This window comes from Lysinibacillus sp. NPDC093216 (assembly GCF_050280325.1).
In the GTDB taxonomy this organism is placed as follows: Bacteria; Bacillota; Bacilli; order Bacillales_A; family Planococcaceae; genus Lysinibacillus.
Genome location: NZ_JBNNVB010000028.1, coordinates 1 through 57,671, shown reverse-complemented (window position 1 = coordinate 57,671; position 57,671 = coordinate 1). Strand labels below are relative to the sequence as shown.

The 57,671-nt window shown below is 35.8% G+C and carries 52 protein-coding genes, 1 pseudogene and 1 other annotated feature (1 of these 54 running past the window's edge); of the genes and pseudogenes, 35 read left to right on the top strand and 18 right to left on the bottom strand.

Annotated features, from left to right (window positions below; genetic code table 11):
- From ACQKOG_RS22515 to ACQKOG_RS22505, 3 genes are all read left to right on the top strand, one after another.
- Positions 1–581, top strand: partial view of a flavin reductase family protein gene (locus ACQKOG_RS22515; protein WP_427448305.1) — the 3' portion only. It extends 31 nt beyond the left edge of the window; the window shows 581 of its 612 coding nt (coding positions 32–612); its start codon lies off the left edge, out of view; the stop codon is at positions 579–581.
- 197 nt (positions 582–778) lie between these two features.
- Positions 779–2,281 (top strand): serine hydrolase domain-containing protein, encoded by a 1,503-nt coding sequence (locus ACQKOG_RS22510; RefSeq protein ID WP_427448304.1) that lies wholly within the window; start codon positions 779–781, stop codon positions 2,279–2,281.
- A gap of 201 nt (positions 2,282–2,482) precedes the next feature.
- Positions 2,483–2,875: a RidA family protein gene (locus tag ACQKOG_RS22505; protein ID WP_370080183.1), complete on the top strand. Its 393-nt coding sequence runs from the start codon at positions 2,483–2,485 to the stop codon at positions 2,873–2,875.
- A 245-nt stretch (positions 2,876–3,120) separates the two neighbouring features.
- On the opposite strand, the gene ACQKOG_RS22500 is transcribed toward ACQKOG_RS22505, so the two are convergent.
- Both ACQKOG_RS22500 and ACQKOG_RS22495 read right to left on the bottom strand, forming a co-directional pair.
- A complete protein-coding gene (locus tag ACQKOG_RS22500; RefSeq protein WP_370080181.1) occupies positions 3,121–4,173 on the bottom strand; it encodes a DUF418 domain-containing protein in 1,053 nt (350 codons plus the stop codon).
- 93 nt (positions 4,174–4,266) lie between these two features.
- Positions 4,267–5,211, bottom strand: coding sequence for a helix-turn-helix transcriptional regulator (locus tag ACQKOG_RS22495; RefSeq protein WP_370080179.1), 945 nt, complete (start codon positions 5,209–5,211; stop codon positions 4,267–4,269).
- A gap of 100 nt (positions 5,212–5,311) precedes the next feature.
- Between ACQKOG_RS22495 and ACQKOG_RS22490 the strand changes: the two genes are divergently transcribed.
- Positions 5,312–5,842, top strand: coding sequence for a dihydrofolate reductase family protein (locus ACQKOG_RS22490; RefSeq protein WP_427448303.1), 531 nt, complete (start codon positions 5,312–5,314; stop codon positions 5,840–5,842).
- 23 nt (positions 5,843–5,865) lie between these two features.
- Here the strand turns inward: ACQKOG_RS22490 and ACQKOG_RS22485 are convergent, their stop codons facing one another.
- Together ACQKOG_RS22485 and ACQKOG_RS22480 are read right to left on the bottom strand one after the other, a co-directional pair.
- Complete coding sequence (locus tag ACQKOG_RS22485) at positions 5,866–6,888, bottom strand: serine hydrolase domain-containing protein (RefSeq protein ID WP_427448302.1); 1,023 nt, start codon at positions 6,886–6,888, stop codon at positions 5,866–5,868.
- A gap of 75 nt (positions 6,889–6,963) precedes the next feature.
- Positions 6,964–7,719, bottom strand: a complete 756-nt coding sequence (locus ACQKOG_RS22480) for a class I SAM-dependent methyltransferase (protein ID WP_427448301.1) — start codon at positions 7,717–7,719, stop codon at positions 6,964–6,966.
- 551 nt (positions 7,720–8,270) lie between these two features.
- Here ACQKOG_RS22480 and ACQKOG_RS22475 point away from each other — a divergent pair.
- Positions 8,271–8,441, top strand: a complete 171-nt coding sequence (locus ACQKOG_RS22475; RefSeq protein WP_370080169.1) for a hypothetical protein — start codon at positions 8,271–8,273, stop codon at positions 8,439–8,441.
- Positions 8,442–8,646: 205 nt separating this feature from the next.
- On the opposite strand, the gene ACQKOG_RS22470 is transcribed toward ACQKOG_RS22475, so the two are convergent.
- Together ACQKOG_RS22470 and ACQKOG_RS22465 are read right to left on the bottom strand one after the other, a co-directional pair.
- Positions 8,647–9,039: a hypothetical protein gene (locus ACQKOG_RS22470; RefSeq protein WP_427448300.1), complete on the bottom strand. Its 393-nt coding sequence runs from the start codon at positions 9,037–9,039 to the stop codon at positions 8,647–8,649.
- On the bottom strand, positions 9,029–9,244 hold the full coding sequence (locus tag ACQKOG_RS22465) for a helix-turn-helix transcriptional regulator (protein ID WP_370080167.1): 216 nt from the start codon (positions 9,242–9,244) through the stop codon (positions 9,029–9,031). Before ACQKOG_RS22465 ends, ACQKOG_RS22470 begins: the two co-directional genes overlap by 11 nt.
- Positions 9,245–9,868: 624 nt before the next feature.
- Here ACQKOG_RS22465 and ACQKOG_RS22460 point away from each other — a divergent pair.
- On the top strand, positions 9,869–10,393 hold the full coding sequence (locus ACQKOG_RS22460; protein ID WP_427448299.1) for an AAA family ATPase: 525 nt from the start codon (positions 9,869–9,871) through the stop codon (positions 10,391–10,393).
- Between the two features lie 25 nt (positions 10,394–10,418).
- On the opposite strand, the gene ACQKOG_RS22455 is transcribed toward ACQKOG_RS22460, so the two are convergent.
- The gene (locus ACQKOG_RS22455) at positions 10,419–11,237 is read right to left on the bottom strand and encodes a Ku protein (protein WP_402872697.1); all 819 of its coding nucleotides are present in this window, start codon (positions 11,235–11,237) and stop codon (positions 10,419–10,421) included.
- Between the two features lie 104 nt (positions 11,238–11,341).
- Here ACQKOG_RS22455 and ACQKOG_RS22450 point away from each other — a divergent pair, with 104 nt between their 5' ends.
- From ACQKOG_RS22450 to ACQKOG_RS22435, 4 genes are all read left to right on the top strand, one after another.
- Positions 11,342–13,165, top strand: coding sequence for a DNA ligase D (locus ACQKOG_RS22450; protein ID WP_427448298.1), 1,824 nt, complete (start codon positions 11,342–11,344; stop codon positions 13,163–13,165).
- 1 nt (position 13,166) lies between these two features.
- A complete protein-coding gene (locus ACQKOG_RS22445; protein ID WP_427448297.1) occupies positions 13,167–13,649 on the top strand; it encodes a hypothetical protein in 483 nt (160 codons plus the stop codon).
- A 20-nt stretch (positions 13,650–13,669) separates the two neighbouring features.
- A complete protein-coding gene (locus ACQKOG_RS22440; protein WP_427448296.1) occupies positions 13,670–14,131 on the top strand; it encodes a hypothetical protein in 462 nt (153 codons plus the stop codon).
- 150 nt (positions 14,132–14,281) lie between these two features.
- Positions 14,282–14,725, top strand: a complete 444-nt coding sequence (locus ACQKOG_RS22435) for a PH domain-containing protein (RefSeq protein WP_427448295.1) — start codon at positions 14,282–14,284, stop codon at positions 14,723–14,725.
- 115 nt (positions 14,726–14,840) lie between these two features.
- On the opposite strand, the gene ACQKOG_RS22430 is transcribed toward ACQKOG_RS22435, so the two are convergent.
- On the bottom strand, positions 14,841–15,761 hold the full coding sequence (locus ACQKOG_RS22430; RefSeq protein WP_427448294.1) for an MBL fold metallo-hydrolase: 921 nt from the start codon (positions 15,759–15,761) through the stop codon (positions 14,841–14,843).
- A gap of 1,048 nt (positions 15,762–16,809) precedes the next feature.
- On the opposite strand from ACQKOG_RS22430, the gene ACQKOG_RS22425 reads away from it, so the two are divergent.
- Complete coding sequence (locus tag ACQKOG_RS22425) at positions 16,810–17,310, top strand: NUDIX hydrolase (RefSeq protein ID WP_402872689.1); 501 nt, start codon at positions 16,810–16,812, stop codon at positions 17,308–17,310.
- Positions 17,311–17,350: 40 nt separating this feature from the next.
- Here the strand turns inward: ACQKOG_RS22425 and ACQKOG_RS22420 are convergent, their stop codons facing one another.
- Positions 17,351–18,307 (bottom strand): MBL fold metallo-hydrolase, encoded by a 957-nt coding sequence (locus ACQKOG_RS22420; protein ID WP_427448293.1) that lies wholly within the window; start codon positions 18,305–18,307, stop codon positions 17,351–17,353.
- 418 nt (positions 18,308–18,725) lie between these two features.
- Between ACQKOG_RS22420 and ACQKOG_RS22415 the strand changes: the two genes are divergently transcribed.
- Entirely contained in the window at positions 18,726–19,187 is a 462-nt protein-coding gene (locus ACQKOG_RS22415) for a VOC family protein (RefSeq protein ID WP_427448292.1), read from the top strand.
- 85 nt (positions 19,188–19,272) lie between these two features.
- Here the strand turns inward: ACQKOG_RS22415 and ACQKOG_RS22410 are convergent, their stop codons facing one another.
- Positions 19,273–20,526 (bottom strand): nucleoside permease, encoded by a 1,254-nt coding sequence (locus ACQKOG_RS22410; RefSeq protein ID WP_370080145.1) that lies wholly within the window; start codon positions 20,524–20,526, stop codon positions 19,273–19,275.
- Between the two features lie 1,091 nt (positions 20,527–21,617).
- Between ACQKOG_RS22410 and ACQKOG_RS22405 the strand changes: the two genes are divergently transcribed.
- From ACQKOG_RS22405 to ACQKOG_RS22380, 6 genes are all read left to right on the top strand, one after another.
- Positions 21,618–21,962: an ArsR/SmtB family transcription factor gene (locus tag ACQKOG_RS22405; RefSeq protein WP_370080143.1), complete on the top strand. Its 345-nt coding sequence runs from the start codon at positions 21,618–21,620 to the stop codon at positions 21,960–21,962.
- Between the two features lie 29 nt (positions 21,963–21,991).
- Positions 21,992–22,504: an SRPBCC domain-containing protein gene (locus ACQKOG_RS22400; RefSeq protein ID WP_370080141.1), complete on the top strand. Its 513-nt coding sequence runs from the start codon at positions 21,992–21,994 to the stop codon at positions 22,502–22,504.
- A 57-nt stretch (positions 22,505–22,561) separates the two neighbouring features.
- Positions 22,562–22,942 carry a VOC family protein gene (locus tag ACQKOG_RS22395; protein WP_370080139.1) on the top strand — a complete coding sequence of 127 codons (381 nt, stop codon included), beginning with the start codon at positions 22,562–22,564 and terminating at the stop codon, positions 22,940–22,942.
- Between the two features lie 154 nt (positions 22,943–23,096).
- Complete coding sequence (locus tag ACQKOG_RS22390; RefSeq protein ID WP_402872661.1) at positions 23,097–23,606, top strand: MepB family protein; 510 nt, start codon at positions 23,097–23,099, stop codon at positions 23,604–23,606.
- 372 nt (positions 23,607–23,978) lie between these two features.
- The gene (locus ACQKOG_RS22385; RefSeq protein WP_427448291.1) at positions 23,979–24,119 is read left to right on the top strand and encodes a hypothetical protein; all 141 of its coding nucleotides are present in this window, start codon (positions 23,979–23,981) and stop codon (positions 24,117–24,119) included.
- 258 nt (positions 24,120–24,377) lie between these two features.
- Complete coding sequence (locus tag ACQKOG_RS22380) at positions 24,378–26,453, top strand: serine hydrolase domain-containing protein (RefSeq protein WP_415733160.1); 2,076 nt, start codon at positions 24,378–24,380, stop codon at positions 26,451–26,453.
- Between the two features lie 811 nt (positions 26,454–27,264).
- Here ACQKOG_RS22380 and ACQKOG_RS22375 read toward each other — a convergent pair.
- A complete protein-coding gene (locus tag ACQKOG_RS22375; protein ID WP_427448290.1) occupies positions 27,265–28,692 on the bottom strand; it encodes a serine hydrolase domain-containing protein in 1,428 nt (475 codons plus the stop codon).
- Between the two features lie 78 nt (positions 28,693–28,770).
- A pseudogene (locus ACQKOG_RS22370) lies at positions 28,771–29,800 on the bottom strand (IS256 family transposase); the annotation flags it as partial.
- 244 nt (positions 29,801–30,044) lie between these two features.
- On the opposite strand from ACQKOG_RS22370, the gene ACQKOG_RS22365 reads away from it, so the two are divergent.
- The 6 genes from ACQKOG_RS22365 to ACQKOG_RS22340 all read left to right on the top strand — a co-directional run bounded on the left by ACQKOG_RS22365 (position 30,045) and on the right by ACQKOG_RS22340 (position 39,791).
- Positions 30,045–30,764 carry an ABC transporter ATP-binding protein gene (locus ACQKOG_RS22365; RefSeq protein WP_370080126.1) on the top strand — a complete coding sequence of 240 codons (720 nt, stop codon included), beginning with the start codon at positions 30,045–30,047 and terminating at the stop codon, positions 30,762–30,764.
- Entirely contained in the window at positions 30,733–33,198 is a 2,466-nt protein-coding gene (locus ACQKOG_RS22360; RefSeq protein ID WP_427448289.1) for an FtsX-like permease family protein, read from the top strand. The genes ACQKOG_RS22365 and ACQKOG_RS22360 overlap by 32 nt, the downstream gene beginning before the upstream one ends.
- A gap of 6 nt (positions 33,199–33,204) precedes the next feature.
- A complete protein-coding gene (locus tag ACQKOG_RS22355) occupies positions 33,205–33,711 on the top strand; it encodes a PadR family transcriptional regulator (RefSeq protein ID WP_370080122.1) in 507 nt (168 codons plus the stop codon).
- A gap of 71 nt (positions 33,712–33,782) precedes the next feature.
- Positions 33,783–34,418, top strand: a complete 636-nt coding sequence (locus ACQKOG_RS22350; protein ID WP_370080120.1) for a hypothetical protein — start codon at positions 33,783–33,785, stop codon at positions 34,416–34,418.
- A 1,175-nt stretch (positions 34,419–35,593) separates the two neighbouring features.
- Positions 35,594–38,299: an aconitate hydratase AcnA gene (gene acnA, locus ACQKOG_RS22345; RefSeq protein ID WP_370080118.1), complete on the top strand. Its 2,706-nt coding sequence runs from the start codon at positions 35,594–35,596 to the stop codon at positions 38,297–38,299.
- 79 nt (positions 38,300–38,378) lie between these two features.
- Complete coding sequence (locus ACQKOG_RS22340; RefSeq protein ID WP_427448288.1) at positions 38,379–39,791, top strand: YcdB/YcdC domain-containing protein; 1,413 nt, start codon at positions 38,379–38,381, stop codon at positions 39,789–39,791.
- A gap of 206 nt (positions 39,792–39,997) precedes the next feature.
- On the opposite strand, the gene ACQKOG_RS22335 is transcribed toward ACQKOG_RS22340, so the two are convergent.
- The 3 genes from ACQKOG_RS22335 to ACQKOG_RS22325 all read right to left on the bottom strand — a co-directional run bounded on the left by ACQKOG_RS22335 (position 39,998) and on the right by ACQKOG_RS22325 (position 42,785).
- On the bottom strand, positions 39,998–40,396 hold the full coding sequence (locus tag ACQKOG_RS22335; protein ID WP_427448287.1) for a hypothetical protein: 399 nt from the start codon (positions 40,394–40,396) through the stop codon (positions 39,998–40,000).
- A 102-nt stretch (positions 40,397–40,498) separates the two neighbouring features.
- Entirely contained in the window at positions 40,499–41,293 is a 795-nt protein-coding gene (locus tag ACQKOG_RS22330) for a hypothetical protein (RefSeq protein ID WP_427448286.1), read from the bottom strand.
- Positions 41,294–41,642: 349 nt separating this feature from the next.
- Positions 41,643–42,785 (bottom strand): MFS transporter, encoded by a 1,143-nt coding sequence (locus ACQKOG_RS22325; protein ID WP_402872639.1) that lies wholly within the window; start codon positions 42,783–42,785, stop codon positions 41,643–41,645.
- Between the two features lie 167 nt (positions 42,786–42,952).
- Between ACQKOG_RS22325 and ACQKOG_RS22320 the strand changes: the two genes are divergently transcribed.
- The gene (locus tag ACQKOG_RS22320) at positions 42,953–43,804 is read left to right on the top strand and encodes a LysR family transcriptional regulator (RefSeq protein WP_402872637.1); all 852 of its coding nucleotides are present in this window, start codon (positions 42,953–42,955) and stop codon (positions 43,802–43,804) included.
- A 48-nt stretch (positions 43,805–43,852) separates the two neighbouring features.
- On the opposite strand, the gene ACQKOG_RS22315 is transcribed toward ACQKOG_RS22320, so the two are convergent.
- A complete protein-coding gene (locus ACQKOG_RS22315) occupies positions 43,853–44,437 on the bottom strand; it encodes a DJ-1/PfpI family protein (protein WP_402872635.1) in 585 nt (194 codons plus the stop codon).
- Positions 44,438–44,578: 141 nt separating this feature from the next.
- Between ACQKOG_RS22315 and ACQKOG_RS22310 the strand changes: the two genes are divergently transcribed.
- From ACQKOG_RS22310 to ACQKOG_RS22280, 7 genes are all read left to right on the top strand, one after another.
- Positions 44,579–45,016, top strand: a complete 438-nt coding sequence (locus ACQKOG_RS22310; RefSeq protein ID WP_402872633.1) for an Lrp/AsnC family transcriptional regulator — start codon at positions 44,579–44,581, stop codon at positions 45,014–45,016.
- A 105-nt stretch (positions 45,017–45,121) separates the two neighbouring features.
- Positions 45,122–45,640 (top strand): sigma-70 family RNA polymerase sigma factor, encoded by a 519-nt coding sequence (locus ACQKOG_RS22305; protein WP_402872631.1) that lies wholly within the window; start codon positions 45,122–45,124, stop codon positions 45,638–45,640.
- A complete protein-coding gene (locus tag ACQKOG_RS22300; RefSeq protein ID WP_427448285.1) occupies positions 45,633–46,583 on the top strand; it encodes a DUF3221 domain-containing protein in 951 nt (316 codons plus the stop codon). Before ACQKOG_RS22305 ends, ACQKOG_RS22300 begins: the two co-directional genes overlap by 8 nt.
- A gap of 131 nt (positions 46,584–46,714) precedes the next feature.
- Positions 46,715–47,362: a hypothetical protein gene (locus ACQKOG_RS22295; protein WP_427448284.1), complete on the top strand. Its 648-nt coding sequence runs from the start codon at positions 46,715–46,717 to the stop codon at positions 47,360–47,362.
- 38 nt (positions 47,363–47,400) lie between these two features.
- Positions 47,401–48,252 carry a DUF2785 domain-containing protein gene (locus ACQKOG_RS22290; RefSeq protein WP_427448283.1) on the top strand — a complete coding sequence of 284 codons (852 nt, stop codon included), beginning with the start codon at positions 47,401–47,403 and terminating at the stop codon, positions 48,250–48,252.
- A gap of 81 nt (positions 48,253–48,333) precedes the next feature.
- Positions 48,334–48,573, top strand: a binding site (T-box leader).
- A 54-nt stretch (positions 48,574–48,627) separates the two neighbouring features.
- Positions 48,628–51,717: an isoleucine--tRNA ligase gene (gene ileS / locus ACQKOG_RS22285; RefSeq protein ID WP_427448282.1), complete on the top strand. Its 3,090-nt coding sequence runs from the start codon at positions 48,628–48,630 to the stop codon at positions 51,715–51,717.
- Between the two features lie 536 nt (positions 51,718–52,253).
- A complete protein-coding gene (locus tag ACQKOG_RS22280) occupies positions 52,254–52,394 on the top strand; it encodes a hypothetical protein (protein ID WP_415732830.1) in 141 nt (46 codons plus the stop codon).
- A gap of 76 nt (positions 52,395–52,470) precedes the next feature.
- Here ACQKOG_RS22280 and ACQKOG_RS22275 read toward each other — a convergent pair whose 3' ends face one another.
- Complete coding sequence (locus tag ACQKOG_RS22275) at positions 52,471–53,424, bottom strand: hypothetical protein (protein WP_370083567.1); 954 nt, start codon at positions 53,422–53,424, stop codon at positions 52,471–52,473.
- A 195-nt stretch (positions 53,425–53,619) separates the two neighbouring features.
- Entirely contained in the window at positions 53,620–53,742 is a 123-nt protein-coding gene (locus tag ACQKOG_RS22270) for a hypothetical protein (RefSeq protein ID WP_370083565.1), read from the bottom strand.
- A gap of 296 nt (positions 53,743–54,038) precedes the next feature.
- Between ACQKOG_RS22270 and ACQKOG_RS22265 the strand changes: the two genes are divergently transcribed.
- The 3 genes from ACQKOG_RS22265 to ACQKOG_RS22255 all read left to right on the top strand — a co-directional run bounded on the left by ACQKOG_RS22265 (position 54,039) and on the right by ACQKOG_RS22255 (position 57,424).
- A complete protein-coding gene (locus ACQKOG_RS22265) occupies positions 54,039–54,512 on the top strand; it encodes a DinB family protein (RefSeq protein ID WP_370083563.1) in 474 nt (157 codons plus the stop codon).
- Positions 54,512–56,491, top strand: a complete 1,980-nt coding sequence (locus ACQKOG_RS22260; protein WP_427448281.1) for a prolyl oligopeptidase family serine peptidase — start codon at positions 54,512–54,514, stop codon at positions 56,489–56,491. Before ACQKOG_RS22265 ends, ACQKOG_RS22260 begins: the two co-directional genes overlap by 1 nt.
- 423 nt (positions 56,492–56,914) lie before the next feature.
- The gene (locus ACQKOG_RS22255; RefSeq protein WP_370083559.1) at positions 56,915–57,424 is read left to right on the top strand and encodes a hypothetical protein; all 510 of its coding nucleotides are present in this window, start codon (positions 56,915–56,917) and stop codon (positions 57,422–57,424) included.
- Positions 57,425–57,671 lie beyond the last annotated feature (247 nt).

Genomic DNA, 57,671 nt, shown 5'->3' with positions numbered 1-57,671 from the left:
ATCCGAAAATTCTATACTACGGGACACCTGTGATATTATTAACTACACTAAATGAAGATGACACAGTAAATATTAGCCCTCTTTCATCATCATGGGTGTTAGGGGATTGTATTATTTTGGGAATTGGGCTTGGGGGAAAGGCTATTGAAAATTTAGAACGACATCCTGAATGTGTCATTAATGTCCCAGATCATTCATTATGGGAGAATGTAGAAAAATTAGCCCCTTTTACAGGGAAAAACCCCGTTCCTGAATATAAGAGAGCGAATGGATTTACATTTGAAAAAGAAAAATATAAAATTAGTAATTTAACGCCAACCGATTCTAAATCAGTAAAGCCTACAAGAATTGCAGAGTGTCCAATTCAACTTGAGGCAAGAGTAAAACATATTCGAATTCCTGATTATGCTCCCTTTTTTGCTATTGTTGAGGCACAAGTAATACATGTACATGCTCATAAGGAGATTATAGTTAAAGAAAATTATATTGATCCAAATAAATGGAGCCCACTTATTTATAATTTCCGCCATTATTTTGGACTTGGACATCAGCTGGGGAAAGCTTTTAGGGCAGAAATTTAATTTGCTATCTTTAACAAAGATCAGTTCTCTTTTTAGAATGGGAATCTGGTCTTTTTGTGTTTATTAAGATTCTAAGTTACAAAACTGTCATATTGAGATGTTTTTATTAATGTAAAACGATGGTTGTGGTATTAATTCCTTGTTATAGTTAAATTAAGGAATTTAATAACCTTGTACCAGCTTAAAGGAGAAATGAAATGAAGCCATCATTAAAAATCTACACGCTTCTAATTGCTATGATTGTTGCCTTTTATAGTTTAACGCCAACAATCGTAAATGCAGACTCAAATGAAAAAATTCAAAAGATTGATCAATTTGTTAAAGAGCAAAAGGAGATTAGTAAAATTCCAGGAATATCGTTAGTAATTGTAGAAAAGGGGAAAACGGTTTATGAAAAAGGCTTTGGATACGCTGATATTCAGTCAAAAACACCTGTTACCTCTAATACATTATTTGAACTAGGATCTACATCGAAAGCATTCACGGGACTAGCCATTCTAAAATTGGAGCGGGAAGGCTTACTAAAACGTTCGGATGATGTCCAAAAGTATATCCCATGGTTTGAGTTAAAATATAATGGCAAGCCTCAGTCAATTACTATTAATCAGTTACTGTATCATACAAGTGGAATAGTTACTAGCACTATTTCTAATATCCCGAAAAGTAACGAAACGAATGCTCTTGAGTTAACTGTGAAAAAATTGCTTGATCAGCCATTAAATAGACAACCAGGTAGCTCATTTGAATACGCAACAATCAATTATGATGTTTTGGGACTCGTTATTGAAAAGGTTTCAAAACAACCCTTTGATACGTATATCAAACAGCAAATATTAAAGCCAATCTCTATGAATGATACATTTGTTGGAATTCATCAAGTTAAATCTAATGAGATGGCCACGGGATATAAAATAGGACTGATGAGAGTGCAGGAATATACACCACCGATCTACCGTGGAAATGTACCTGCAGGTTATGTAATAAGTAACACAAGCGATATAGCAAAATGGTTAAAGCTACAGTTAGGAACTAGCCAAATTGATTCGATTGATCATAAAATTATTCAAGAATCGCATATCCCAGATTTATCTGTAGAGACTTTCGATAAGGACACATACTATGCAAGTGGATGGGGAGTTATGAGAAAAGAAGAACAATATATATCCCATGCTGGTGAAAATCCAACATTCTCTTCTTATTTCATCATGCAGCCCGATGAACAATTAGGAGTAGCCGTATTATCCAATATGAACTCGAGCTATACAACTGCGATAGGGCAAGGTGTGATAGATTTATGGGAAGGGAAAACGGTAAATACTATTCATTCTGACATCTATCAGAATTTGGATAAAATTATTTCACTTATATGTGTTATTGTTGTAGGCTTGGGGATGTTTTTAAGTATTCTATTGCTTACAACCTTAAGGGAAATTGTTAAAAAACAACGAATTAGAGTATCTTTAAATATAAAAAGAACTTTTTTATTAATCTTTCATTCTTTAAGTGTTGCAATAATTTTTGCACTTATCATTATGTTCCCGAAACTATTACCAGAGGAATCAAATTGGGAGTTTATTAAAGTATGGGGTCCAACCTCAATCACTGTGTTATTTTATAGTGTTATAGTGTCAGGTGTGATTTATTGTTTATTGGGATTAATGAAGATATTAACCATAAAGGAAAAAGAAATAAAAATGTAGAGATTTGATTATTTTATAAAAAACATGGTAATATGAAAATAACTTTAGGTGAAAGGGGAGAATCCAAATGAAAAAAAGATCATTACGTTTTTTAAGTATGGGTATTGGGTTCTCAACTGCTGTTTTTTTCTAAAATTAAGTTTATAGGGACGAGTCTGCCCTTTTTTAGAAAAATAAATAAAAACCTAGAGGAGATTAACCATGAACAATAAAATAACACGTAAAAATCCAATCCAAGTACCTAGCCCTGTTGGCAATTATAGCCATCTTACAATACTTCCAAAGGATGCAACAATATACGCATTATCTGGACAAATTGGAGTTGGGGTAAACGGGGAAATGCCATCATCACTAACAGAGCAGGTTAAGAATACTTTAAAAAATATCCAATTAATATTGGAGGCAGAGGGACTTAACGCAGACAATGTGGTGAAAGCCAATATTTGGGCAACTGAAGAAATAGATTGGGATGATTTCTATCAAGAGTGGGAAACTATGTTTGGAAATCCTTATCCTTCTATGACGATAGCTTATATTACTGCTTTAGGATTCCCTGATATTAAATTGGAAATAGATATTTGGGCTGCTAAATAAGCTGAGTAACCGACAAAATCTTAAATGATCTTGTCGGTTTTTTTATAAAGCAAATTTTAGGGTATATGATAAGAAAAAAATGGTCACTTTTCCTAAGCGGAAAGTGACCAAAAAATAAAGATTTAATGATGGGGGTGTGTTTCTTGCTCAAGGTATGAGCAAGCTGGAAGCGAATTGAGTACACTACTATTTTATGAAGGAAAAAAGCTTTTTGTTAGGTATTTGTCATTTTTAAGTTTTTTGGGTTAGGAGCGTTCCTTAGAATTAGTAGAAGCTTTAAGCAATGAAGGTATAGTCCAATAAGTACCCATGCGCCACAACCATTCTAATGGTCCAAATTTAAAGAATTGCAGCCAAATCTTGCTAAACAGTAATTGGAAAATGTAAATACCTATGCAAATCCAAAGAGATTGGATAAAACGAATATTGCCAATAAGGTCAAAGGCATTGCCAATTAGTAAGATTAGCGCTGTTTGCCCTAAATAATTTGTTAATGCCATTCGTCCATAGTCTTTTAATGGTGAAAGCAAGTCCTGGCATAAATGATGTTTGAGTAATAACATTAATAAACCTACATAAAATGCAGATACAAATGGGCTAAATTGAAGCCCGATTAATGAAAATTTTTCAATGTTTGTCACATGTTCTGTAAATTCATCTTTTGTCATATTGTTAACGTTCGCCATTGCCTCTGGGACATAATGCCATTGATACAGCAAGCCCACTATGCTAATAAAGAACATTATCACTGTAAAGATAAATATGTTTTTACGATTGTCATGGATCTTTTCGAAAATTTGATACTGCCCAGCAGCTAATCCTAGTAAAATAAGTGGAAACGGCATAGCAATTTTGATGCCATAATAAGCAGTTACCGCTAATAGTATAAGTCCTATAGTTACGTTTATTTCTTTACGAACTTTGTAAAATGGTAAAGCAATTAGCCCGAAAATTGCATAGACGGTTAATGCTTCTCCAGGTTGGAAATAAAAATGTACAAGCCCGATTAACAATAAAATAATCATTCTTCTAATAAATAAAAGATAGGCGTTATTATTTTTAGCCATTGCACGGGAAATAAAAATATAAAAGCCTACACCGAATAAAAATGAAAAAATCGAGAAAAACTTACCTTCCACAAATAATATTAAAAATCTATTGTATGCAATATCTATAGATGTGTCCGGTGTATTTATCCATAATAATGCCGGAATATTTACTAAAATAATTCCTAATAAAGCAAATCCTCTTAAATAATCTAGTGTATCAATTCGTTTGTTTAATTCAATTGGTTGCATGTTATCTCCTCCTCACTTACAAAGTATAAGAAAATTGTCCATAAAGTAGTAACGATGAATGTTACGCCAATCTTACAAAATCGTCATATAACATTATTCATTTTCTGGATACATAGATAAAATATCTTTTGCCTGCTGTCGTAAAATATTGATTAATTCATTCGGTTCTACAATTTGAGCATGCATACCAAGCCGATAGAAGAGGGGGCTAGTAAAATTTAGTTCACCTTTGTCTATAATGGAATCAATATAACCTGTGCCATCTTCTTTTATGACGACTAAGTCTTCAAGGCTAGGTTCACTTCTGCATTGTCGTACACCTTCCCTTGATAATAGTACATGTAAACGAATGGGTTGTTTAATCTCATAGGTGTTGCCAAACCACTCCTCCAAATTTATAAATTCCTCTTTGTTTTCTTCGCTTTCTACGATAGAAAGAATACGATCTACACGAAACAATAATATTTTTTGTTTAGTGAGATCGAAAGCTGGCATATACCATAATCCATCATGAGCATAAACACCAATAGGGTGAATATATTTTGTTGTTGTACCTGATTTGGATTCATATTGAATATGTAGATTTTTGTTTTCAATAGCTACCTCTAAAACAGCTTTCAATAAAGGTGTTTCAATCGCTCGTTTAGGATTCCAAAACGCGATATAGGATTGAAGTTTATCCACTTTCTGCTTTGCCTCCTCCTGAAGCGAGCTATATAGCTTATGAGAAGCGGACTTCATTTCCGTATTAAAAGGCAAATCGCGGTAATAATGCAGTGATTGGAACGCAAAGAAAATCGAAACCGCCTCATCTTCTGTAAATAAAATAGGGGGAAGAAGTCGGCTCGTTAGGACAGAATAGCCACCGTTTCGTCCTTGTTCAGCGTAAATAGGCAAGCCCATATCACTTAAATCTAAAATATATCGATGAACTGTGCGAATCGAAATATTGAATTCATCAGCAACTTCCTGAGCAGTAAATTTCTTTTTTGCACTAACAAACAGAAGGATATCTAATAAACGTTTTGCTTTTGACATTTTCTCACCTTTTCTTTTAAACATGACAGTAGTTGTCATGTTTTATGTATATTATAAATATTGTTCATGAGTTTTACAAAAGAGAAAAGGAGATGACGTTATGTCACGAGAAATCATTTTATATATTGCGACTAGTTTGGATGGATTTATTGCGAAAGAGAATGATGATTTACAATGGCTAGAAGAAACAGAGGGGGAAGGGGATGCTGGCTATTCCGACATGTATCAATCCATTGATACCATTATTATGGGTAAAAGAACGTATGATTGGGTTGTAGACCATATTGAGTCTTTTCCATATCCCGATAAGAAATGTTATGTATTCACAACATCACAAAGTGGTAAAAACGAACATGTTGAGTTTGTGAATGAAAATGTTGTAACGTTTACGAAAAAATTAAGGGAACAGGAAGGCTCTAAAATTTGGATGGTTGGCGGAGCAGGAATTCTCGATGCATTCATGAAGGAAGAGTTAATAGATGAATTAATTATTACGATTACACCGCATCTTTTAGGCTCTGGAATTCCATTGTTTAAGGATCATAATCCATATCAAGATTTGAAGTTAATCCATACACAACGCTATGGGCAAATGGTGCAAATGCATTATAAGGTGATGAAAGAGGCTTGATGTTCCAGCCTCTTTTTCTGCTATTAGTAAAGTGCATGATAGATTTCACCCATGATTCCCTTCATTTGATGCATACCTGTATCAGTATTAGTCATCATAACAATCCCTTTTTCGAGGTATGGATAGGCTACTAGCATACATTGAAACCCAACACCCCAGCCAAGAGAGGAAAATCCAAGCTTCTCGTCCGTGCCATCTAGAAATACGCCAAGGCCCGTCCATTCCTTACATCCTTGTGAACGGAACAGTTCTTTTGCTTGTTTTGTAGTAATACCAATTTTACTTTGCCCTTTGACAGCATTCATAAAATCTAGTAATAATTTTGTTAAATCGCTAGGGGTAGTCCATATACCACAAGCAGCAAGATAAGGATAAATAGAATATTTCCCTGGAATTAAAGCTCCATTTTGATCATGACCACATGCAAAGTTATCCATATTTGATGTTGAACGAGAGGTAGAAAATGTACTGTTTGCCATGCCCAATGGCTTAAAAATAAAATCATCCATGAGATGAGAAAACGTTTCTTGCGTTATATCTTCTATTAATAACTGAATAAGACAAAAGCCTGCATCAGAATAGTGAAATTCACTTTCAGGTTCATAAGTCAATTCAATGGTAGTAGGGCAATAAGGAGTTGTACCATTCAATATTTCTACCATAGACGGTATTTCGTTGAAAGATTCTAGTTCCATAAAACTGCCCTCAGGGTCCACAATACCAGATTGATGACATAATAAGTTGCGTAATGTAACTTGTTTATGCTTTGTCAATTGATTGTCAGGAACCTTCCATGAAACTAGTTTTTCATTAACATCTTCATCTAAATCTACAATCCCTTGTACCACCAATTTCATCACTAAAATGCTTGTTAGAAACTTACTGATAGAACAAGCGTTGAAAATGGAGTGCTCATTAATTATTTTATCGGTACCTGCCTCCAGAACTCCAAAAGTATCTGTCTTACTGATTTTTCCCTTTTCGATAGCTACAAGACTTAAACCTGTAATATGGTAATGCTCCATGCGTTCACGAATGTTTTTCATCGATTTAGCTTCTAATTTTTTCTTAATTATAACATAAATAACAGAATATGGAACAAATGTTTGTGTTTTGCGATTTTATTTTTGTAACCGTGCGTGTACAATCATAGATGGACTATTTTTTGTAAAGTCACTTTTGTTCCACGAACCATATATGTGCAACATTTCAAACCCATTTTGTTCTAATAGCCTCTTCATTTCCATTGGATATGTATAGCGAAGTCGAATTGAATCTTCGAAAATAGAGTGTTCTAGTTTATTTATAGAACGGCAAGTTAAGATTTGTGTGATAGGGTCATATTCGTCACGATGCTGAATAGTTAGTCTTTCACCTTTACTGTTGACTGAACTTTCTTCGTATTCATCCATGATAGACAGTTCGCTTAGAAGAGCGTTTCTCGTATCAAATACAAATTCTCCACCTGGATTTAAGTGCTTTTTAACGGAATGGAATAAAGCATTTTGACTTTCGTTACTTAGAAAATGTTGAAATGAATTACCTGTCATATAGATAAAATTTGATGTGATCGATAATTGAAGTTGCGTGCAGTCTTGCACTGTAAAATGCACATGGACATTGTGCTTTTTCGCTTTTTCAATTGCCAATTGAAGCATCCCTTCATGGATATCTACTGCATAAACATTGAATCCTTGCTTGGCTAGCGGAATAGCTAAGCGACCTGTGCCACAGGCTAATTCAATTATCGTACCGCTATTCTTCTTGAGATGATTTTCAATAAAATATAAATCCACGTTATAATTTTCATGAAGTACATCATATTCAATAGGGTTTTTATATTTCTCTAAATTTCCACTAAACTCATTTTGATACATACCTCTAACTCCTTCACCTTTATCTTTATTTAAGAAATATTGTATAATAAATCCAATATTCACACAAATTAGTTTCTCATAATAAATGTGGTGTTGATTCCCGTTCCGTATCACTTTGACTGGTAATTTGCGTATATTTAAATTGTTTAATTATGTGAAGAAAAGCTTTTAATATAGAAAGTTGTGATGCAGTGTTGTTTTAGAAGTATTAAACTGTACACTCATCTCTTGCAGTGATAAAGGTCCCTTTAGAAGCTGATAAAGCAATTTCAATCGAAGTTCATCGCAGGTACGATAGTTTATCGACCTTCTTCTCCCAGCCGTAGTATTCTATAACTGTACTGAGTACATTTTAATCTTCTGTGGTGCGCACTGGTTTTGGGCGCTACATGGATGGCTAACGGTGCAGTTTAGTTGAACAAGCGTGGGCACTTTTGTATTTAAATATCAAATAAAGGAAATTAGTGTTAAAATTAAAATGAAATATCGCCAATAATTTGAATAGTAAAAGAATAAGACTGCTATTAAGGTTTTAAAAGGAGGTATAACTTATGAAATACATTAAAGGCTTATATGTATCTTTTGTACTAATGATGTTAGTTATTTTGGTTAACACAACAATATTTGATGATGAATATTCAGGGATTGCTATGTTCGTTTGTTTAGGTATATTTATAATAGGAACAGCATTTTTTATAAATACCAAACAATTAAAAAATTAGGATACGTAAAGCGAGTTGCAAACTAACAGGGGGTTTTACTTCAGGCTGGGATTTCACAGTGATTCCAACTTTTTCCTCTCCAACTAACGAAGCAGGATAGTTGAAGTAGGAAATCAGAAAAATGTAAAAAACTACTTGTAATCTCGGTGCTTCTAAAATTTGTGCTCCATTCAAATTTAAAAATAAGTGCCCGTTTTCTGAGCGCCTATTTTTTCTTTGAAAGGTAACTGTTGAATGTAAAACCTCCGAGCAATATAATACAAAAAGCTAAAATAATGTGCTCTATTGAAACAGATTTAATACCATTTAGAAGTAGTATAGCTAGAACAGCTAATACAATGATGATCGACCAGAAAAGTAAAATTTGATTGTACCTATTCCTATTTTGAATTGTGCGTTCGTCTTCAATTATCTCGTTCTCTGTGTCCATTTGTTTTATTTTCATATTATATCGGATAACTCCAAAAAGCATGATTATACTCATTGGTATATTCCCGTATGAGTATGGGTGTTCAAATAGAGCAACAAACAAATTAATTACAACTAGAGTCGCAACGCTCAACCAAATACTTATCGGTTTTTTTCTGTTAGTTTGCACTAGACTCATCCTCCTCCAAAATGAAAATACTCTCTACATTCGTATTGAAAAATTCGGAAATTTTAAGAGCCAACTCTAAACTAGGATTGTAATGGTGATTTTCTATAGCAATAACTGTTTGTCTCGTTATTCTTAGTTTCTTAGCAAATTGTTCTTGTGTTAATCCAGCTTCAGTTCTAAATAATTTGATATTATTTTTAACCATCTTTATTAACTCCTAAAGTAAAATGATTCCAAGCTTCTAAAATTAAAATCATCCTTCCCCTGCGTCTGAAAGTAAAGATATCTTTACATCATTATATACATTTTAACCAATAAATGTGTAATCGCAGCTACAATAATAAATTAATTTTTAGAATGAGCTCTTTATATAGCACTGAGCAATTTTGATTGTCTTCTCGACTTCCTAAAGAAAGATTGATAACATCTCCATTAGGATCTATCCAATCAATTGCCAATTTACTGTAATAGGTTGATTGAGGTAGAGGTAGGGCGACCCCATAGGGATTAGCGTCACAGATGAGGGCAAGTAGGGGAACGAAGGCTCAGTGCAAAACAACAGTGATAACGACTTCGTAACCAACATCATGTTGTTGCCACTGCCTTCGCTTTCGCGCAGATAAAACCCTTTTGTTGTCGCTTCGCTTTCGCATAGACAAAACACGTTGCTGCCGCTATGTTAGCACTACGCTTTCGGACAAAAAACATCTGCTGGCCCAGGCTGCTCATCGGACGCCCCTAGGAAAGCGCCCAACCGGAACGGAAATTAACCCCACGTTATGGTGATGAGCCACAAAATTAACAAGCTATAAAGGAAAGGTGGGTTAATTTGAACAAGAAATTTCCGCGCAAAATACATATCATTGGCTCTGTTGGGAGTGGAAAAACTACTTTAGCGAAAGAGTTATCTACGACATTAAATATTCCTTATTATGAATTAGATAATGTTGTTTGGAAAAGACAAAATTCTGGTGATATTAGAAGAACCGAGCAACAAAAAGTTGATTATTTGAATAATATTATTCTTACGGAAGCGTGGATTATTGAGGGCGTTCATAATGAGGACTGGGTAGCGCAAAGCTTTTCGAATGCTGACTTAATTATTTTCTTAGATACGAATTATTTAATCAGAATCCATCGAATAATAAAGAGATTTACGTTACAAAAACTCGGTTTGGAAAAGTCCAACTACAAACCGACCTTATCAATTTTTATAAAAATGTTTAAATGGAATCGTCATTTTGAGGAGATAGGCAAACCAAATTTTTATCACATATATGGAATGTATTGTGACAAGCTATTGGTAGTAACAAATAAAAGTGAGATTCTTAAAAAAAGCATATCCAAAAAATAATGGATACGCTTCTTACGTGTACTTTTTAAGCATTTTTCTTCGTTTTCGTTGCCCGTTTTCTTGTTGTTGGCTTCTTCGTTTTTTCTAAGGAAGCTTGAAGTGCTGTCATTAAGTCCGTAACGTTATCAGGTACTGGACGTTTATCGCTAGTCGAGATTGTATTTGTAACTTTTTTCTCCTCTATAAGCTCCATTAAAGCATTGCGATAGTCATCAGTATATTTTTCTGGATTAAATTCTGTTGTTAATTGATCAACTAGCATGAGTGCGGTTTCTAGCTCTTTTGGAACAATGTTTTGTTCACTTGGAATACTTGGAACATCAGCAACACTCCTTACTTCATCGGGGTAATGAATCGTTTCCATTACTAATGCATTTTGATAAACACGGACAATTGCTAATTGTTCTTTTGAACGGATAATAATTTTTGCCACACCTATTTTTCCGGATTGTTCTAATGTTTGACGTAATAGGGCATAAGCCTTTCCGCCAGTCGAATCAGGGGATAAAAAATAAGTACGTTCAAAATAAATAGGATCGATTTCAGTTAATTTTACAAAATCAATGATTTCAACGGCCTTATCTTCATTTTCCTTCCGCAAGTTCTCTAATTCTTCTGGATCTAATACGACAAACTTATTTTTTGCATATTCATAAGCCTTCACAATGTCCTCATCTTTTACTTCTTGGTTACAGCCTTCACAAACTTTTTTATAGCTAATAGGTGTATGACATTCTTTATGGAGCTGGCGCAATTTAATGTCTTTATTTTCTGTTGCGGCATGAAGTTTTACTGGTATATTGACTAGACCAAATGAGATACTGCCTTTCCAAACTGTATGCATTTGTATCACCTCGTTTTTCTTACTATGATATATTTTGCTTATTTTTATGTATCTTAAAGTGAAATCGTCAAAAACTTAAGGTAAAAAGCAAAGTAGGTATTTAAATGAAACCAATGCTATTAACAGAAGTGCTCGAGACGCCTATAGGTGAGGAGTGGTTGTACGAAACAAAATATGATGGATTTAGATGTATGTTAGTTTGGGACGAACAGCCATTGTTAATAAGCAGAAATGGCAATAACTTAACTCACCTGTTTCCGGAGATACTTGATTTTTGTAACAGCATATTTAATAAAATTAAAAAGTTTTTACCATTAACGTTGGATGGTGAATTAGTTTGTTTAACGAATAACTTTAAAAGTGATTTTTCACTTGTTCAAAAAAGAGGGCGGATGCAAAACAAAGAAGTTATTGCTACTCATGCAAAAGATTTTCCTTGTCATTATATTGCGTTTGATTTACTGAGCTATAAAGGGGAGTCGCTGACAAATAAATATTTAAAAACACGCAAACAGCAACTTTCTAAGCTTTTTACAACTTTAAAGCTCCTGGCGACTGTCAATTATGAGGATCAATGTCCTTTGCAAGTGATTAACTGTGTGGAGCATAGTGAGCCTCTTTGGCAGGCTATAAAAGTTTACAATGGAGAGGGAATGGTTGCAAAGAAGATAACGAGTAAATGGATAGGAGATACACGCTCGACACATTGGTTAAAAATAAAAAATTGGAGATATGTTACGGTAATAGTGACGAAATATGATCATGGTAATGGTTATTTTCATGGTAGTATTTATCAACAGGGAGAGCTAGTTGAAGTAGTTATATTTAAACATGGAATGTCAGAGGAAGAACGGAAAACGCTCATTGCTTTTTTTCAAACAAATGGACAGAGGAATAATGAAACATGGGAGCTGGAGCCATCCATTTGTCTTGATATTGCCTGTATTGATTTTGATGGGAGTAAATGTCGAGAACCGCGTTTCCATGCATTTCGACTGGAGATGTTGCCAGAGGATTGTCATTGGCAGCATATGCAACGTCAACTTTTTCCTATTCCAGATATTGTTCAGATTACGCATCCTGATAAGCCTGTTTGGCCTGAAATCGGTATTACGAAGGATGGTTATTTGCACTATTTGCAAATGATTTCTCCGTATTTGCTACCTTTTTTACGAGATCGACCACTAACGCTAATTCGATTTCCTCATGGAGTCCCGGGTGAAAGCTTTTATCAAAAAAGTAGTCCTGAGAAAATACCTGAATTTGTTGCAACAGGATGGATGGACGATATTCATTACCTAGTATGTAACAATCTTGAAGCATTATTGTGGCTAGGCAATCAGCTTGCACTAGAGCTGCATACTCCATTCCAAACGTTACAATCAGAGCGTCCGACTGAGATTGTTTTCGATCTAGATCCTCCTTCCGTTGAGCAATTTTCACTTGCTGTTACTGGAGCCATGGATTTAAAGGGAATTATCGATTATTTTAAGCTGCAATCTTTTGTTAAAACGTCGGGTGGTAAGGGAATACAGCTATATATACCGTTACCTGAAAATGCCTTTACTTATGAAGAGGTGCGAGTATTTACTGAATTTGTCTGTCGTTTTTTATGTGAGCAAAAACCGGAATTGTATACGATCGAGCGTTTAAAGAAGAATAGACATCAAAAATTATATTTAGATTATGTGCAGCATGCAGAAGGCAAGACGATTATTGCTCCATATTCAACTCGTGGCAACGAAAAGGGCTTAGTGGCAACGCCATTACATTGGGAAGAGGTCAATGAGCATTTAACACCAGATCTCTTTACTATTCCCGCTGTACTGGAGCGAATGAAAATTGTGAGCAACCCTTTTAAAGATTTCCGTCAGGTAGGGAAGAGCCAGGATTTTCAATCAGCTTTAGAGAGGTTAAAAGAGCAATGACTTGCTATCTAAGTTTGAAAAGGGAGAAAATGGGATTTATGTAGAAGCGGCATCCCTTTATCATCATGTACCAAATAAAGAAGCACTTATACAACAGGTTATCGATGCTGTGAGTATAAAAGCTGTTGTTGACGAAGCAACTGTGCTGCCATGGACGCAGACGTTCCATGCTTTTGCAACTAATTTCAGAAACATATTGAAAGCGCATCCGGGGGTGGTTCCATTAGTGGCCATTCACTCCGTTTCTGAAAAGATGGGCGCTAAATTGGCTGTCCCATTAATTGCTGTAATGGAAAAGACAAAGGCAAGTCCGGAAGAAGTTCTTTTCATCATCCAGTCGATCGCCGTCTTTGTTATTGGTCATGCACTTGCGGAGGTAGGTAATTGGCCTGATCGTCCCACAGCGCCAGCGGAATACTATAATCAATGGTTCGAAGTAGGTCTCACTGCATTGATCAATGGATTCGAACAAAAGTATGAGTAACAATGACAGGAGGAACAATCATGTTTTTTTATTTATTGCTATTGCAAGTTGCAACGTTGCTTTATCATCAACTTACAACATGGATTGATTTTTATCCTTTTAACGGAGTACGTCATTACTCAGCCAAAGAGCGCCGCAATGAGGCGTTGGTGAACGGCATAATTATGATGATCCCTATCTTGCTTTCTTTAACCCGCGAGTCCGTATGGATCGGCATTAGTGGATTTGTATGGACCCTTGTTTTGATTGGGGCAATTTTTAGCTGGTGGATTCCTTATTTGACAGGTGTGATGGTTTATAAAATGCCGAATAACGAGACATGGCAGCAAGTATACGAAAGGATTTTTTCGAACACCATTACCATACTCCCTCGTATAAAAAATAATCCGCGTCCCAACCTGGAGCATATGATTCTTCACGCCCTTATTCTAGGGTCGGCGATTACGGCTTGGACGTTTGCTTTCTATTTCAAAATCGGCTAAAAGTTATTATTAAAGTTCGATTTTTATCAAAACACCATTATTAAAAAGCACTTAAAAGAATGTTCTTATACTTGCGAAACCACTGCCTATTGATTTAATAATAGTAAGTGAATTTTAGAGAAAATTAATAAGAATGGTGGGATAACTCTTATGGTTTATCATGCAAAAACAAATATTAATTTAGCAATAATGATTTTTTTATTGATTTGGATATTTGGCGCTATATCACTTCTTCCAATCATCACATCTTTATTAACGGTTATTATTATGTCAACGGCCTTTATTGTTTCACTAGTTTTTATTTGGTGGTACGCAAATTCTATCAAGTTTGTTTTCTGTGAAAAGTATCTCTTAGTTAAAGGTGGTCCATTCAAAAGTAAGATTCCGTATCAAAGTATAACAAGGGTTTCTCCAACGACAGATAAGTATACTGGTTATCAAATTTCATCATCTGATAAGGGACTGGAAATATTTTACGAAACAGCAGCTCATGGTAGTATAAAAATTTTACCAAAAGATAAAATGAAGTTTATTTTAGAGTTAAAAAAACGATGTCCTAATGCACAAATTCCGCAAAATCAACAATTCGAGTAAATGGTTAAATTTGTTTTATCAGTAATCCTTTATTGATAGGGAGGAGCAGGATTTTCAATCTGTCTTGGATCATATATAAGACTGTAAGAGAGGGCCAAATTACTACGCCCTCTCTTTAATTGGTTGACAATGCTCTTAATTGTTCTATATTTTGCTGGTAAATCTCAGGTGAACGCCAATCTTTATAGATTTCAGGAATTTCTTTATCCTCATTTTGCTTGCTCTTTTCTGCAATAGTAGTTAATTCAGAAATATAATTGATTATTTTTGAGATATCTTCTTTTGTACCTATTTGACCGTGTCCGGGTACTGCCACGTCAATTTCTAGTCGCCCAACTTTTATTAAAATATTGCTCCATTTCACAGGATCAGACTCTTCAAAAAACGTTGGGTGACAATTCACAAATAATAAATCACCCATAAATATTACTTTCTCATCAGGAATATAAAGCATTGCATCACAAAATGAATGGCCTCCTCCTAACGTGAAAAGCTTTGCACAACGTTGTGTTCCCTGAAAGGTTATTTCATTTTTAAATGTTTGGTTCGGTAAAACTAATTCCAAAGTTGGTAAAGAATCTTTTAATTCATTTAGAGAATTTATTTGGTATTGTATTTGGGGATCATTAGTTTGATTTAGTTGGTCTTTTAAGGATAGAATATAGCCTTTTAAACCTTGAATATCATTTTTCTGTTTAATGAATCTTGAGGGATGGACATCTCTTATTTTTGAGTATGTAATTTGACTTGAAATAATAATTGAATCTTTAAATGTTTGGTTGCCTCGAATATGATCGCCATGCCAATGGCTGTTAATAATCCATGTAACAGGTCGGTTTGTTATTTTTTCAGCAACGAACTTTAAGTCTTCAGATGCTTGTTGAGTGTTAAATGTATCAAAAATAATAATTTTATCGCCTAGATCCACAAAACCGGCATTTCCTACAGCTCCACCACCATCTTTAGCTATTGCTGCATATATACCTTTACCAATTCGGTCTAGCTGAAAGTGTTTACTATAAAACGTATCGTTCATTTATCTCACCTCTTATTTTATTTAGTTTCCTATATTTTCTATATTCGATTTTGATTAAAACAATTCCTTTAAGATTTAAAAGTGGCTACATCTGTATACGTATTCGTCTGGCCCTATAATACAAAGTTTTTAATTGAAGTAATCTATGCTTATTTATCAGGGAGAGAGGGCAGCTTGCTCTAGTTTTGAATCTTTATATCTCGTGGTAAGCAAATCAAGTTTAAATAGAAACAGATATGAAAACTGTTATAAATATTCCCACAGCCATTACAAAGAGGGAAATTTTCTGTAATAATGAATAGTCTCGAAATTTTTTATTTTGAAAAGCAAAATCAGAAATTATGGAAAATAGAAAAGCTACTAAAATATCCACCAAGATTCTATTAAGAAATGAAATATTGTATATAGCAATTGCTATAATTGCTATATGCGAAAAGATAAAAAACCTAATATATTTGTTTTTTAATATCATTTTATCACCTCTTAATTCCTGCATATTACAAAATATGTATTGACAGGATGATTATGACGTTTAATATATATGTCAATAAAATTATTATTTTTATGTTGTTTTCGTTAGTTTTTATTTTAGTATTGGCCAGTTTAGTTCCGATGCTAGTGCTATTATACCGACGTTCCTGATTTAAGTACCGATAATGGTCAAATCTTGTTACTTGTACAGTATGGATATCATGTCTAGGAGGAAACGCTTTAACTTGTTTAATACTCTACCTTGTGTAGAAGGAATTAACTTTGAATGATACGACAGAAACGTCTTGCCACCAAAACTTGTGCGGTTTTTCTCGTTATTAGATTAATAGAATTCCTATAGCCTTTGCTCTTTCTTTCATTCGATTTAACATTTCACTTCGCAACAAATCAATTTAGTCTTGTTCTTATGGTGACTGCAAATAAATACGGTTATGACTGTAAGCCTCCAGCAATTCTATATTGACCATTTCGTTTGGAGTCTGTTCATGTATGCAATATCGAAAAAAGGTAGCTATATAACGTGATAGATTTAACTTTTGAAAGGTAGGAGATTCTGATGGATAAAGAAAAACATGATATCACATTCCCAACTAAAGATGGTGTGTTCAATATGAGGGTGGGTGCAATCATTCTCCGAGATGATAAAGTGCTGATGGTTAAAAATAATCGCGACTCTTATTACTACTCCGTTGGGGGAAGAGTGAAATTACAGGAAACGTTAGAAGAAGCCATTATCCGCGAATGCTTTGAAGAAACCAAAGTGCATTTTGAAGTTGATCGTTTAGTGTATATTCATGAAAATTTTTTTCCTGTTCAAAGTGGTACATATGGAGAAACCCAATTTCATGAAATAGCATTCTTTTATTTAATGAAATCAAATGAAGTCGAAGTAGAGTGTGAAAGCTACACCAGTGATGGCATTGAAGAAAGGTTAGAATGGTTACCTATTTCGAATCTTCAGGATGCCTTTCTATTCCCAGAGTTCTTTAAATCAGAACTCGCTTGCTTGCCTGCTGAAATCAAACATATCGTAACAGTTGAAGAAAAAAGAACATAAAAGAAACAGAGAGGATTACTCCTCTCCAGTTAAGTTTGCTTTAATTTTGGGAATTCTTTTTCTCTAAGTAATCCAGAATCCCCATTGACGAAACAATAGTATCGAATGGGATTGTTTGATAAACCGGATGATTTTCTGCGATGCCATTTTCCTGTAAATAGTTGTACAAAAGAGCCTTTAAGCGGGTATCTAAAAATTGTACTTGTTCTTTAAAATCACTAGATACCAATAACGCTTTTTTCCCTTCAGCTAGAAATAATGGTGTCCAGTAGCGTACTTGTCTGTAAGCTTCAGTTGGATTTTTATAAGCACCGAAATGGCCGAAATACAATTCTGTAGCATTTAACTTTTCATAAAGTTGGATAGATTGCTCCATTGTATCTGGGTCATACTGATTCGGTGAAGTGGAGGGAATAATTAAATCAATTGATTCGCTCTCCATTTCTGGATAACGTACACCAGTTGTATCTCCAACAAACAATCCATTCGTAGCAGAATAAAGCATTGAAACATGATGCTTTGCATGACCTTCTGTATGATAAAACGTTAGCTGATGTTGACCTAAAGATAGTACTTCCTCATGTCCAATCTCTATAATGCGGTCAGCATCGATAGGGACAATCGGATCAAAAAGACGATCGAACTCCGCCCCGTAAACACTCTTTGCACTGGCAATTAGACGACTAGGATCCACCATATGAGATACACCTCGTGGATGTACAACGAATTTGGCATTTGGACAGCTTTGTAAAAACAAGCCTGCACCGCCAGCATGGTCTAAATGGATATGTGTAACAATTACATATTGAATATCCTCTAGATCAATATGTAATTCATCTAAACCTTCTATTATATATGACATAGAAGGACTAGCAGAAGTCTCGATTAATGTAATTTTTTCATCGATAAGCAAATAAGAGCTTGTACGCTGTTCACGATTTAAATCATGTGTATCAATACAATAAAAATTTGGTGCAAGTTGTTGGATTCTCCCCATTAAAATAAACCCCCTTGGTTTCTGAAATGCGCTAAAATTTCTCTGATATTCATTTTTTATCTACAAAAAGTAGTAGTTGTACTTTATGATAATAGAAAAACATACTGAGTGTCTATTCATTTATTAGAGGGAAATATGAATGGAGAAAAAGTTACACTAGTGTGTGCTAATTGATGGACCGGTGATAATTTTCAAAGGGCAAAAGCTATAGTTGTTGTCGCAATTGATACATCTACAGCTGGTATTTAATTTGGTTACTAAGAAACAATCTAGTAAATTGCTATACCGATTTTGAGAAGGAGCTAGGATGAAATTAAATTAATGGAAATTATTAATGTTTCAGACAAAAGGTTGATGTAAATGGTTTGTGCTTTAATATACTATTTCATAAATAGTGATGAAATAGGAGAATATTGACATGATAAAAGGTTTATACGAAGCACATTTACTAGTTAGTAATTTAGAAAACTCAATTGTATTTTATAAAAAATTAGGGTTGGAACTAGCCTATAAAAAAGGAAAAGTTGCTTTCTTTTGGATCGTTAAAGGAGAAAGCTGGTTAGGTTTATGGGAAAATGATAGTGTTCATGTAAACTACCATCCATCGATCCGACATTTGGCGTTTAAAATTGAAGAAGAAGATCTTGATCATGTAAAAGAGTGGTTGTCTTCAATTGGCATTGAAGTTCGAACTGAATTTGGCCTTGCTTCCGAACATCAACCTTTAGTACTGTCAAATATTCCACATGCACATGCTGCAATTTACTTTTCAGATCCAGATGATAATTCATTAGAATTAATTACACCGCTGAGACTAGATGATGTTGAGAGTTTTAATGAGATGTCTCTTGAAGAGTGGAGAAAACGTCAATCCATCTAACCTAACCATTCATGAGGACAAACTTTAAAAGTACAGTAAAAGAGCCATCACCAAAGGTAAGGCTCTTTCTGAATTTCCTTTTAAATCACTGTTTCACAGTGTTTTTCATTGCACTGCTGTCATGATTATATTTAAAAATTATTGCAAAAATGATTGCCAAAACGAGGGTATACGCTCCAAAGAACAACCAAATATATTGCCAATTCCTGACTCCATCAACTGTAAAATAATCAACTACTTTTCCACTAATAACAGCTCCTAAATAGGCGCCTATGCCATTGACCATTGTACTAAATAATCCTTGAGCACTACCACGAATGCGGTGGTCGACTTCTTTTTCCATAAAAATGGCTCCCGAAATATTAAAGAAATCAAAGGCGCAGCCGTAAACAATCATTGATAATAATAATAGGAAAAATCCTCCGCCAACAGGGCTCCCATACCCAAAGAAAACAAAACGTAATGTCCATCCCACCATACTGATCAGTATTACTTTTTTAATGCCATACTTACCTAAGAAAAATGGAATGGTCAGAATAAAGAATACCTCTGAAATTTGTGACACTGATAATAAAATAGCTGGATATTTTACCGCAAAGCTATTTTTATAATCAGGGTTCAAGGCAAAGTCGTGTAAAAATGGATCACCAAATGTATTAGTAATTTGAAGCGCAACACCTAATAGCATTGCAAAAATTAAAAACAACGCCATTTTTTTATCTTTAAAAAGAACAAAAGCGTCTAGTCCCAAAAGGCTTACCAGCGACTTGTCCTTAATTGCATTAGAAGGTGGGCAGGCAGGAAGAGAAATTGTATATAGTGCAAGTAGCAACGAAGAGCCGCTAGCTATAAATAGCTGAATATTACTTAATTCAATTTTGGCAAGACTAATAATCCACATCGCAAGAATAAAACCAATTGTCCCATAGACACGAATAGGTGGGAAGTCCTTTACAACATCAAATCCTTTATTTTCCAAGTAATAATAAGAAATTGTATTCGATAATGCAAGTGTTGGCATATAAAAGATTGAGTTAAAGAGCATTACCCAAAACATCATTGTAGGATCTGAAATTTCAGCAGCGGTAAATAAGGTAATGGCACCGAGGAAATGTAATATTCCGTATAACACATTTGCTTTTACCCACCGATCTGCAATAATACCGATTAAACTTGGCATAATAATGGCTGCAAGACCGTTAGAACTATACACGATTCCAACTTGCGCGCCAGTAAAATTCAACGTATTGATCATATAAGAGCCAAATGTAACAAGCCAAGATCCCCAAATAAAAAACTGTAGAAAAATCATTATTTTAAGCCGTAATTTTATATTCATTTTTTTCCTCCTATAGAAGGTGATGGAGTTTTTTTCTTTGTGATGTTCTGAGCTAATGCTGCCATTGTGTATTTATTTGAAGCAGTAAGAGAAGTTGCTGTTTTAGACTTTAGAACATACCTACAGCATTTGCTCCTAATGTCAGATTCATACGAACTTTATTGGAGTTTCTTATGTTGATTCTTGAATTGTTTTGTGTAAATTGCGGCAATGTATACGATTTTTACGAAGATGCCAAAAACGTGGAGAGATACTGTAAGAAGGATATTAATTTTACTGAACAATGTATCATCTGTATATGTCGATTCTAGAACGTAATTGTAGACTAGCTCTTGAATTTTCTAATGTGCAATCTAGTTGCTAAATAATATAATTATTAAGTGACGTAAAAACTTAAAGTTTAGGAGTAGGTACAATGTTTATTATGGCAATATTGGTTACTTTAATTTTCGGCAGTTTTTCTTACATGTTGTTGAAGTTTCCTGAAGATTTCTTAAAAATGAGTTCCTTTTCAGATAAAATTACTGAGAAACCATTTTTAAAAAAGTTCGTAAAGTTTACGGGCTGGTGGTTTTTAATACTTGTGATAGGTATATGGATTATAGCATTCATCTCTTTATTTGAATGAAATTATAAGAAGTAGTTGAAAATCACGGCTGATCGTAATATTAAGCTATAAGCTACAGCTCAGAATTATTTGAAAATGAGGATGTCATAATAATTCATAGGTGGGGGAAAATAAGGGATAACGTTTCTATACATATCTTTTCCAAAGCTTAATTATAGTGTTTGGAAAACAGTTTTTAAAATGCTTAAAGAAAATGGTACTGCAGTTTTTCAAAAGCGTAGAACATAAGTCATCAATTTTTTTACTTCGTATATAGTAATGTTAGAAATAGACAAGCGTATGAAGCTTTTAAGTACAACTTAGAGTGAGAAACAATACTTTAGTTCAAATGATAAAGATACATTTCAATATTCCTTGACGGGAATATTCCGATTGAGTTATATTTGTGACTAACAGGATCATAAAACCTGTGCTGAGGTAGATGATAATTTACCGGCGACCATCATTTTACGAGGTGAGTGACATGTCAGGGAAAGTTCCAGGAGTAAACATAACGATGTTGAGCGCTTTGTCTGAACCAAATCGTTTGAATATCGTCGAACTCCTGCGCCAGGGTCCTCTAACTGTGGGTGAGATTGCCGACCAACTGGGATTGAGGCAGCCTCAAACTTCAAAGCATTTAAAAGTACTTAGCGACAACGGGATCGTGGAAGTGCAGGCTGAAGCTAACCGTCGAATCTACAAGCTACGGCCCGAGCCATTCCAAGCGCTGGATTCTTGGGTACAGTCCTTCCAGAGTGTAATGCAAGAAAGATTCGATAATTTAGATGAATATTTGAAGGAATTGCAGAAAAAAGAAAAATCATAAAACCATTTCATCATCAAGGAGGAATTACAATGTCAAACAATTCAATGGTATCAAGAGTAGAAAACGATCGTGTACTTATACTGGAGCGCGTTTTCGATGCCCCACGAGATTTATTATTCGAGATGTTTAAAGAGCCAGAACATCTGAAACGTTGGTGGGGACCGAGAGGATGGGAAATTCCAGTGTGCACAGTTGATTTCCGTCCGGGAGGCGTTTGGCACTACTGTATGAAGTGCGTCGATGAAAATTTAGGTGACTTTTTTGGAATGGAAGCGTGGGGAAAAGGGGTTTATAAGGAGATAATTGAGCCTGAGAGAATCAGCTATATAGATTATTTTTCGGATGCTGAAGGTAATTCGGATGACTCCATGCCGTCGACCGAGATTACATTGGAATTCGTTGATTTGGGAGGAAAGACTAAGCTGATAAACCGTGCTGAATATGTATCTGAAGAGGCTCTTAAGACTGTTATGGATATGGGCATGCTACAGGGCATCACAGAAACTTGGGACCGTTTGAATGAGCATGTGCAGTCGCTGTAGTAATAGAAAAGTTTTTTAGGTAAGAAAATCAGACATTTTATGGGAGTGTAAAAAGCAATGATTAATAAAGTCGGTCAAATCATGTTGTATGTTAATAACCAAAATGAAGCAAAAGAGTTTTGGACAGAAAAAGTAGGATTTAGTGTAATTTCAGAGGAAGATAACGGCCAAGGAATGAAATGGATTGAAATTGCTCCAACTAAAGAAGCAGCGACAAGAATTATTCTCCACAATAAGGAATTAATCGCTAAAATGCAACCTGAAATGAATCTTGGTACACCTTCTTTAATGTTCTTCTCGGAAGATATCGATAAATTATATAACGACTTATTAAACAAAAACGTTATTGTCGGAGAAATTGTAAATATGCCTTCAGGTAGGGTGTTTAACTTTGCGGATAATGAAAACAATTACTTTGCAGTAATGGAAGCAAAATAATTTTTTAATCAATTCATGAGTGCGGTGCTTGAATAAAAGCATCGCATTTTACTATGTTGGTCGATTTATAATAGAGCTTATTAATGAACAATTACGGTGACAATTCCGCAGATGATATAATGGTATATCTTAGAATAAGATAAGGAGTAAAACTATGAACAAATTTAATAAGACGTTAGCATATGTAAATGAATTACTTTATGAACCTAATAATTTAACTATAAAAAACATCCGAGAAGAAACTCAAAATTCAGATTATGGAGCTGGGATATTTCAGTTAAATTCTAAATCGGTTAGATTTAGAGTCGCAAAAATAACACCTACTAAGATAGGGCAGTTTGTTTCCTTTTGGGAAAAGAATGAAACTAATAAAAACCAGGCATTCTCATTTGATAATGCCACTGATTTATTGGTAATAAATACTTTTAATGATAATGGTGAATTTGGCCAGTTCGTTTTTCCAAAAGAGATTCTTTTACAACAAAACATCCTTAGAACCTCTAATACAAAGGGGAAAATGGCAATCAGAGTATATCCTAAATGGGATACTCCCACTAGCAAACAAGCGATAGCAACACAAAAGTGGCAATTACCATATTTTATAAATTTGGACGATAATAATAGTTTAGCAATACATGAACTATTAAAATTATACACTAACTAAAATTGATATCTTTACGTTTGTCATTCAAATATTTACTACACACTTTGAGGAAAGAAACTATAAAAGGGTCACTGAGTTGAAAGTGACCCCTAGTAACAAATGAGGGAGGATGTGGCGGTCAACCAACGCCACAACCTAATAAGTGCGTGCGATACACTCAACATTAATTTGTGCAAATTGAGGTTACCTATACAATAAAAAAGCTGTAGTGTCGTCTCACACTACAGCTAAGAATTGGTTTATGTCCTTTTATAGGTTCGCATTAACAAAATCAAAGATGAATTGTTTATGGTTTAAAATCCAACAGGTAAGATATTTGGTGACAGCGAACAGGAACAGGAAGTACTTTTCTGGTTGCTAGAGGGCATCGTTTTGGTTGGGTTGCGTATTTCGAGCCAGACGGTAAGCTATGGCGAGTTAAAACCGGTACATTTACTGGTGCTGAAGCAGCAAAAGCAGGATCTAATAAAAACAGCTAAACTTGCGCAAGTTGCAAATGTTGTAGCTGCATAATAGGAGATGACCAGCAAAGCTAATTTAGCCGAGCTGGTCTTTTTAATTTACTTAGTCATAATCAACCATAAGTCTTAAGCCCGATATGCTATCAGTCTATCACTGTATTTACGAGTAAATAAAACTTTGATATTCTATTTATGGAAAATATTTCTTGGTGAAGAGGGGGATCAAGGTGTTAAAGTAGACAAAAAAATTTTATTTGTAGGGGCATGTTTTAGGAAGTGTATATCTAGAAATCAAGGAGGCGATTCTTTTATGAAAAATAAACTATCTGCGGTGTTAGCCGCTACATTAGCGTTAACGATGAGCCTACCAACAGGGGCTATGGCGCTTTCTAGCAGTCAGGCTACGGTTGTAGCTAGCCAAGAAGTAGCTAGTCAAGAACTAAAAAAGATTGCGGCAGAGAAGGCTACTTTACTCACGGAATCCTATGAAACGACTAGCGTGCAGTATGCGCTAATTGATAATGGTAAACTAATTTTGTCGGGTCAGACAGGCAAGAACGATATGAAAGGGAAACAGCCGCTGACCAAAGATACCCTATACGGGATTGGTTCAGTCAGTAAAATGTATGCAACGGCGGCTGTGATGAAATTGGTCGACGAAGGAAAAGTCGATTTGGATACTCCTGTTGTCCACTATGTTCCTGATTTCAAGATGAAAGACGAGCGTTACAAAAGCATTACGCCACGTATGCTGTTGAACCACTCCTCCGGCTTGCAAGGTAGTACGCTTAGTAATTCATTTTTATTTAATGATAATGATACCTATGCCCACGATAACTTGTTGCAGCAATTGTCCAGCCAGCAATTGAAGGCGAATCCTGGCGCGTTCTCGGTATACTGCAACGACGGCTTTACGCTTGCCGAGATTATGGTGGAAAGAGTCAGCGGTATGAGCTTTACCGAATTTATACATCAACGGTTTACAAAACCCTTAAAGCTAAATCATACGAAAACGCCACAGGACAAATGGGAAGACGATAAGCGAGCTGGACTTTATTTTCCAACGTTCCAAGGGCAGCTTCCTACTGAATCGGTGAATGTAATTGGTACGGGAGGGATCTCTTCCACAGCAGAAGATATGGTACGATTCTCACAAATATTTATGGGACAGGATAAAGGAATTCTCTCTGATAAGGCAGTCAAGGCGATGGAGCATGAGGAATATAAAAAAGGAATGTGGCCAGGGGATGGTGATAATATTGTCAACTATGGTCTTGGCTGGGATAGTGTGAAACTATATCCATTCAGTGAATATGGGATAAAGGGCTTGGCTAAAGGCGGCGATACTGGACTGCAACATGCTTCACTGGTCGTACTTCCTGAACAGAAGATGGCAGTGGCTGTGTTGTCATCCGGCGGTAGCAGCACTACAAATCAACTGATGGCGACTGAATTACTGCTCACTGCGCTTAAAGAGAAGGGCACAATTAAGGATATCAAGCCGAACAAATCCTTTGACAAACCGGTCAAGGCCAAGATGCCTCAAGACGTAGCGAAGAAAGCTGGTTTTTATGGCAATAGTTTCAGTCAATTCAAAATAGATATTACGAGGAATGGAGAATTGATCTTACCATCTAATCCAGAAGAAAAATATGTATATACTGCGAATGGAAGCTTTATTAATGCGGAAGGTACCTCCAAGTTCAATTTCGTCACAGAGAAGAATAGACGAACATATTTGAAGGAGAGCACATTTATATCGATGCCAGGCTTAGGGCAAGTAGTGATTACTCAATATGTAGCCGAGAAACTAGAAGACAATGTGCTATCGAAGGAAACCACTGCCGCATGGGCAAAGCGGGAAGGCGTCAAGTTCTATCTTGTGAACGAGAAATTTAGTTCTATGCAATATTTAATGATGCCTACCCAACAAATTAATAGCAAGGAAGGCATGGAGGGCTATTGGGAAAGCAGAAAAATTACAGGCCCTAACACGGCGATGCATCAGCTCCAAATACCTGTGATGGGTGGCCGTGATACGTCGGAAGCCCGTTTCTTTACAGAAGGCGGCGATGAATATATGGAGATGTCCGGATCTTTATACGTAAGTGAATCCAACGTAAAACCGCTGGATGTAAGCCAATCATCCAAATTTACGCTGCAAGCAAATGGGCATGCGAAATGGTTTACGATCCCGCAAGAGGTAGCAGGGAAAACGATGACCGTGGCGTTGCCATCAAAGAGTTCGTTCGCTGTGTATGATGAGAAGGGAGTATGCGTCAACTTTACCGTTGTGAGCGGCAATAACAAAATAAAACTGCCGAAAAGCGGAACGGTTGTATTTGCTGGCGCGCCGAACTCGGAATTTGCAATCACGTTGAACTAACTATAATTTAAAGTACAGAGAATCCAGAAGAAATAAATGCAGATAAAGTTGATGAATAATATTTTAACAACAACTGGACCAAGATAGCTAAATGCCATCTTGGTCCAGTTAAGAAATCTACCCCTCCACATTTTCGGGCGCAACCTCCATGCATTTTCCGCTCTACATCCCGAGTAGGCGGTCAAAGGCTCTTTTCACTTGACGGTCTACTCGGGATGTGGAACACTCCAAAAATGGACGTTGCGCAACACAAAAAATTAACTTGAGTGTGTCTACAATCTTGACGTAGATCCACATCTGCCTTAAAATGGTAGGCGGAACTGCCGATACTAATTTCTATGAATTTCAAAAGTATACATATTCATCAAGCTTTCTTTTGGGGAATATTTTATTTGGAGTAGGTTTACTTGCAATGCTATTTTGTTGGTATAAAAAGCAAGAAGATTAGCTACTATATCTCTGTATAATTAATACATAACTTATTGAAATAACGTTCCCAAATGGAAGTTTGGAAACACACCAAAAAGGCACGAATGTTGTTAAATCAATGTTCGTGCCTTTTTACGAGTGTGTGCAGAAATAATAAAGTTGTTTAATTTACAATAAAGTCATTTAAAAAATAATATAGTTGTTTAAAAATCCTTATTCCGAACGAACAAGTTAGTGGAAGTAATAGTAATTAGGTTTGGCTGGGAAAATTGTCGATGATATTAAAAAAGACACCGAAGTGTCTTATGTTTTTCAAATTAAGCATACCGATAAATTGAAATTTAATTACTTAACATTATGCTTATCTTGGGAGCAAGGTATTTTATCGGTGAGTGTATACAAACCATGTAATGCTGGCTGTTAATAATGCTGACGAAATCAAAGCTGTAAGAACACTATATGTTCGCCAAATAAGTATCGTTGACCAATCTAAAGCACAGCACAGTATACCCAGGGCAATCGTAGCGATCAGGAAAATAATTGTTACGATTATTCTCTTTTTTGTCATTGGCTGCCGCTCATTCATTTTCCTTCTGCGTAATCCTAAGAGAAATAACAAAACGGCCAATAGGCAAAGAATAATTGTGATAGACGACAAAGTGATATCCAAAAGCTGTGTGCCGCTTATTTCATATGACTGAGTTAGATTGCCGTCTAATATATCTTTAACTTTTAGTACCAGGTTTATATTGGTATTTGCACCGTTGCTCAGCAAGCAGACAGCTGTTCGTTCATTTAGCAGTATGGCTACTTTGGTTCTGAAATTTGGATTGCCCCCAGTGTGTTCTATAATCGTTTGGTCGGCGTTTACCGACCAACCTGCCGCATAATACATATCGTTGACAGCCGAAACAGACATATCACCCTTATGTGATTTTTCGATAACCGTGTGAAATATTTCGGGTATGTCTTGCACGATACCCATCTGTATGCCCATCCAACGCGCCATATCTTTTGTATTAGAAATGATGTAGCCTGCGGGTTTATTCCCAGCATAATCCGGAGCTTTAAATGGAGTTGTCATAAAAAAGGAAGAACGGTAGCCCTGCGCTAACTGTCCAGTGGCTTGAGCATCTTCTTTATAAACATACGTCTGGTGAAGACCTAATGGCTGAAATACCTGTTCCCTCATAAAGTCTTCATAGCTTTGTCGCGACACAATCTCAATAACCAAACCCAATACGTCATAATTAACAGTTCCATAGTTATACTGTTCACCGGGAGGGAACGCCAATTCAGCATCCACGAGCATTTCCACAGTCTTTTGCAACATATCCGGTGTATTGCCTTGAGGAATATTTTGAGTATGCCTAATATTTGTTAGACCACTGGTATGGTGAAGAAAGTTATTTAGTGTAAGGCTTTGCATATCAACAGGTTTCCCTTGATACTTTAACGTAAACCAAGGTAAATATTTTTGGACAGGGTCAGTCATTGAGAGCAGCCCTTGCTCTTCCAACAGCATAATACCCATACCGGTAAAAGCTTTACTGACCGAGGCTAACTCATAGAGTGTATTTTCACTTGCAGACAACCCCTTTTCACGGTCTGCATACCCTGAAGAAAAGTAGAACACTTCATCATCAGCAAGTATTGAGATTGACATTCCCGGCACACCTGATATACGACGGGCATCATCTAGCAACGCTTGAATTGCCGCAGATTTCGAATCTGACAACGCATAACTTTGTGTTGCGAATCCTGAGAATAATATAAATATCGTTAATACAAAAACAATAATCTTATTCATAAACTCTCCTTTTTGAAAAATTAGGTACCGTCAATAATTTTGTGTAAATAAGTTTTTCCTTTTCTTGTAGACGCTCTTTTATTCTTTCGTTTTGAACAGATTTTCAAGTTCTGCTCGAGCTTTGTCAAAACCTATATGGTACCTGGTGGCGAACCGTTGATTATATTCTTCAAACTGTGAAACTAGAACGCGTTCTAACGATTCTTCGTTGGGGAATTCCTCCTTACGCTTGCTATATTTCTTGATTTGTTTATTGAATGATTCAATCAAGTTGGTGGAGTAAATACTACGCCAAATGGATTTTGGAAAGCTATAGAACGTGAGTATATAAGGATTGGCAGCTAACGGTTTTGTGACTTTGGGATAGAGTGTTTTCCACTTTTCAATGAAATCTTGGAGCGCTTTCTGTGCATTTTCCAAGTTATCTGCACGGTAAACCTTTTTGAAATCGTCACAGATTTTTTGGCGATCAGAAATTCGTACTTTATGAGAAATATTTCGTTGTAGGTGGACACAACACGTTTGGTATTTTGCATCTGGATAAATGGAGAGAATGGCATCTGCGATACCTTTTAACCATCTGATACAAATAATAAGATTTCTTCCGCACCACGGTCTTGAGTGTCTTGAAGAACCTCTTTCCATACGCTCGCTGATTCAGTCGGTGCAATGGTATATCCTAGTACATCTTTTGAGCCATCTTCACTGATTCCAACGGCAATAAAAACAGCCTCTTTTGCGACTGTTTCTCGTTTTAAAGCAATATAGGTCGCATCTAAATAAACACACGCATACCGTGCAGAAAGGGGACGAACTTGAAACGCCTCAACTTGTTCAGACATCACCTTTGTGAGGTTCGAAATCGTTTGTGGTGTGTAATGGTGACCATACATCCGCTCGATGAGATCAGCAATTTCAGCGTTTGTCACGCCTTTTTGAAACATATGAATCACGAACGCTTCTAGTGTATTGTATCGTTTGAACGGCGATAGGGCGCTACGGTTTGTTGTTTAAATTCTCCATTACGATCTCGAGGGATAGCAAGTTGAAGATCACCAAACTCAGTATGTAGCATACGCGTATAGGAACCATTTCTAGAATTACCAGAGTACCTTTATAGTACCGGGAGGTGCTGCGTGTTTATATGCGTTATTTGAATACGGGCTTACGAATAAAGTGACGACTTTATTATCATTATACAGTATTTATGTATAATGTATACTAAGTATACATTATACTTAGGGGGTCTTTTATAAAAAATACATAATTTATAATGAAATTTAAACGATTTTACTTTTATGCATTATATACTTAGTATATAATAATTTCGAAAGGATAGGAGGAATTAAAACATGATTAAAGTTAGAAATTTGAAAAAGGAATTTATACAGGGGCAAGAAAGAACACAAGTCTTGAAGGGTTTTGATTTGAACGTTGAAGAAGGCGAATTTGTGGCTGTAATGGGCCCAAGTGGTTCTGGAAAGAGCACATTACTACAACTTTTAGGGGGTCTTGATGTTCCTACTGAAGGAGATATAGTAATAAATCAAAGTAATTTAAGTAATATGACGGAAAAAGAAAGAACGATATTTCGTAGAAAGTATATCGGTTTTATTTTTCAGAATTACCAGCTACTCCCAACGTTAAGTGTAGAAGAAAATATAGCTTTCCCTCTTCATGCAGATGGTAGTTTAACTAAAAAGAAGAACCAAATTATTATAGAACTACTTGATTCTGTCGGATTGAAAGGACTTGGTCGGAAACGTGCTAATTTGCTGAGTGGCGGTCAACAACAACGAGTTGCTATAGCCAGGGCGTTAGTTAATAACCCTTCTGTTCTATTAGCCGATGAACCAACAGGAAATTTAGATAGAGGTAAAGCCGAAGAAATACTCGGATTAATATCAAGATTCAATCGAGAGAATAATCAAACAATCATCATGGTAACGCATGATATTTTCGCAGCTGGGTTTGCTGATCGAATTATTCTTTTTAAGGATGGTGTTATTGATCAAGTGATTTCTAGAAAGGATGATGATTATGCTAAATATGTGGCGAATTTCATGGCGTAATATCACACAAAATAAAAAAAGGTTTTTCATTTCCCTACTTGGGATAATCTTAGGTATAGCTTTTGTAACATCTATGCTTATTGCAGACAAAACAACAAATGATGTTTTCGATTATTATGAAGAAATGTATGTGGCAAATGCGGATTATTGGGTTCTAAGCGATGAACATACTTACTCTGAGGATGTGGTTTCGTCAGTTTTAACTAGCCCAATTGTGACGGAAACCATGCTTGCACTTGATAAACAAGCCTTTTTTGAGCTGGAGGGTGATCAATCTTTAAATCAAAGATCTGTCCGAATTACAGGCGTGAATGATCAAAGCAGTTCTTTACTGAAACTTCCCGTTATCGAAGGGAGTTTGGATAATGAAGGTTTGGTGATACCAAAAGCTGTTGCAAATCTGTTAAATAAAAAAGTAGGAGATACAATTAGGTTTACCGATTTGGGAGAAGCTAAGGTTTCCGCCATTGTTGAATATACGCAGTTGCTTGCAAGTCCGAGTAACTGGGAGCGTGCTGAATCAACCAGCTTCCGAATCATGGCTCCACTTGAATTGCTACAAGAATGGACTGGTATGGAGGACAAACTTTCCTATGTAAGATTTCAAACAACTGAAGAAGGAGAGAAACTTTTTCAATCTCTCCAGGAAGAATTTCGTAATTCAAATGTATATGTACAACCAGTTGTCGCGGATGATCGACAAAGTAACGATATAGGGGGACTATATACGTTCTTTTACTTAATTGCTGGGTTATCTATGTTTATTAGCGGATTCATTGTTTTTAATATGATTTATACAAGTGTTATGGAGCGAAAAAAGGAATTTGCAATCATGAAAAGTTTCGGATATCTACAAAGTTCTGTTTCCAGACTTATTCTTATTGAAGTACTACTGTTGGGGCTAATAGGTACAGCTGTTGGGGTGCCTATGGGAATTTGGCTTGGGGATATGTTCATGCAAACTTTACTTAGCGTATTTGAATTTGACATGGTTTACACATTAAATTGGAAAATACCTGCATTAATAGCTGTAGTAGTTGGAATTTTATTTCCTGTTGTATCTTCATTATTTCCTATTTACAATGCGGGGAAAACCTCTGTGTTATTGACATTAAAAATGGCAAATCAAACCCAATCATCGAGAAGCCTGTACATAGTTAGGGCAGTTCTAGGTGTTGGCTTGCTTGCTTTTGTATTTATCAATCATCCCATCTCTTATTTAGCGATTTTAGTAAGCATCATTTTGTTGTTTCCATTATTGTTACTTGGTGTGAGCAGGATATTTAAACCTATTTTAAAATTAATCTTCGGCTACTCTGGTAGTCTGGCAACGCAAACCCTTACAAAACAATTAAATCGAAATGCTAATACTGCTGCTATTCTTGCTGTGGGGATTGCAGTGATATTATTACTAAGTGCTGTTATTGAATCCGCACCTGAAGGTTATGAAAATGAAATCAGGAATACGTATGGAGGAGACCTGAGAGTTTCATCAGAAGCACCTTGGTCTAATCAGGATATAGAAAAGTTACTATCATATGATGCTGTTGTAAATGTTGATCCTTTAACGGAAGCTACGCCAATTACATGGGTAACCACTGATGGGGAGAAGAGACAGTTTTCCATTTTTGCTGTAGATGAAGAAGGCCCCACCTTATTTGAAAGTTCTAATAAAGACAATTTATATTATGAGCTGGCAAAGGAACCTTCTGTTATCCTCGGCGAAAGAGCTTTTGATGAATGGGGTGGAAATATAGGAGAATATATTTACATTAATACACCCTCAGGTAAACAACAACTTGAAGTCCTTGATGTAGTGAAAACATCGAATTACTCAGGCTATGTTGCATTTATGGATGAGAATCATTTAAATAATAAATTTGGTTGGGCGAATCATTTCGACATATTATTAACTTTAAATGACGGATATACTGGTGAACAATTACGTAATGAGTTATGGTTGGATTTCAGCACTCATCTCTCAAAAGTAGAAACAGTAGAAGATAAAATTAAATCAACTACTTCAGCATTAACCGGTATGAATGAGTTGATTTTAATCATGTTAGTTTTAATCATTGGACTAGCTAGTATCGGTACAGCAAACACTTTATTAATGAATACGTTGGAACGCACCACCGAGATAGGGACAATGCGAGCGCTTGGTTTTACGAAACAGCAAGTTAAAAAGATGATCATTGGAGAAGGTTTACTTATTGGATTGTCGGGGTTTATTGGTGGTATAATTTCGGGTGTAGTTTTACTTTATACAACTAGCCAATCCGAACTATTGGGAGGGTTGATATCTTTTCAATTACCTTTAGAGAATATTATTCTGGCACTGATTGCTGGTGTTTCTCTAAGTCTCCTTGCTTCTTGGATTTCCAGTACTACAGCTAGTAAAATAAATATTATATCATCACTCAAAGAAGGTTAAGTAATTATGTCGGTTAAGTACGGAATATTAACTCTGCTATTTCTACAAAAAAATCACGGGTATGAATTAAAACTAGAGCTAGAATCCCATCTGGGAGTTAAAGGAAAAATTAATCCTGGTCAAATTTATACGACTCTAGACCGTCTAATACGTGATCACCTTGTCTTATCTGTAGGAATGGATGACCAAGAAAGAAAACTTTATGAAATCACTACGGAAGGTAAAAAAGAGTTGGAAAATTGGTTGCTGGAACCTGTACCCTATCATTCTACTAAAGAAGACTTTCATTTTAAATGGAGCTGTGCTCGTAAGATTGATTTCGAACAAGAAAAGAAAATGCTTGATCAACAAAAAGCGATGATAATGAAAGATGTCATGGAATTGACTAAATTTAAAACGGAATTTCTTCTTCAAGGTGACGAGAATAGGTATTTATTAATCACTGGTACCCTCTTGCATTTAGAAGCAGATTTAAACTGGATAAATCAAGTTGAAAATCGAAATAGACCATAATTCTAGGTAAAGGTTTTCTCTTTTAAAAACCTTTACCGTTATTCAATCTTTTGAAGGGGAGTGAAAATTTTTTGGATGTTATCCTTGATTACAATTGGGAATTGTTTATCTCTATAGAGGTATTGTCATTGGGATCCCTGATCTTATTCGGTATATTTCGCTATTTTTTTAAAAAAACTCGATATAGCCTAATGTTTATTTTTTTATTTCTGTTTTTGTTGATAATTGAGGGATTACTCGGACTGTATGTCTATCGTCAAACAGGAGAAATATCAACTTTTCAAATCGTTATTATCATCTTTATCATTTATGCTTTTACATTTGGTATACTTGATTTTATCAAATTGGATCGTTGGATGCGTAAAAAAATTGGAAAGTTACGTGGCGTTGAATTATTGACTGATAAAGATTATGAGATTATTGAAAAAAATAATAATCCTAAATATATTGCAAAGAAATATCGTGTATCATCCTATATTCATTTAGTTTTGTTCATTACAGTTCAAGCTATTCTATGGGTAATTGGTACAGAAAGTTTGGCAGAAATAAAGATGTACTTAAGTGATTTTTCGTGGCTAGGAAATGAAAATGCTAAAGGATCACCTTATCCAAATGATGCTGCGTTTGCAATAGGTGTAATTTGGGGAATTGTATTTATTGCTGACTTTATTAATTCATGGTCTTATACATTGTTTCCCAAAAAATAGGCAGAAGTAAGTTTGAACTTCAAAATTCGCACAATTATGGCATATACAGGTTATAATCGCCTTTTAATAATTAGTGGAAACAAGATATTAATCTATTCTTTGAATACATGTCCACAGTGAAATAGTGTTGTTTAATTACACTTTTTTATAAAAAGGTATTGATAAAGTGTAAGCCCGAATTATAAAAAAATAGGCGCACTTTTTCGGTACGCATCACGAATAGCCGTATATCATTGATTTTTTAATCAGATATACGGCTATTTTATTTTCCACATGCAGCTTGGATGTTTTTTGACCAAGGCATGTAGTGATTTAAAATTTCTAGGTTTCGGTGGATATCCAGATTCGGTGGATCCGTCATTAACTTCAACAGGTATTGATAGAAGTCCACTAAATGCGCCCTTATTTTTAGTATATATAACAAAATTATGGATACAGTTATCTTGGGTTACAGCGAAAATCCTTTTTCATTATTAGTGGGCACAATGATAAACAAAAAATATAAGGCTCTAGCTAATGTTGAGTTTGGATTTAAAACAGAAGAAAAGAGCCTTTCGTCAAATCGCCAAACATATTGCAACAAAAGTAGATCGCGATATGCTTTGGCTGGAGCCGAGATTGTATTGTAAAGTCCAGTATTTAGAGAAAACTAATTCTGGATTGTTAAGAACAGTATCGTTTAAAGGATTTTGTTTTGATAAAGAACCTGAAGAATGTATCTATTGAAATAATAGTTCATGAAAAGTCACTCATTATTTATTTATAAAATGAGTGACTTTTTTAAATTTTTTTAATATGATTTATCTATATAAAAAATATGTTTCTTTGTAAGATTTCTACTATATAAAGTACCTGTCCGAACGATTGTTATAAATTATTCAATATTATAGGTGGGGTACCATTAAAAAAACTACGAGTGCCCCAAAAAATGCCCCAGTTAAATACACTTCATATAAAAGGTATAAAAACTTCTTTTTAGCGAAACCTTCATATTATGCACATCAAAAAATTAAAAACATTAGGCTACAAACCAGGGTCATAAGGATTACTTATTGAAAAAGATAATATTAATGTAATTTACTTATGAATATAAATACGCTATTATGGGTATTGGAGAAAAGATGCTTTAAAAATTTATATAGCCTTTTCAAAAAGAAATTTAGGGGGATCCGCAAATGGCACAAGGTAATTTACACAACAGCCGCGCATCATTCGAAGTTAATGGTAAAACTTATAATTACTATGACTTAGCTGCGATTGAAAAAGCTGGCGTTGCAAAAGTTTCAAACCTTCCTTACTCAATCAAAGTATTATTAGAATCAGTTTTACGTCAATATGATGCATATGTTATCAAAGAAGAGCACGTAAACGAATTATCAAAATGGGGTAACGGTGCAGATCCAGAAGCAGAAGTACCATTCAAACCTTCACGCGTAGTATTACAAGACTTCACTGGTGTACCAGTAGTAGTTGACCTTGCTTCTCTACGTTCTGCTATGAAAGAAATGGGCGGCGACCCAAGCAAAATCAACCCTGCTATTCCAGTTGACCTTGTAATTGACCACTCAGTACAAGTTGACAAATACGGTAATGCATCTGCATTAGCAGCAAACATGGACCTAGAATTTGAACGTAACGCTGAGCGTTATAACTTCTTAAAATGGGCTCAAACTGCTTACAATAACTTCCGTGCTGTACCACCAGCAACTGGTATCGTTCACCAAGTAAACTTAGAGTATCTAGCTCCAGTTGTACACGTAAACGAAAATGCTGACGGTACATTCGAAACTTTCCCAGATTCAGTAGTAGGTACTGACTCACATACAACAATGATCAACGGTATCGGCGTTCTTGGATGGGGCGTTGGTGGTATCGAAGCTGAAGCAGGTATGCTTGGTCAACCTTCATACTTCCCAATCCCAGAAGTTATCGGTGTTAAATTAGTTGGCGATCTTCCAAACGGAACTACTGCTACTGACTTAGCATTAAAAGTAACTCAAGTATTACGTCAACGTGGCGTAGTTGGTAAATTCGTTGAGTTCTTCGGACCTGGCGTAACTAAATTACCACTAGCTGACCGTGCGACAATCTCTAACATGGCTCCTGAATATGGTGCTACATGTGGTTTCTTCGCAATTGACGAAGAATCATTAAACTACATGCGTTTAACTGGTCGTGACGAAGAGCACATCGCGGTTGTAGAATCTTACTTAAAAGCTAACCACATGTTCTTCGATCCAACTTTAGAGCCAGTTTACACTGACGTATTAGAAGTAAACTTAGCTGAAATCGAACCAAACCTTTCTGGTCCAAAACGTCCACAAGACTTAATTCCACTATCTCAAATGCGTACTCGTTACAAAGAAGCAGTAGTGGCACCACAAGGTACACAAGGTTTCGGTTTAACTGAAGATGAATTCGCAAAAACTTCTGTAGCTAAATTCGCTGAAGGTGATGTAGAAATCCCAACAGGTGCTGTAGCAATCGCTGCTATCACTTCTTGTACAAATACATCTAACCCATACGTATTAATCGCTGCGGGCTTAGTTGCGAAGAAAGCTGTAGAAAAAGGTCTAACTGTGCCTAAATGGGTAAAAACTTCTTTAGCACCAGGTTCTAAAGTAGTAACTGGTTACCTTGAAGATTCAGGTTTACAAACTTACCTTGACCAAATCGGTTTCAACACTGTAGGTTACGGTTGTACAACATGTATCGGTAACTCAGGTCCATTACTTCCTGAAATCGAAGACGCTATCAAAGAGAACGACTTATTCGTAACTTCAGTTCTTTCTGGTAACCGTAACTTTGAAGGTCGTGTACACCCACTTGTAAAAGCTAACTACTTAGCTTCACCACCACTTGTTGTTGCTTATGCACTTGCTGGTACTGTGGATGTTGACCTACAAAAAGATTCATTCGGTAAAGACAAAGATGGCAACGAAGTATTCTTCGCTGATATCTGGCCTACAACTGAAGAAGTTAACGCAGTATTAGGTACTGTAGTTAACCGTGAATTATTCCAAAAAGAATACGAAACTGTATTCACAGCGAACGAAAAATGGAATGCAATTGAAACATCAACTGAGTCTCTATACACATTTGATGACAAATCAACTTACATCCAAAACCCACCATTCTTCCAAGGTCTTGCAAAAGAGCCAGAAGCTATCAAAGGCTTAGAAGGCTTACGCATTATGGCGAAGTTCGGTGACTCAATTACAACTGACCATATTTCTCCAGCTGGTGCAATCGGTAAAGATACACCTGCAGGTAAATATTTAATCGAAAACGGTGTTGCAATTCGTGACTTCAACTCATACGGTTCTCGTCGTGGTAACCACGAAGTTATGATGCGTGGTACATTTGCAAACATCCGTATCCGTAACCAAGTTGCTCCAGGTACAGAAGGTGGTTTCACTACTTACTGGCCAACAGGTGAAGTAGAGTACATCTATGACGCATGTATGAAATACCAAGAGCAAGGTACTGGCTTAGTAGTACTTGCTGGTAACGACTACGGTATGGGTTCTTCTCGTGACTGGGCTGCTAAAGGTACTAATTTACTTGGTATCAAAACAGTTATCGCACAATCTTACGAGCGTATCCACCGTTCTAACTTAGTAATGATGGGTGTTCTTCCACTTCAATTCATGCCAGGTGAATCAGCTGATACATTAGGCTTAACTGGTAAAGAAGAAATCTCTGTTAACATTACTGACAACGTGAAACCACGTGAAATCTTAACAGTAACTGCTAAATCTGAAGACGGATCAGTTAAAACTTTCCAAGCTTTAGCTCGTTTCGACTCAGAAGTAGAAGTAGACTACTACCGTCACGGTGGTATCCTACAAATGGTTCTTCGCGCGAAAGCTGCTCAATAATCATTTAACTAAAAAACCGATCTCTTAGGAGATCGGTTTTTGTCTATACATAAAAATAATTGTCATGGGGGTTTTGATTTTGCAAAAAGATAAACTAAAAGAACGGGCTCTATCAATTGTTCCATTACCAAGTCACTATAAACTAATCATAGAAGAGTATTCTGAAGACGAAAGAGTGATGTTCTCATGGGCAACTGAACAACAAGATGAAAGTATGACTGTTGAGTTAGACTGCTCTGGAAACCTCATATACTTATCAATTGAAAAAAATGATTCTGTTTCTGAGGCAAATTCTTTATCTATTGATGAAAAAAGAAGATGTGCTGAACAATTTTTACTTAGTCATTATCCATCTGCACTGGAAGATTTAACGTTTTCAAAAGCTAAACAACTATCTAGTGCGGATCGTTTTTATTTTGAACAAATTGTCATGGATTTACCGTTAGAACATGCTGGTTGTTTTATAGATGTCGATGCTTTGGGAAATATTGTTGGATTTAGATATGACGGAGTGAAAACGAGTCCTGAAATTCCTTCAAGGCTAGTTTCAAAGAAAGCTCTAATGGAACATGTGCGGAATGAATTGGTGTTACAACTAGTAATAACAACATTATCTCGTGATGTTTATAATGTGAAGAAAGATGGACTCCATCTCGTGTATCAAGTAAATTCATTTTTACACTTTAAAGCAGATTCTTTAGAACCAAAATTAACGAGTATTCATGATGAAAATGAGCCTGAAAGTTATGCTACACTTCCTCCTTTACCAACTAACTTAATTGCCAATGAATTTACGAATGAATCAATCATCGGCATAACAGATGAACTGGAGCTTATTCGAGAAGTAGACAGAGGTCCAGAGATAGGAATCGTGTGGCGTATACGGGATTGGGAGATGAGAGAAAAAGATTTATCGTTGAACAGTTTTTTTAAAATGCAGTCAGAAGATACAGTAAAAGCTATTATTTCAAAGAAGACTGGTAAAGTTCAAAGCTTTATATGGATGTATGAACGCTCAGGGAATCTACAGCTTAGTCAAGCAGCCTGTTATCAAAAAGCATTAGATTTTTTACTGAAAATAATTCCTGATTACTATCCTTATATCCAACGATTAATTCGAGAAGATGAGGAAGAAGATAATACGTCACAAAGAGAATCGTTTATATTCCAGGCCTATAATAGCCAAGGTATACTTATTCATGATATGGTTGGCGTTGTTGTTAATCGTATGACTGGTCAGATTGATAATTATGCTGGACCAAACTTTGATTTGATTGAGCTTAGCCAAGTTCCAACAGGACCACGTATTTCTATGGAAGAAGCGTATCGTCGATTTCTAGAGAATGTCGATTTTCAATTGGTTTGGGACAAAAATTACGATGACGAAATAGAATCTTATCAACTTGTCTATCAAGCGTGTGATCGATATACTAGATCACCTATCCGGTATATTGATGCAATAACTGGCGAAATTATTGTCAGTAATATTTAACTTTTTTCAGTGAATTGAATTTGAAGCGACAGTTATAGAAGTCTCCAACCTCTATAGGTGGTGAGATGAATGAGGATAAAGTTATCAAAACATCCGTATCCAGTTGCTCTTGGTGCAGAAACCGATTTCCTGGGAAGTCGGTTTTTTCATGCACCTCTATTATGATGGATAGAACTTCAATAAAGAGGTCTTTAGTTTTAAAATCTTTACTCTTCTACAATTTCCAACTGTTTGTAATAGTTTTCTACAATAGGATAAATATCCGGGTTTGAATCATAGTAGGTATTATCAATTTCGCTTAGTGTAAAATAAAATTTTCTTTCACTATCAAAAAGAGTAATACCATATCTCCAACCAACACGTTTTTCTTGATTGTCTTGCGGAGTAAATTTTATATCTTTAATCAGAGAAATGAATTCATTGATTTGGTCTTGCTTAGTTATCGTTTTTGAAGCACCCGTTGAACCATCTTGGATGATCACTTTATCGATACTTTCAATTTTTGCATCCTTATAAAAAGCTTCTAATGATTGCGTTTTTCCATTTGTACAAGCAGACACCAAAAACAGACTTACCAATAAAATTAGAAACAAAATTTTTTTCATTAGACTGCCTCCAAAAAGTTTATTCTATTGCCAATTAGACGGGCTAAATTACAAATAGTTACAAATTGCAAGAGTGTTTATTTAATGCAGCTGGCAGCTTTTTCAAATGCCATTGCCTCGATAATGGTTGTAATATATCGTATAACACTTAGTGACGGATAGAACCTCTGAAATCGTGGATAGAAACGTCAAAATCGTGGATAGAACTTCCGGAATCGTGGATAGAATGGTCAAAATTGCGGATAGAACCTCTGGAATCGTGGATAGAAACGTCAAAATCGTGGATAGAGCCTCCGAAATCGTGGATAGGGTGGTCAAAATTGCGGATAGAACCTCAAAACAATGGATTGAAATGTCAAAGCGATAGATAGAACCTCCGAAATGATGGATAGAATCGTCAAAGTGACGGGAAGAACGGCCAAAGTGACGGAAGTTCCCGCCAAAGTGACGGAAGTTCCCGCCAAAGTGACGGAAAGAATCGCCATAGCGACGGATGGAACCATCGAAACGACGGAAAGAACGGCCAAAGCGACGGAAAGAATCTCCGACGACGTAAGGTCCCGGCGAAGTGACGGAAAGAATCGTCACTTCGCCGGATGGAACCATCGAAACGACGGAAAGAACGGTCAAAGCGACGGAAAGAATCTCCGACGACGGAAGGATCCGCCGAAGCGACGGAAAGAATCTCCGCCGACGGAAGTTGCCGCCGGAGTGACGGAAAGAATCATCAGAGCGCCGGATGGAACCATCGAAACGACGGAAAGAACGGCCAAAGCGACGGAAAGAATCTCCGACGACGGAAGGTCCCGCCAAAGTGACGGAAAGAATCGCCAGAGCGACGGATGGAACCATCGAAACGACGGAAAGAACGGTCAAAGCGACGGAAAGAATCTCCAACGACGTAAGGTCCCGGCGAAGAGACGGAAAGAATCGCCACAGCGACGGATGGAACAATCGAAACGACGGAAAGAACGGCCAAAGCGACGGAAAGAATCTCCAACGACGGAAGGTCCCGCCGAAGAGACGGAAAGAATCGCCATAGCGACGGAAGGTCCCACCGAAGTGACGAAAAGAATCATCAGAGCGACAGATAGGACATCGAAACGACGGAAAGAACAGCCAAAGCGACGGAAAGCGCCATCCTAAAAGAAGGTAACCCAGTCAAATGTGCCATTCTAGCCATCAAAATGACGAATAAGATCATCAAATCAACAGTTAGAATCGCAATTATATAAATTTATACTTTCTAAACGCTAAATTTGTTCTTCAAACTAAAGAACTGTAAACAAATGGCGATTAGCATAGAGATAACCGCAAAATAAATCAAAGTTATTGTTCCAATCTGTAAGGACAGTACAATGCCACCTAAGCTTGCACCGATTGCACTGCCTAAATAATTTACAGAACTGTTTAAGGCCACTGCGGAGCTTCCGTTGTTGGGCTGATATGATAGTAAAATATGTTGTTGAGGTGCTTGGCTTGCCCAACCCATTGCTCCCCAGACAAAGAATGGTAAGTACTTTATTATAGGTAAGTTAATCATTAATGGTATACAAATAATGGATAAAGTTAAAGTGAATAAAATGATTGTAACTAAAGTTTTTGGTTTTCCGAAGTAGTCGATTAAGTATCCAATCATTATACTTCCAAATAAGCCACCGAATCCCCATGCCCAAAGATATTTTGTTATGTTACCTGAGCCTGCCATGTCTTCTAATACGGGAGATAGATATGTATACAATCCAAGGCTAGCAACACTGGCGAAAAATGTTATACATACAGTTACAGTTACTCTTTTATCTAGAAACATCTTTAATCGTTCATTTAGTGCAGGGGGAGGGGTTGTTGGGAAATTGGGAAGTAAAATATACATACATAAAACAGAAATTACACCGATTATAACTAATAGCCAAAGTGTTAATTTCCAATCAAATAAGTTGGATATATATATACCTAAAGGAACCCCAAGTACTGTTCCCATACTCATTCCTCCAATAGTCAATCCTAGAGCTCGCCCTCTCTTTTCACTAGAAACGAACTTTGTAGAGGCTGCAACAGCTAATGGTGAAAATAAACCAGCCCCAGTCCCCGCAATTGCCCTCGAAAGTAGAAAAATAGAAAAGGTTGGCGCTAAAGCTGTGATGCCATTCGCTATTGTAAAGATAAGCATTGACCCTATTAAGATTTTTTTTATTGGTTTTCCTGCAAGTAAAGAAGAAAATAACGGCGCTGATATTGCGTAAAATAAAGTGAAAATACTTACAGCCTGGCCGACTTGTGAAGTGCTTTTGTGATACGTATCGCTAATTCCTGGGAGAAGCCCTGCGATCACATAGGCATCAAAGCCCAAGGCAAACATGCCAAAGGATAATAATAAAACATTTTTCATTTATTGAACCTCCAAAAATTTAAAGATGCTAAGTATAGACGTCCTATAACGTTATGTTATAATCGATGCACCTTCTATATTTAATAGATTACTAAAAAACCAAGAATATGGAACAATCACTATTTTATAAGGGTATAACGAATCGTTATAGGTTAAGGAGGAATACAATGAATGTAGAATGGTTACATAGTTTTATTGCCGCAGCCAATCAGAAAAGTTTTTCAAAAGCTGCTCAAATCATGAATCTTTCCCAACCTGCACTAAGTAAACATATACGAAACTTAGAGAATAATCTTGGCATCGAGCTATTTCATAGGACATCGATTGGTATCGAATTAACAGAAGCTGGCGAACGTTTTTACACTCGCATTACGCCAGTTTTGACTGAATTAACGGCCATTCGTGAAGAATTACAGCAATTTAACCACAGCAATCCAATTGCCATCGGTGGTCTGCCTAGCTTAGCCACTTACTATTTGCCAGACAAAATGAAAGAGCTTAAGCTACTAGATCGACCTATAACTTTAATGATTCAAAATACGTCAAATGAACTGTTGCAATCTTTACAAAAAGGTAGACTTGATGCTGTCTTTGTTGATGCAAAATATTCGAGAGAATCTTTGTGGAGTTGTGAATTGTTTACGGAACCTTACTATGCTGTGTTTCCGTTGAATCATCGTTTTAATGCAAGAACAGCAGTGGAGCTGGAAGAATTATGTGAGGAGCCACTTATTGTTCATCAGGCTCCTTGTGATTCAAGGAAGGAAATAGTAGAACAAATACAGTCTCTTGGCTACACACCTAATATCATAAGTGAGGTGAACTTTGGGGATTTTATCTTTGGAGCTGTAAGTACTGGAATGGGGATTACGATTGTACCAGAATTAATGGCTAAAAATATTGGTCATCTTCAGCTTTTCGCCTTACCAATTAATAATTTCGGAAGAACAAGAACCATTTCATTGGTTACAACAAACAAAGAATTTGGATCGAGGCTACATCATCTATTATCAAATTAAATGTAAAGAAGCTGTCTCAACTTAACGCTTTGAGACAGCTTCATTAAATTAATTAAACCCCATTAAATCCTTTACTTTTTTAGTATTTTCCACAGATGTCAGCATTTCCAGTAAGCTGAATGCAACGTCGAATGCTGTACCGGGATTTGAGGATGTAATAATATGTTCAGTTCGAACAATTCGCTCATCGACGATTTCTGCACCATAGGATTGTAGCTGTGCTAATCGTTTGCTTGTTGGATGATTATAAGTAGTAGCTTTTCGATTTTGTAGTACTCCGCTTTGACCTAAAATTAGGGAAGCTACACAAATCGTCGCAATCGGTTTTTTGTGTTCATCGAAATGACGAATGACCGCCTGGAACTCCTCGCTAAAGGCATCATCATAAAATCCAGCTTCTTCAAAACCTCCAGGAATCGCTAGTGCATCAAACTCCGCTAATGAAATTTCATGAAGTAACTTTTCAGGTGTTACGTTAAAATTCCATGTACATTGTAATTGCTGATGCAATCCTACTGTCACGACTTCAGTTGTGCCGTCTCCCTCCCATTTATTCCAGCCAAGTACATCTGTAAAAACACTCGCTTCAACAGCCTCGAAACCATTTGCTAATAGTAATAATATTTTTTTCATGTTGTTAATGCCTCCTTTATATGTTTCATTGTAATGAATAAGGCTATTCAATGACAGAATCTGTATAATGTTATTTAGATGAATTGCTTTATTATAAAAGGAATTTTATTAAATCTAATTAATTAAAAAAGGTGGATACATATGGATCAAATAGATACAGAAATATTACAGCAATTGCAGCGAAATGCAAAAATATCGATGAAGGAATTAGCTTCGATGGTTCATTTATCATCTCCAGCAGTAATTGAGCGTGTTAAAAAGTTAGAAGAGCAGGGGATTATTGAGGCTTATAGTGCGAAGGTAAATTTAAAAAAGTTAAATCGCGATATTCAAGCTATTATTTTATTTAAATCAATTGATTGTAAAAGTCTTTCGGATTTTTGTAATGCACATCCTGATGTCCTTGAATGCTATCGTGTAGCGGGTGAAATAAGTTATATCGTAAAAATTGCAACTAATTCAGTGGAAACATTGGAGCAGTTTATAGATGAGGCAATGCCTTATGGAACGCCATCTACAAATATTGTGCTTTCTTTAAATAAAAAAGCGGTCATTGCTCCTTTCTCTGATGAAAATTAGAATAAGTGAATTTAGAGTTTATCTAGATCTTTATTTAAAAAAATATAAAAAAAGCAAACCTCATTATCGTGAGCACCGTTTATAGGGCAGAGAGGGGGAGAGATGTTGCTTGAAACTAAAGAACTCGAAGAAATAATGCAGCAGCATACAGAAAGGCTCATCCGACTTGCCTTTTATTACGTCAAAGATTTACAAAGTGCTGAAGATATCGTGCAGGATGTATTTATCAAATTTTACGATATTCAGCAAAACTATGAGGAAAGAGGAGAATTACGGGCATATTTATCGAGGCTCGTCATTAACAAAAGTAAAGACTATTTACGTAGCTGGACATACCGTAAAATACAAGTTCAACAGAAGATCTTTGCCAAGCAGGCTATTACGAAAAGGGACATGCTAGTACAGCAGGATGAACAAACCTTAGTAGAAAACGCCATCTTAGCACTACCATTAAAACAGCGTGAGGTCCTAATTTATTTTTATTTTGAGGAAATGCCTGTTATTAAAATTGCCGAGCTTTTAAGTATTCCGGAGAGTACGGTGAAAACAAGGCTACGTCGTGGACGAGAGCTATTAAAGCCGAAGCTACAGCAAATTGAATGGGAGGTCCTGCTGCATGAGTAAAGTCGATGTGAGGGTAATAAATGATTTAACCGAAAGCAAAAAGCGTGTGATGACTAATGTTGTACAGCATTTAGAACAGCGTGAGATGAAAAAAAGATCCTGGCGTTGGCAATATAGTGTATTATCTATTTTATTTACAGTTTGTATTGGAATATTTCTGTATACCCAATTCAGCGGAAGTCAGGAGCAATCAGCTAGCATACCAACTGTATTGGATGAAAAATTTCTAAACTTCTATTTAGAAACGGATTCCCGGGTAAATGATCAGAAAAGGTCCAATGATGCAAAGAAGCAGAACTTTGAATCCTTTTTACAGGCTGAATCTTTATATGCTTACGCTCGGTCAAAGGGCATAGTACCTTCGCAAAAACAAATTGATGAACAGCTTGAATCATTGATAGAAGTAGGTATAAATCAAAACGAAGCGCAATTTGCTGAACAATTAAAAATGGTGAATCTTACAAGAGAAGAATTTATCGAACAATATTCTTATAAATTAGCTATAATCAATTCACTATTGGAGCAGGAAAAGAATCAATACAAAGATGTAAATAGGCCGATACTATATTTTCTAGTCTTGAAAGATGCTATGAACTATTTAGAGAAGCACTATAGTCAAGAGATAGTTGCCTTACGTGAAAAATTTGATATTCCAGTTGGGGAAAAAGAACTCCATTCTAAAAATGGGTTAATCGTAGCAATCAAGGAACATGAATTTTTAGTAGTTTCCTATGCAGATGAATCGGATATTGGTAAATTATCAATTGATGACATTGTACAAAAACACGGTAATGGTACGTGGTTCCCGTTAATCGATGGTCCTACGACATTATCGCTTGGAGATGATGTAGAAGTGAAATATAGTACAGATTGGGAAAAAGCCGATTCTAAAATAACCTTTGCAGATATAGATAGCATGAAAATACTCGAAGATCATAAATGAATCAAGGCTAGACATTCGAAAATTTCAAGAATGTCTAGCTTTTTTATTAGCTGTTTTATATATTTGGATTAGGGTACAATTATTGTAAGTATTTGTATGATGGTGTTTTCTTAAAAAATAGGTACTGGGGAGTGAATAAAGCATTGATAACTGTAATAATGGACAATTCGTTAGCATTTATTCTATCTTTTCCACTTATACTTATCTATTTTAAAAGTCTTTCCCAGGAAAATTCAGCTTGGCGTTGGACTTTGCCTCTTTGGTTTTTAAATCATAATATGATTAGATATTTAGTGTCTTTTGGTGATGACTTTTGGGTGGTGTTAATGTGGCAAATTCTTTTTGTTTGGCCATTATGTATAGGCATATATTATTTCTTATACAAAAAGGAAGATAAATGGGGATTTTATATAGGGTTAAAGAAAAAGAATGTCATTTTATTGGGAAGTCTACTCGTTTTATGCATTGGTTCACTTGGGATTTGTATGTATGATTCTAATAAAAAAGTGATTGCCTTTCATGAACAAGTAATGAAAGAGTTGGAAGATAGCTCTGACCGTCCGCAATATTTGATAGAAAATAGTGTTACACCATCTACTCTACTTTCTTTGTCAGATCAAATTAATGAGGTCAGAAATGGAAAGGTGCGTTCGGCAACCTTCCCTTGGAAAAGCAAGGTAATTGTTGTAATGGACAACGAACAGCAGAAGGAGTTTACGTATGTACGGTTTTATAAGGGATGGAAGCTTGATGGTATTTATCGTGAAAGTGGTTTTTGATTATTCGATTAAAAGCAAACATGAAAAGGAGAAAAACCGTGCGTATACTACAAAAAGAAAACTTATTGAAGGAAGATGACTTAAAAGAAATACTCAAAGAATTACAAAGTGGAGCTAGAACCTGGCAGCAAAAGGATCATACCGATCTCATACAATCAATGATGCTACATATCGGCTCATTAGATAGTGAACTACGAGATAACTTAATTTATGGATCGTTTTATGAATTGATCCATGAAAAAAACTTACTAGAGCATTCACTTTTAACGGAGCTTTTAGAGGAATGTTTGAATAATTTATTATGCAAGGGTATTGAAGAAAGCGAATCAGATTTAGTTTTTACCCGCACATTTACGTCGCTATTGATTGCCTTAATATTATTTAGAGATAACGCAGACGATTTTTTATCCCAACAGAAAATCGCTGATTGTAAAGATAAAGTACTAGCTTATTTAGCATCAGAAAAGGATGTAAGGGGCTACGTGCCGGTAAAAGGGTGGGCTCATAGTGTTGCCCATATGGCTGATGTAATCGATGAATTGGTGAAAAATCCGAAATTAAATAAAGCCTCTTATAGTGAAATTGTAAGCGCATTATACAACGCTATTTTGCAAGAAAATTATGCTTTCATTCACAATGAAGATGAACGGATTTTAGTACCTATGTTCACAATGCTAGAGCATGGTTTAGAGGAGCAAGAGATCACTAAAATGCTACAAGAATTACCTGCTACTTTAAAAATAAAAAAAGAACAGCTCGATGTACAGCATCACAGAATTTTAGTTTTTAACTGTAAAACCTTTGTAAAAAGCTTTTATATTAAAACAAATGGAAAGCCTAAGTTCGCAAATCTTCATAAAAGCATTGAAGCATGTCTCAATGAACTATAAGGAAATCACTACCAATATTAATACTTTGAAATTATTGACAGACAAAAATTAGTTTGTTAAGATGAGTGACAATAAAAGCATACAAATTCGTTGATGAGAAAAAGTAGTGTTTCATTTTGTTCTACAGAGAGCCGACATATTGGTGGAAGTCGGTGTGCAGGTGTTACATGAAGATCCTCTCTGAGAAGATTGGCTGAACATAGTAAGCTAATTCGGGTGTCTACCGTTAAAAAGAACACGTATGATTGTACGTTGCTGAGTGCTATTGAACATTGATTCAATAGAATTAGGGTGGTATTCGCGGTTAACCCCGTCCCTTGCTTGGGACGGGGTTTTTTGTATGCCTTTTATACAATTAGTATAGGAGGAATTTACATGCAAGCTGAAGAGAAGAAAGAAACGACTGTAGAAAGAGAAACAAGGATTCGTCGATTGTGGGAACAAGAAGGAACGTTCCAAGCGTCTGTTGCGAATCGTTCTAACAATAAGCCTTTTGTATTTTACGAAGGTCCCCCAACAGCGAATGGCTTACCACACGTAGGGCACGCATTTGGCAGAACAATTAAAGATGTCGTGGCTCGTTATAAAACGATGCAAGGTTATTTAGTTGAACGTAAAGCTGGCTGGGATACACATGGTTTGCCTGTAGAGTTAGGCGTGGAAAAAAAGCTAGGTATCTCTGGCAAGCAAGAAATTGAGAAATATGGTGTCGAACAATTTATTCAAGAGTGTAAGGGAAGTGTCTTTACCTATGAGAAGAAATGGCGCTCCTTTACAGAGCAGCTAGGCTATTGGATTGATATGGATGACCCCTATTTAACACTAAGTAACGATTATATTGAGTCCGTTTGGAATATTTTAAGTCATGTGCATAAGGAAAAGCTTTTATATAAAGGGCATCGCGTTTCACCATATTGCCCTAGCTGTCAAACATCATTAAGCTCTCATGAAGTTGCGCAGGGCTATAAAGATGTAAAGGATTTATCTGTCACGGCAATGTTTAAGCTAAAGGATAAAGATGAATATTTTCTTGGCTGGACAACGACTCCATGGACATTACCTGCCAATGTTGCCTTAGCCATGAATCCTAAGCTCATGTATGTTCGAGTGAAGCAGCACAATAAAGTCTATATCTTAGCAAAATCACTAGTGAATAAAGTTTTTGCTGATTCTGTTGAAGTGTTAAGTGAACATGAGGGGCATGAATTTGAAGGTGTATCGTACACCCCACCATTTTCTTATGTCACAGTTGATAAGGGGCATGTCGTTGTATTAGCGGATTATGTCACAGAGCATAGTGGAACTGGTATCGTCCATATCGCGCCAGCATATGGGGAGGACGATTATAAAACGGTTCAGCAAAATGGGCTATCGTTTGTCAATGTTGTTGATTTAAAGGGTTGCTATACAGAAGAGGTTCCAGAGCTTGCCGGTAAATTTGTGAAAGATTGCGACGTCGAAATCATTAAAATGCTCGCTAAAAAGGAGCTATTGTTTGATAAGGAAAAATATGAGCATAGCTATCCACATTGCTGGCGCTGTGATTCACCATTGCTTTACTACGCGACTGACAGCTGGTTTATCAATATGTCTACAATGAAAGATAAACTTTTACAAAATAATGAACAAGTTACATGGTATCCTGATCACATTAAGCACGGTAGATTTGGCAATTTCTTAGAAAATCTAGTGGACTGGAATATTAGCCGTAATCGCTATTGGGGTACACCGCTAAATGTGTGGGTTTGTCAGGATTGTGGTCATGAAGTGGCACCAAATAGTATTGCATCTTTAAAAGAACTAGCGAACGGCACTATAGAAGACATTGAGCTTCACAAGCCGTATATTGACGAGGTTGTGTGTACTTGTCCAAAGTGTAGTGGTGACATGGAACGTACACCTGAAGTGATTGATGTTTGGTTTGATAGTGGATCCATGCCATTTGCGCAGCATCATTATCCTTTCGGTGACCTTACTACTTTTAACAATCAATTTCCGGCGGATGTGGTCATCGAAGGCATCGATCAAACACGAGGCTTTTTCTATAGTTTATTAGCGGTTTCTACTTTATTCACAGGAAAGGCACCTTATAAAAATGTACTTTCTTTAGGGCATGTTTTAGATGAGCATGGACAGAAGATGTCGAAAAGTAAAGGAAATGCGTTAGAGCCAGTTGAACTGATAGAGCAGTACGGAGCGGATGCTTTACGATGGGCGTTTTTAGTCGACAGTTCTCCTTGGAATCCCAAACGTTTTTCAACAAAAATAGTGATGGATGCGAAATCAAAGCTAGTCGATACACTAGATAATACGTTCAAATTTTATCAGCTATATGCAGAAATAGATGGCTTCCAGTACGATGCTAACAAGACTGGCACTCGCACAAAACTAGATCATTGGGTATTGTCTCGATTACATCATACAATTCAGCTTGTTATAAAATCTATGGATGATTACCAGTTTACACAGGCAACACGCGAAATCGGCAAGCTTGTGGAAGAGCTAAGTAACTGGTATATCCGTCGTTCACGAGCAAGATTTTGGGCAAATGGGCTGACAGAGGATAAACGAGGTGCTTATAGTACGCTGTATGAGCTACTAACGACAATTTGTCAATTACTAGCACCATTCACTCCATTTATCGCAGAGGATTTATATCGACAATTATCAGGGAAAAGTGTTCATTTACAAAACTACCCAACATACAATGAATCGCTCGTTAATGCTAAGCTTGAAAAAGAGATGGCGAATATTTTAACAATCGTTGAGCTAGGCCGTAGCATACGTAATAGTCAAGGGATCAAGGTAAAGCAGCCGTTAAGTGAAATCATTGTCTCTGTTGACGGCGAGTTATCAGATTATCAACCATATAGCGAGCTCGTGAAAGATGAACTAAATATAAAACAATGCGTTTGGACAAATGATTTTTCAGCTTACGAAACAGTTCATTATAAGCTTAATTTTAAAACGGCAGGTGCAGCATTTGGAGCAAAAGTGAACAAAGTAAAAGATTACGTAGTGAATTTAAATGATGAGGAGAAAAATGTATTACAGCGAACAGGTTCAGTTCCGTTAACGATCGATGGAGAACAGGTAACATTATTAAAAGCACATGTGTTAACTGAATCTATCGTGAAGGAACATTACGTCTTAAGTGAAGATGCTTCTTGTCGAGTCCTTATGAATGTTCATCTGACAGCAAACTTACTTGAGGAAGGGCAAATAAGGGAATTAATTCGCACAATTCAAGATACACGCAAAAAATGGAAACTCCCTGTTGAGCAATATGTATCGATTTCGATTGCTGGAAGTGCCAAAGCAACAACTATCATCCAGCAACACGAAGCGTTACTAAAGGCCAATGTGTTGTTAAATGATATTCATTATCTGAGTGACGATCATGGCGAACGATATATAGAGACAAAAGTGTTTGATGAAAAAATTACTGTTTATTTTAAGCTGTAAAATCTTTAATGCTCAGGTAATCTGGAAGACAGAAGAGTGATCAGGTAAGCCTGGAAACTGCTCGGGTAGACAGAAAAAGTGATCAGGTAAGCCCAAAAACTGCTCTGCTAGACAGAAGAAGTGATCGGGTAAGCCCGGAAACTGCTTTGGAGTCGCCAGAAAAAAGCACAGAACGATGTAAAGAACGCTCAGGTAACTAAAAGTAAGTTAATTGTTTAAATAATGCACTTAAAACAATGTACAACATTTTTATTTGCTATTTTTAAGTTGAACTAATTTTGATATTAGTTCAGCTTTTTTGTGTTTAAGGATATAGTTCGAGTATATTTATAAAAGTTTAGTATCTGTAAATTTTTCTCTCCGTTATTTAACTAACAGAGAGGATATATCAAAGTGCAGTATTAAATTACAACACTATATTGAGTGAATATCTGAAAGAAAATGTGCAGTAGGAGAATGAAATTAATTAATCACAAACATGGACTCCAGACGCTAATCGAATGATTACAGATTATATCGAAAATGAGTACCTAGAAATGTATGAGGATTGGGACGACAGAGCTAATGAATGCGTTACAGATGAAATCTTGCAGAAAATCCAAACAATCTTAGATAAAGCTTTTGCCAGCGATTCGGTTAAACAATATTGGACTTTAGAAAAGAAAATCGTAATTTAAATACGGTACATTTTAAGCAAAACTAAATGGACAAAAAAATGTGTATTCAGTAATGAATACACATTTTAATAAAAACTTAATGATACACGTCATTTGAAAGATATTTTATGCTGTGATAGTCCACAATATTTTTATTTTTGTTAATTCGGTAGTAGTTAACGATATCTATGAGTGGAGTTAATGGTGAATAATCCAAAGAAGTGTAATGAGGAATTTTTTTATTCACTGCACCTTCTTCACCGATATACGATAGTTTGCTAGAATGCATATCGTGTATGCTATTTAACCATTCATTATCAACGAAAAGGTTTTTTACATCACTGTGATATGTACGGTTTTTGTTTGCAGTCCATTGAGTATCAGTCATTTGTGACTTAGCTACTGGTAAAGCATTAAAAGTATATACTCCGCTAATTTTTTCCTTTTTGATAGGACCATAATGAGTAAACTTTTGGTTAGAAACTACTGTTATTCCAGCACGAACGTCTAAGTAGGACTTCGCTGCCAACCATCCACCTAAAGAATGTCCTGTAAAATACCATTGGTAGTCTTTATAACCAAATTTATCATAGATATAGTTAAGGTAGAGGTGCGCTTGATGTAATTGGCCTGGAACACTACCATTCAATAATGATGATGCTGCTGTTGCATAATCTGAAACATCTTCTGAACCTGCAAAGGCAATGAATAGTTTCTTACTACCATTTGGATCGGCAATAACAACTGTCATTGCTTTAAAGCCAGTTCTATCTAAATTGTAACTAGGTGCTCCCATCTTATGATTTTGATTAGAGTTAATGTCTACCGAATCAATCACTTTAAATTTATTTGGACCATGTTCAAGATTGATTGCATGTTGGATTTCAGCATTTGTCTTATTTCCGACTTTGTAAACTTGGTCTGCTAAATCATAGTATAGTTTACTAGGGTTATCTGCATAACCTGCTTGTGCTTTACTAGCACCAATAGAAAATGTAAATAGTAGTAGGATGGCAGAAAGTAAAACTGTAAAACTAAATTTTTTTAACATGAAAAATTAATACCTCCTTTTATTAAGTATATTGGTAATTATCCTTTATTTTGGTAATTAAGTCTACGGTATTATTAATTAAACAAGTATATTTACGAAGATTTTTTTGTATCAGCAATAATAGTGAACATTTTGAGGATTAAACAAAAATAGAGCGATTAAATCGCTCTATAATCCCATTATGTATTCAAGTAATTACTTATTTCTTTCAAGTTCTTCGATACGTTTTTCTAACTTTTTAATCTTAGCATCAGCTGAGACAGCAAAGGCGAATGATAAACAAGCAAAAGAAAAGGCCATAAGTGCAAAAGAGTTCATTTAAGTACCTCCGAATAATAATAAAGGAAAATTGTTGTAATTAATTTAGGGATGAAAATGGAAAAGGTTTCAAATAGTTCATGGCGATTGAAAAGGAAAAAGCCGCAGCGTAGCCCATACTACAGTAAACTAATGAACAATAGAGGAAATTAATAAATAAGGTAATCTACTACTTATTACGAATATCAAGAATTTGTGAAGAATCATACTCGAACTACGGCGCTGGTTAGTTGAAGAAGGAAATAGTTGGATTTATATCGAAATATATTGTAATAAGCTAGATTGGAGTGCTTACAATGATTAAATTATTTGAATACAACTGGCAGGTAAGAGATGAATGGTTTGACTGGTGCAATCAACTGACAATTGAAGAGTTGTTAAAAGACCGCAGGGGTGGAGTAGGAAATATATTATATACACTTTTTCACATAATTGATGTGGAATATAGTTGGATTCGTGGTATTCAAGGCAAAGAAGATGTAGTATTTCAGTTTGCTGATTATCCTACACTTGAAAAGGTTAAATCTCTTTCAGTTAAATTACGAAATGAAATAGCTGAATTTATAAAAACAAATGTAGGAGATTTAAAAGAAAAATTAGTCAGTGTTTCTTGGGATGAAGATAAATACACTGTTGACGAAATATTACACCATATAGTTACTCACGAAATTCACCACATAGGTCAACTTTCTGTTTGGGCAAGAGAATTAGAACTAAGTCCTGTACCTGCTAACTTTATTGGAAGAGATTTAACGAGAGGGGTTAATTAATGAATATGAATGAAAAAACATATCCAAGTATAGAAGAGATTATTTCATTACCAACCTTATCAGATACAAACATAAGTGATGATGGCAAAAACGTAGCATTTGTAAAGAAGACAGCTAACTGGAAAGATAATACATATAGGAATCATGTATGGATATATGAAAAAGATAAGGGGCAGTGTTACCCATTAACAACTAGGGATATAGAGAGTACATACCCTTTATGGTCTCCAAATTCTAGAGCTATCGCATACCTTAGCCCAGTTGGTGACGGGGATAATAAGAAAAATCAGATCTTTGTTAAGTCCATAGATGGTCATAGTGGGGTTCAAATTACTAATGAGAAAGAAGGGGTCAGTAAATTCAAATGGGAGCCTACTGGCAATGGATTTTATTATGTTGCACAGTCAAAAGAATCTGAGACGATAAAGAAACGTAAGGAACTATATGGAGATTTCTATCATATAGGTAAGGAATATCAAAATAGTTGTTTATATTACATTGAAATAGAAAAAGAGATCCAAAATGATAAAGGTGAACACGGAAATAGCGTTATTTATCAACTAACGGATGGTAAGGATTTTCATATCCATGAATTTGATATTTCAAATGATGGGAAAAAGGTTGTATTTATGGCTACACCAAGTCCGAATATGGGAGATTTTATTAAAGGAAATCTATACTTACTAGATATTAAAGCTGGAGAGCTACAAAAGATAAATATAGATAAATTGTTGGGAGGGAGTGTTTGCTTCTCCCCTGAAGGTAGCAAAATATGTTACTCAGCAAGCATAAGGGAGAAGGATTATTATAAGACCCATATACAAGACAGTACGCTAGAGATTTATGATATTAATAGCGGAGAGCTATTTCAACCTTTAACAGATTTTGATAGTACGGTTATGCCATTACGGTGGACAGCTAAAGGAATTTTAATTCGATGGCAGAATAAAACTAATTATCTTATTGGGTTGCTATCTGAGAATGGCACTGTGGAAATGTTAAGCGAAAAAGTAGATAGCTTTATAATGGAGGCTTCTATAACAAGTGATGGAAATCATATATCCTATAATAAGGCGATAACAAATGAAACCTTTGAAATCTATTTAGACGATAAAAAAATAACGAATGAAAATAGCTTTTTTAAAGGAAAGCTTAAAAGTAACAGGGAAATAATCTCATGGCAAAGTAGTGATGGTCTTGAAATAGAGGGAGTTTTATCAACCCCAGTAGAGTTTGACGCAAATAAAAAATATCCCTTATTAGTAGTAATTCATGGTGGACCGGCTTGGGCATCCTTTCCAATATTTTCAGACTGTTTTAATGAGAAATATCCTATTGAACAGTTTATCGAAAAAGGCTTTATCGTTTTAGAACCAAACTACAGGGGAAGCTCTGGTTATGGCAATAAATTTCTAACAGCAAACTACAGAAAACTGGGAATTGCTGACTACGATGATGTTATATCTGGAGTGGATACACTAGTTGACAAAGGAATTGCAGATAAAGAGAGAGTAGGGGTTATGGGATGGAGCAACGGGGGATATATATCAGCTTTCTGTTCTACATTTAGTAGTAGATTTAAAGCCATTTCAGTTGGAGGTGGAATTACAAATTGGAGTAGCCATTATGTAAATACAGATATACCTTACTTTATTAAGATGTATTTAGGAAATGATCCATGGAACGATCCAGAAATCTATACTAAAACATCACCAATGACATATATTAAATCCGCCTGTACCCCGACTTTAATCCAACATGGCGAAAAGGATGCAAGAATTCCAACTCCAAATGCATATGAACTATATCAAGGATTAAGGGATATGGAAGTCGATACAGAATTAATTATTTTTAAAGGAATGGCATATAGTTCTGACCAGCCTGGAATTAATGTGGCTATTATGAAGCAAAATTTGATGTGGTTTTCACACCATATTCTTGGAGAAAGTTTGAAAGACTTTAGAATGCCAATCAAATGAACGATGGCGAGTGCCCTGTTGTCTTTTGAAGTCGTTTTTCAAAGGAACTTATTTATTAGATTCTTTACAAGAATCTGTAGATAATTGTTATGATGAGGATTAATTGATTATAGAATACTAAGAATCCTGATTTAAGTAATGATATATATTTATAAGGTTCATAAAGCTACATATTATTTTACCGCTTTGATTTACAAAGCCGATTATCTCTAAACATAGAGTAAATCGGCTTTTTCTCTAAAAATTTGCTTAGCGTACGAAATTCACGTTTGTTGCGCTACCCCTTTTTAAGCTAACGGGGCTTTACTTCAAGATTGGATTCCGTAGAGATTCCATCTTTTTCTTAGTCAACTAACGGCGTAAATACTTCAATAACCACAAAGGATATTTATGGTAAAATTTTGTTGGAAGGGGAGAATGAAGTTGAGTAAAAGGAAAAAAGTGCTATTTCGAATTTCAATAGGTTTGAACATATTTCTTATCGCAGTTGTAGCTTGGGGAATTATAAAAATGAATTTTGTTAAAGAGCAAGTTTTCGTTACGGAAGTACAGCGTAATTTAGTAGAATTGGAAGGTTTGATAGAAAATCAGATTGATGATAACTGGTCCGAACCCAATTTGGTTACAACTAAATTAGGAGATGTATTGAATGGAATTTGGCTTGGTATGACTACTGGAAAGCAATTGGGAACGCTTTCTAAAAGTGACAACGACATTCTTGAACATTTTTATTCTAAATTAAATCAATATCCTAAAGATGAATTATATAGATTTGTTGATTTAACCGAAGAGGATAAAAAGAATTTTGAAGAGTTGCGGGAAACACTCCGTGAAGTAGGATTAGGATTAAATATTACTATAAGTACAAATATGGATTCCTTTATAAATCAAGCAGAGAAATTAAACGAAAAAATTAAATACCCATTAAATTAACATTTACTTGATATTTTGTTAACGGGGTGCACTAACGGGGCGAAATTGTTCAATTAGAGCAATAGATTCTTGTGCTAAGTAGGTTAGTTGCATAAAGAATAATATATAGTTTGCTTTAATGTTAATATTAGTTTAAATAGATTTTTACATAAAAAGCCCAGTGGTGATATGTCAACCATAAAAAACATCGGAATTGGAAATTCTTAAGCTACCAAGCATCTAAAAAACTGTTTTTAAGCGTACTCAA

Excerpts from the sequence above, each read along its gene's own strand:
- ACQKOG_RS22510 (WP_427448304.1), top strand. The coding sequence starts at position 779 with ATGAAGCCATCATTAAAAATCTACACGCTTCTAATTGCTATGATTGTT.
- ACQKOG_RS22505 (WP_370080183.1), top strand. The coding sequence starts at position 2,483 with ATGAACAATAAAATAACACGTAAAAATCCAATCCAAGTACCTAGCCCT.
- ACQKOG_RS22500 (WP_370080181.1), bottom strand. The coding sequence starts at position 4,173 with ATGCAACCAATTGAATTAAACAAACGAATTGATACACTAGATTATTTA.
- ACQKOG_RS22495 (WP_370080179.1), bottom strand. The coding sequence starts at position 5,211 with ATGTCAAAAGCAAAACGTTTATTAGATATCCTTCTGTTTGTTAGTGCA.
- ACQKOG_RS22490 (WP_427448303.1), top strand. The coding sequence starts at position 5,312 with ATGTCACGAGAAATCATTTTATATATTGCGACTAGTTTGGATGGATTT.
- ACQKOG_RS22485 (WP_427448302.1), bottom strand. The coding sequence starts at position 6,888 with ATGAAAAACATTCGTGAACGCATGGAGCATTACCATATTACAGGTTTA.
- ACQKOG_RS22480 (WP_427448301.1), bottom strand. The coding sequence starts at position 7,719 with ATGTATCAAAATGAGTTTAGTGGAAATTTAGAGAAATATAAAAACCCT.
- ACQKOG_RS22475 (WP_370080169.1), top strand. The coding sequence starts at position 8,271 with ATGAAATACATTAAAGGCTTATATGTATCTTTTGTACTAATGATGTTA.
- ACQKOG_RS22465 (WP_370080167.1), bottom strand. The coding sequence starts at position 9,244 with ATGGTTAAAAATAATATCAAATTATTTAGAACTGAAGCTGGATTAACA.
- ACQKOG_RS22455 (WP_402872697.1), bottom strand. The coding sequence starts at position 11,237 with ATGCATACAGTTTGGAAAGGCAGTATCTCATTTGGTCTAGTCAATATA.
- ACQKOG_RS22450 (WP_427448298.1), top strand. The coding sequence starts at position 11,342 with ATGAAACCAATGCTATTAACAGAAGTGCTCGAGACGCCTATAGGTGAG.
- ACQKOG_RS22440 (WP_427448296.1), top strand. The coding sequence starts at position 13,670 with ATGTTTTTTTATTTATTGCTATTGCAAGTTGCAACGTTGCTTTATCAT.
- ACQKOG_RS22435 (WP_427448295.1), top strand. The coding sequence starts at position 14,282 with ATGGTTTATCATGCAAAAACAAATATTAATTTAGCAATAATGATTTTT.
- ACQKOG_RS22430 (WP_427448294.1), bottom strand. The coding sequence starts at position 15,761 with ATGAACGATACGTTTTATAGTAAACACTTTCAGCTAGACCGAATTGGT.
- ACQKOG_RS22425 (WP_402872689.1), top strand. The coding sequence starts at position 16,810 with ATGGATAAAGAAAAACATGATATCACATTCCCAACTAAAGATGGTGTG.
- ACQKOG_RS22420 (WP_427448293.1), bottom strand. The coding sequence starts at position 18,307 with ATGGGGAGAATCCAACAACTTGCACCAAATTTTTATTGTATTGATACA.
- ACQKOG_RS22415 (WP_427448292.1), top strand. The coding sequence starts at position 18,726 with ATGATAAAAGGTTTATACGAAGCACATTTACTAGTTAGTAATTTAGAA.
- ACQKOG_RS22410 (WP_370080145.1), bottom strand. The coding sequence starts at position 20,526 with ATGAATATAAAATTACGGCTTAAAATAATGATTTTTCTACAGTTTTTT.
- ACQKOG_RS22405 (WP_370080143.1), top strand. The coding sequence starts at position 21,618 with ATGTCAGGGAAAGTTCCAGGAGTAAACATAACGATGTTGAGCGCTTTG.
- ACQKOG_RS22400 (WP_370080141.1), top strand. The coding sequence starts at position 21,992 with ATGTCAAACAATTCAATGGTATCAAGAGTAGAAAACGATCGTGTACTT.
- ACQKOG_RS22395 (WP_370080139.1), top strand. The coding sequence starts at position 22,562 with ATGATTAATAAAGTCGGTCAAATCATGTTGTATGTTAATAACCAAAAT.
- ACQKOG_RS22390 (WP_402872661.1), top strand. The coding sequence starts at position 23,097 with ATGAACAAATTTAATAAGACGTTAGCATATGTAAATGAATTACTTTAT.
- ACQKOG_RS22380 (WP_415733160.1), top strand. The coding sequence starts at position 24,378 with ATGAAAAATAAACTATCTGCGGTGTTAGCCGCTACATTAGCGTTAACG.
- ACQKOG_RS22375 (WP_427448290.1), bottom strand. The coding sequence starts at position 28,692 with ATGAATAAGATTATTGTTTTTGTATTAACGATATTTATATTATTCTCA.
- ACQKOG_RS22365 (WP_370080126.1), top strand. The coding sequence starts at position 30,045 with ATGATTAAAGTTAGAAATTTGAAAAAGGAATTTATACAGGGGCAAGAA.
- ACQKOG_RS22360 (WP_427448289.1), top strand. The coding sequence starts at position 30,733 with ATGCTAAATATGTGGCGAATTTCATGGCGTAATATCACACAAAATAAA.
- ACQKOG_RS22355 (WP_370080122.1), top strand. The coding sequence starts at position 33,205 with ATGTCGGTTAAGTACGGAATATTAACTCTGCTATTTCTACAAAAAAAT.
- acnA (WP_370080118.1), top strand. The coding sequence starts at position 35,594 with ATGGCACAAGGTAATTTACACAACAGCCGCGCATCATTCGAAGTTAAT.
- ACQKOG_RS22335 (WP_427448287.1), bottom strand. The coding sequence starts at position 40,396 with ATGAAAAAAATTTTGTTTCTAATTTTATTGGTAAGTCTGTTTTTGGTG.
- ACQKOG_RS22325 (WP_402872639.1), bottom strand. The coding sequence starts at position 42,785 with ATGAAAAATGTTTTATTATTATCCTTTGGCATGTTTGCCTTGGGCTTT.
- ACQKOG_RS22320 (WP_402872637.1), top strand. The coding sequence starts at position 42,953 with ATGAATGTAGAATGGTTACATAGTTTTATTGCCGCAGCCAATCAGAAA.
- ACQKOG_RS22315 (WP_402872635.1), bottom strand. The coding sequence starts at position 44,437 with ATGAAAAAAATATTATTACTATTAGCAAATGGTTTCGAGGCTGTTGAA.
- ACQKOG_RS22310 (WP_402872633.1), top strand. The coding sequence starts at position 44,579 with ATGGATCAAATAGATACAGAAATATTACAGCAATTGCAGCGAAATGCA.
- ACQKOG_RS22300 (WP_427448285.1), top strand. The coding sequence starts at position 45,633 with ATGAGTAAAGTCGATGTGAGGGTAATAAATGATTTAACCGAAAGCAAA.
- ileS (WP_427448282.1), top strand. The coding sequence starts at position 48,628 with ATGCAAGCTGAAGAGAAGAAAGAAACGACTGTAGAAAGAGAAACAAGG.
- ACQKOG_RS22280 (WP_415732830.1), top strand. The coding sequence starts at position 52,254 with ATGTATGAGGATTGGGACGACAGAGCTAATGAATGCGTTACAGATGAA.
- ACQKOG_RS22275 (WP_370083567.1), bottom strand. The coding sequence starts at position 53,424 with ATGTTAAAAAAATTTAGTTTTACAGTTTTACTTTCTGCCATCCTACTA.
- ACQKOG_RS22270 (WP_370083565.1), bottom strand. The coding sequence starts at position 53,742 with ATGAACTCTTTTGCACTTATGGCCTTTTCTTTTGCTTGTTTATCATTC.
- ACQKOG_RS22265 (WP_370083563.1), top strand. The coding sequence starts at position 54,039 with ATGATTAAATTATTTGAATACAACTGGCAGGTAAGAGATGAATGGTTT.
- ACQKOG_RS22260 (WP_427448281.1), top strand. The coding sequence starts at position 54,512 with ATGAATATGAATGAAAAAACATATCCAAGTATAGAAGAGATTATTTCA.